Source organism: Ruminococcus sp. D54t1_190329_F1, assembly GCF_015551645.1.
In the GTDB taxonomy this organism is placed as follows: Bacteria; Bacillota; Clostridia; order Lachnospirales; family Lachnospiraceae; genus Blautia_A; species Blautia_A faecis.
Genome location: NZ_JADNDC010000027.1, coordinates 1 through 57,671 on the forward strand (window position 1 = coordinate 1; position 57,671 = coordinate 57,671).

At 41.3% G+C, this 57,671-nt stretch carries 59 protein-coding genes, 2 pseudogenes and 1 riboswitch (1 of these 62 running past the window's edge); of the genes and pseudogenes, 7 read left to right on the top strand and 54 right to left on the bottom strand.

What is annotated here, in order from left to right; genetic code table 11:
* Positions 1-415: 415 nt before the first annotated feature.
* The 5 genes from I2D69_RS13005 to I2D69_RS13025 form a co-directional block, all read right to left on the bottom strand.
* Positions 416-682 carry a hypothetical protein gene (locus I2D69_RS13005; RefSeq protein ID WP_148463375.1) on the bottom strand — a complete coding sequence of 89 codons (267 nt, stop codon included), beginning with the start codon at positions 680-682 and terminating at the stop codon, positions 416-418.
* Positions 683-923: 241 nt separating this feature from the next.
* Positions 924-1,139: a response regulator gene (locus tag I2D69_RS13010; RefSeq protein ID WP_148463376.1), complete on the bottom strand. Its 216-nt coding sequence runs from the start codon at positions 1,137-1,139 to the stop codon at positions 924-926.
* Positions 1,139-2,791: a hybrid sensor histidine kinase/response regulator gene (locus I2D69_RS13015; protein ID WP_148463377.1), complete on the bottom strand. Its 1,653-nt coding sequence runs from the start codon at positions 2,789-2,791 to the stop codon at positions 1,139-1,141. The genes I2D69_RS13010 and I2D69_RS13015 overlap by 1 nt, the downstream gene beginning before the upstream one ends.
* A gap of 3 nt (positions 2,792-2,794) precedes the next feature.
* On the bottom strand, positions 2,795-2,992 hold the full coding sequence (locus I2D69_RS13020) for a hypothetical protein (RefSeq protein ID WP_148463378.1): 198 nt from the start codon (positions 2,990-2,992) through the stop codon (positions 2,795-2,797).
* Between the two features lie 763 nt (positions 2,993-3,755).
* A complete protein-coding gene (locus tag I2D69_RS13025) occupies positions 3,756-4,517 on the bottom strand; it encodes a class I SAM-dependent methyltransferase (protein WP_148463379.1) in 762 nt (253 codons plus the stop codon).
* A 152-nt stretch (positions 4,518-4,669) separates the two neighbouring features.
* On the opposite strand from I2D69_RS13025, the gene I2D69_RS13030 reads away from it, so the two are divergent.
* On the top strand, positions 4,670-4,909 hold the full coding sequence (locus I2D69_RS13030; protein ID WP_195380030.1) for a hypothetical protein: 240 nt from the start codon (positions 4,670-4,672) through the stop codon (positions 4,907-4,909).
* Here the strand turns inward: I2D69_RS13030 and I2D69_RS13035 are convergent.
* The 12 genes from I2D69_RS13035 to I2D69_RS13090 all read right to left on the bottom strand — a co-directional run bounded on the left by I2D69_RS13035 (position 4,892) and on the right by I2D69_RS13090 (position 17,829).
* Positions 4,892-6,172: an Ig-like domain-containing protein gene (locus tag I2D69_RS13035; RefSeq protein WP_195380014.1), complete on the bottom strand. Its 1,281-nt coding sequence runs from the start codon at positions 6,170-6,172 to the stop codon at positions 4,892-4,894. The genes I2D69_RS13030 and I2D69_RS13035 overlap by 18 nt on opposite strands.
* A 165-nt stretch (positions 6,173-6,337) precedes the next feature.
* Complete coding sequence (locus I2D69_RS13040; RefSeq protein WP_148463380.1) at positions 6,338-7,069, bottom strand: class I SAM-dependent methyltransferase; 732 nt, start codon at positions 7,067-7,069, stop codon at positions 6,338-6,340.
* Between the two features lie 54 nt (positions 7,070-7,123).
* Positions 7,124-7,684 carry an NUDIX hydrolase gene (locus tag I2D69_RS13045; protein WP_173773828.1) on the bottom strand — a complete coding sequence of 187 codons (561 nt, stop codon included), beginning with the start codon at positions 7,682-7,684 and terminating at the stop codon, positions 7,124-7,126.
* A gap of 84 nt (positions 7,685-7,768) precedes the next feature.
* The gene (locus tag I2D69_RS13050; RefSeq protein ID WP_227199060.1) at positions 7,769-8,497 is read right to left on the bottom strand and encodes a hypothetical protein; all 729 of its coding nucleotides are present in this window, start codon (positions 8,495-8,497) and stop codon (positions 7,769-7,771) included.
* Positions 8,494-9,909, bottom strand: coding sequence for a hypothetical protein (locus I2D69_RS13055; protein WP_195380015.1), 1,416 nt, complete (start codon positions 9,907-9,909; stop codon positions 8,494-8,496). The genes I2D69_RS13050 and I2D69_RS13055 overlap by 4 nt, the downstream gene beginning before the upstream one ends.
* A 2-nt stretch (positions 9,910-9,911) precedes the next feature.
* Positions 9,912-10,589: an ATP-binding cassette domain-containing protein gene (locus I2D69_RS13060; RefSeq protein ID WP_195380016.1), complete on the bottom strand. Its 678-nt coding sequence runs from the start codon at positions 10,587-10,589 to the stop codon at positions 9,912-9,914.
* Between the two features lie 101 nt (positions 10,590-10,690).
* Positions 10,691-11,416 (bottom strand): ABC transporter permease, encoded by a 726-nt coding sequence (locus I2D69_RS13065; RefSeq protein ID WP_227199059.1) that lies wholly within the window; start codon positions 11,414-11,416, stop codon positions 10,691-10,693.
* Positions 11,413-12,303, bottom strand: coding sequence for a hypothetical protein (locus I2D69_RS13070; protein ID WP_195380017.1), 891 nt, complete (start codon positions 12,301-12,303; stop codon positions 11,413-11,415). Before I2D69_RS13070 ends, I2D69_RS13065 begins: the two co-directional genes overlap by 4 nt.
* A 1-nt stretch (position 12,304) precedes the next feature.
* A complete protein-coding gene (locus tag I2D69_RS13075; protein WP_195380018.1) occupies positions 12,305-13,891 on the bottom strand; it encodes a DUF6034 family protein in 1,587 nt (528 codons plus the stop codon).
* A 171-nt stretch (positions 13,892-14,062) separates the two neighbouring features.
* A complete protein-coding gene (locus tag I2D69_RS13080; protein ID WP_195380019.1) occupies positions 14,063-15,499 on the bottom strand; it encodes a HAMP domain-containing sensor histidine kinase in 1,437 nt (478 codons plus the stop codon).
* Complete coding sequence (locus tag I2D69_RS13085; protein ID WP_173773813.1) at positions 15,496-16,161, bottom strand: response regulator transcription factor; 666 nt, start codon at positions 16,159-16,161, stop codon at positions 15,496-15,498. Before I2D69_RS13085 ends, I2D69_RS13080 begins: the two co-directional genes overlap by 4 nt.
* A 294-nt stretch (positions 16,162-16,455) precedes the next feature.
* A complete protein-coding gene (locus I2D69_RS13090; RefSeq protein ID WP_148463384.1) occupies positions 16,456-17,829 on the bottom strand; it encodes a sodium-dependent transporter in 1,374 nt (457 codons plus the stop codon).
* A 226-nt stretch (positions 17,830-18,055) separates the two neighbouring features.
* On the opposite strand from I2D69_RS13090, the gene I2D69_RS13095 reads away from it, so the two are divergent.
* On the top strand, positions 18,056-18,577 hold the full coding sequence (locus I2D69_RS13095; RefSeq protein ID WP_173773811.1) for a hypothetical protein: 522 nt from the start codon (positions 18,056-18,058) through the stop codon (positions 18,575-18,577).
* A gap of 190 nt (positions 18,578-18,767) precedes the next feature.
* On the opposite strand, the gene I2D69_RS13100 is transcribed toward I2D69_RS13095, so the two are convergent.
* The 21 genes and pseudogenes from I2D69_RS13100 to I2D69_RS13200 all read right to left on the bottom strand — a co-directional run bounded on the left by I2D69_RS13100 (position 18,768) and on the right by I2D69_RS13200 (position 43,762).
* Positions 18,768-20,579: a DUF6320 domain-containing protein gene (locus I2D69_RS13100; RefSeq protein ID WP_173773809.1), complete on the bottom strand. Its 1,812-nt coding sequence runs from the start codon at positions 20,577-20,579 to the stop codon at positions 18,768-18,770.
* Positions 20,580-20,582: 3 nt separating this feature from the next.
* Positions 20,583-21,521, bottom strand: coding sequence for an alpha/beta hydrolase (locus tag I2D69_RS13105; RefSeq protein ID WP_330602911.1), 939 nt, complete (start codon positions 21,519-21,521; stop codon positions 20,583-20,585).
* An 88-nt stretch (positions 21,522-21,609) separates the two neighbouring features.
* Positions 21,610-22,473 carry a YitT family protein gene (locus I2D69_RS13110; protein WP_118583485.1) on the bottom strand — a complete coding sequence of 288 codons (864 nt, stop codon included), beginning with the start codon at positions 22,471-22,473 and terminating at the stop codon, positions 21,610-21,612.
* 93 nt (positions 22,474-22,566) lie between these two features.
* Positions 22,567-23,667, bottom strand: coding sequence for an ABC transporter ATP-binding protein (locus tag I2D69_RS13115; RefSeq protein WP_173716748.1), 1,101 nt, complete (start codon positions 23,665-23,667; stop codon positions 22,567-22,569).
* A 1-nt stretch (position 23,668) separates the two neighbouring features.
* Positions 23,669-24,721, bottom strand: coding sequence for an iron ABC transporter permease (locus I2D69_RS13120; RefSeq protein ID WP_118583481.1), 1,053 nt, complete (start codon positions 24,719-24,721; stop codon positions 23,669-23,671).
* A 44-nt stretch (positions 24,722-24,765) separates the two neighbouring features.
* A complete protein-coding gene (locus I2D69_RS13125; RefSeq protein ID WP_173771931.1) occupies positions 24,766-25,965 on the bottom strand; it encodes an ABC transporter substrate-binding protein in 1,200 nt (399 codons plus the stop codon).
* Positions 25,966-26,022: 57 nt separating this feature from the next.
* Positions 26,023-29,046, bottom strand: coding sequence for a hypothetical protein (locus I2D69_RS13130; protein WP_195380020.1), 3,024 nt, complete (start codon positions 29,044-29,046; stop codon positions 26,023-26,025).
* 197 nt (positions 29,047-29,243) lie between these two features.
* Positions 29,244-29,417: riboswitch (cobalamin riboswitch) on the bottom strand.
* Positions 29,418-29,520: 103 nt separating this feature from the next.
* Positions 29,521-30,951 carry a VanW family protein gene (locus I2D69_RS13135; RefSeq protein WP_195380021.1) on the bottom strand — a complete coding sequence of 477 codons (1,431 nt, stop codon included), beginning with the start codon at positions 30,949-30,951 and terminating at the stop codon, positions 29,521-29,523.
* 119 nt (positions 30,952-31,070) lie between these two features.
* Positions 31,071-31,391, bottom strand: a pseudogene (hisI, locus tag I2D69_RS13140) (phosphoribosyl-AMP cyclohydrolase); the annotation flags it as partial.
* Between the two features lie 146 nt (positions 31,392-31,537).
* A complete protein-coding gene (gene hisB / locus I2D69_RS13145; protein WP_173773797.1) occupies positions 31,538-32,125 on the bottom strand; it encodes an imidazoleglycerol-phosphate dehydratase HisB in 588 nt (195 codons plus the stop codon).
* Complete coding sequence (gene hisD / locus I2D69_RS13150; RefSeq protein ID WP_173773795.1) at positions 32,122-33,435, bottom strand: histidinol dehydrogenase; 1,314 nt, start codon at positions 33,433-33,435, stop codon at positions 32,122-32,124. The genes hisB and hisD overlap by 4 nt, the downstream gene beginning before the upstream one ends.
* A 48-nt stretch (positions 33,436-33,483) precedes the next feature.
* Entirely contained in the window at positions 33,484-34,119 is a 636-nt protein-coding gene (gene hisG, locus I2D69_RS13155) for an ATP phosphoribosyltransferase (RefSeq protein WP_195380022.1), read from the bottom strand.
* Complete coding sequence (hisZ, locus tag I2D69_RS13160) at positions 34,116-35,252, bottom strand: ATP phosphoribosyltransferase regulatory subunit (protein ID WP_173773793.1); 1,137 nt, start codon at positions 35,250-35,252, stop codon at positions 34,116-34,118. Before hisZ ends, hisG begins: the two co-directional genes overlap by 4 nt.
* A 281-nt stretch (positions 35,253-35,533) precedes the next feature.
* A complete protein-coding gene (locus I2D69_RS13165; protein WP_173771938.1) occupies positions 35,534-36,073 on the bottom strand; it encodes a Holliday junction resolvase RecU in 540 nt (179 codons plus the stop codon).
* A gap of 2 nt (positions 36,074-36,075) precedes the next feature.
* Positions 36,076-36,645 (bottom strand): signal peptidase I, encoded by a 570-nt coding sequence (gene lepB, locus I2D69_RS13170; RefSeq protein WP_173716740.1) that lies wholly within the window; start codon positions 36,643-36,645, stop codon positions 36,076-36,078.
* A gap of 1 nt (position 36,646) precedes the next feature.
* Positions 36,647-37,627: an RluA family pseudouridine synthase gene (locus I2D69_RS13175; RefSeq protein ID WP_195380023.1), complete on the bottom strand. Its 981-nt coding sequence runs from the start codon at positions 37,625-37,627 to the stop codon at positions 36,647-36,649.
* 13 nt (positions 37,628-37,640) lie between these two features.
* Entirely contained in the window at positions 37,641-38,252 is a 612-nt protein-coding gene (locus tag I2D69_RS13180; protein WP_173718994.1) for a hypothetical protein, read from the bottom strand.
* Positions 38,253-38,262: 10 nt separating this feature from the next.
* Complete coding sequence (locus I2D69_RS13185) at positions 38,263-40,173, bottom strand: YgiQ family radical SAM protein (RefSeq protein ID WP_195380024.1); 1,911 nt, start codon at positions 40,171-40,173, stop codon at positions 38,263-38,265.
* 91 nt (positions 40,174-40,264) lie between these two features.
* A complete protein-coding gene (locus I2D69_RS13190; RefSeq protein WP_118583092.1) occupies positions 40,265-41,107 on the bottom strand; it encodes a GTP pyrophosphokinase family protein in 843 nt (280 codons plus the stop codon).
* Positions 41,108-41,224: 117 nt separating this feature from the next.
* Positions 41,225-42,058, bottom strand: a complete 834-nt coding sequence (locus tag I2D69_RS13195; RefSeq protein ID WP_243243821.1) for a M23 family metallopeptidase — start codon at positions 42,056-42,058, stop codon at positions 41,225-41,227.
* Positions 42,059-42,310: 252 nt separating this feature from the next.
* Positions 42,311-43,762, bottom strand: coding sequence for an aminoacyl-histidine dipeptidase (locus I2D69_RS13200; protein ID WP_195380025.1), 1,452 nt, complete (start codon positions 43,760-43,762; stop codon positions 42,311-42,313).
* Positions 43,763-43,933: 171 nt separating this feature from the next.
* Between I2D69_RS13200 and I2D69_RS13205 the strand changes: the two genes are divergently transcribed.
* Positions 43,934-44,854 (top strand): nucleoside recognition domain-containing protein, encoded by a 921-nt coding sequence (locus tag I2D69_RS13205; protein ID WP_173716735.1) that lies wholly within the window; start codon positions 43,934-43,936, stop codon positions 44,852-44,854.
* A gap of 87 nt (positions 44,855-44,941) precedes the next feature.
* Here I2D69_RS13205 and I2D69_RS13210 read toward each other — a convergent pair whose 3' ends face one another.
* The 7 genes from I2D69_RS13210 to I2D69_RS20215 all read right to left on the bottom strand — a co-directional run bounded on the left by I2D69_RS13210 (position 44,942) and on the right by I2D69_RS20215 (position 49,112).
* Positions 44,942-45,577 (bottom strand): ATPase, encoded by a 636-nt coding sequence (locus tag I2D69_RS13210; RefSeq protein ID WP_118583101.1) that lies wholly within the window; start codon positions 45,575-45,577, stop codon positions 44,942-44,944.
* 17 nt (positions 45,578-45,594) lie between these two features.
* Positions 45,595-46,083: a pantetheine-phosphate adenylyltransferase gene (gene coaD, locus I2D69_RS13215; RefSeq protein ID WP_118583104.1), complete on the bottom strand. Its 489-nt coding sequence runs from the start codon at positions 46,081-46,083 to the stop codon at positions 45,595-45,597.
* 9 nt (positions 46,084-46,092) lie between these two features.
* On the bottom strand, positions 46,093-46,647 hold the full coding sequence (rsmD, locus tag I2D69_RS13220) for a 16S rRNA (guanine(966)-N(2))-methyltransferase RsmD (protein WP_118583107.1): 555 nt from the start codon (positions 46,645-46,647) through the stop codon (positions 46,093-46,095).
* Positions 46,644-47,039 (bottom strand): methylglyoxal synthase, encoded by a 396-nt coding sequence (locus I2D69_RS13225; protein ID WP_021926957.1) that lies wholly within the window; start codon positions 47,037-47,039, stop codon positions 46,644-46,646. Before I2D69_RS13225 ends, rsmD begins: the two co-directional genes overlap by 4 nt.
* Positions 47,040-47,441: 402 nt before the next feature.
* The gene (locus tag I2D69_RS13230; protein ID WP_243243822.1) at positions 47,442-47,726 is read right to left on the bottom strand and encodes a hypothetical protein; all 285 of its coding nucleotides are present in this window, start codon (positions 47,724-47,726) and stop codon (positions 47,442-47,444) included.
* A gap of 123 nt (positions 47,727-47,849) precedes the next feature.
* The gene (trxB, locus tag I2D69_RS13235) at positions 47,850-48,773 is read right to left on the bottom strand and encodes a thioredoxin-disulfide reductase (RefSeq protein ID WP_026648815.1); all 924 of its coding nucleotides are present in this window, start codon (positions 48,771-48,773) and stop codon (positions 47,850-47,852) included.
* A gap of 15 nt (positions 48,774-48,788) precedes the next feature.
* The gene (locus I2D69_RS20215; protein ID WP_005330449.1) at positions 48,789-49,112 is read right to left on the bottom strand and encodes a thioredoxin family protein; all 324 of its coding nucleotides are present in this window, start codon (positions 49,110-49,112) and stop codon (positions 48,789-48,791) included.
* Between the two features lie 115 nt (positions 49,113-49,227).
* Here I2D69_RS20215 and I2D69_RS13240 point away from each other — a divergent pair, with 115 nt between their 5' ends.
* Positions 49,228-49,962, top strand: coding sequence for a Crp/Fnr family transcriptional regulator (locus I2D69_RS13240; protein ID WP_334285474.1), 735 nt, complete (start codon positions 49,228-49,230; stop codon positions 49,960-49,962).
* Between the two features lie 120 nt (positions 49,963-50,082).
* Here the strand turns inward: I2D69_RS13240 and I2D69_RS13245 are convergent, their stop codons facing one another.
* From I2D69_RS13245 to I2D69_RS13275, 7 genes are all read right to left on the bottom strand, one after another.
* On the bottom strand, positions 50,083-51,774 hold the full coding sequence (locus I2D69_RS13245) for an FAD-dependent oxidoreductase (protein ID WP_195380026.1): 1,692 nt from the start codon (positions 51,772-51,774) through the stop codon (positions 50,083-50,085).
* Position 51,775: 1 nt separating this feature from the next.
* The gene (locus I2D69_RS13250; protein ID WP_005421613.1) at positions 51,776-52,096 is read right to left on the bottom strand and encodes a rhodanese-like domain-containing protein; all 321 of its coding nucleotides are present in this window, start codon (positions 52,094-52,096) and stop codon (positions 51,776-51,778) included.
* A gap of 12 nt (positions 52,097-52,108) precedes the next feature.
* The gene (trxA, locus tag I2D69_RS13255; RefSeq protein ID WP_005421612.1) at positions 52,109-52,414 is read right to left on the bottom strand and encodes a thioredoxin; all 306 of its coding nucleotides are present in this window, start codon (positions 52,412-52,414) and stop codon (positions 52,109-52,111) included.
* Between the two features lie 92 nt (positions 52,415-52,506).
* Complete coding sequence (locus I2D69_RS13260; RefSeq protein ID WP_173716729.1) at positions 52,507-53,253, bottom strand: 3-oxoacyl-ACP reductase family protein; 747 nt, start codon at positions 53,251-53,253, stop codon at positions 52,507-52,509.
* 167 nt (positions 53,254-53,420) lie between these two features.
* A complete protein-coding gene (locus tag I2D69_RS13265) occupies positions 53,421-54,179 on the bottom strand; it encodes a TSUP family transporter (RefSeq protein ID WP_118583172.1) in 759 nt (252 codons plus the stop codon).
* Positions 54,180-54,224: 45 nt separating this feature from the next.
* Complete coding sequence (locus I2D69_RS13270; protein ID WP_173716727.1) at positions 54,225-54,785, bottom strand: GNAT family N-acetyltransferase; 561 nt, start codon at positions 54,783-54,785, stop codon at positions 54,225-54,227.
* 13 nt (positions 54,786-54,798) lie between these two features.
* Positions 54,799-55,050, bottom strand: a complete 252-nt coding sequence (locus I2D69_RS13275) for a kinase (protein WP_118583122.1) — start codon at positions 55,048-55,050, stop codon at positions 54,799-54,801.
* Between the two features lie 243 nt (positions 55,051-55,293).
* Between I2D69_RS13275 and I2D69_RS13280 the strand changes: the two genes are divergently transcribed.
* The 3 genes and pseudogenes from I2D69_RS13280 to I2D69_RS13290 all read left to right on the top strand — a co-directional run bounded on the left by I2D69_RS13280 (position 55,294) and on the right by I2D69_RS13290 (position 57,044).
* Positions 55,294-56,382 (top strand): histidinol-phosphate transaminase, encoded by a 1,089-nt coding sequence (locus I2D69_RS13280; RefSeq protein WP_195380027.1) that lies wholly within the window; start codon positions 55,294-55,296, stop codon positions 56,380-56,382.
* 103 nt (positions 56,383-56,485) lie between these two features.
* Positions 56,486-56,875, top strand: a pseudogene (locus I2D69_RS13285) (transposase); the annotation flags it as partial.
* 13 nt (positions 56,876-56,888) lie between these two features.
* Entirely contained in the window at positions 56,889-57,044 is a 156-nt protein-coding gene (locus I2D69_RS13290; protein WP_173770323.1) for a hypothetical protein, read from the top strand.
* A 93-nt stretch (positions 57,045-57,137) separates the two neighbouring features.
* On the opposite strand, the gene I2D69_RS13295 is transcribed toward I2D69_RS13290, so the two are convergent.
* A complete protein-coding gene (locus I2D69_RS13295) occupies positions 57,138-57,296 on the bottom strand; it encodes a rubredoxin (protein WP_055055545.1) in 159 nt (52 codons plus the stop codon).
* A gap of 75 nt (positions 57,297-57,371) precedes the next feature.
* Positions 57,372-57,671, bottom strand: partial view of a peroxide stress protein YaaA gene (gene yaaA / locus I2D69_RS13300; RefSeq protein ID WP_148463576.1) — the final stretch only. 447 nt of this gene lie beyond the right edge of the window; 300 of the gene's 747 nt are visible here — the last part of the coding sequence; its start codon lies off the right edge, out of view — the gene reads right to left on this strand; its stop codon occupies positions 57,372-57,374.

Here is a 57,671-nt window from a genome sequence, read left to right on the forward strand (position 1 = left end):
CCATGTCCGATGACTGGGAAGAAGCGTTGCGGAAAGCTGGCGGTGAATATGGTGCTGCCACCGGTCGTCCCAGAAGGTATAGATGTATTTACTGCAACCAGGAAGCTTCCCTCTTAAGATAGAAACTACCAAACCCTCCCTTGTATGTCGCTTAAGAGGAAAATACCCTTTAGGTTTATTTCTATTCCTAAAGGGTATAAAAATAATATTTTCTTCCCGTATCAGTTAGCAACCACCAGTTGAACTGGTGGTTGCTAACTTAGCTGATATTGCAGTATTTTTTATGGGATAAAAAAGTGAATATTATACTACTTTGTAATTATTAACTATTATTTGACACAAGCCATCATTTAACAGCTAAAATTTGACATACTATATTTTATTATACCTACTCATGAATATAAATTCAAGGATATTATTGTGTAAAGAAAAAAGTGTATAAATCTGGAATATCTATAGGCTGCTGTTTTCGCTTTGGCGGTGTCGGCGGAAGGACTTCATTCATATAAGGTCCAATCATAGATACGGTATCTATAACTTCCATCCGGGATCTGATACTTCGATCCGCTGTTTTATCTAGTTCTATCGGAAGAATCACCTCAAAATGGCTTCCTTCTCCCAGTTTGCTCTCTACCTGAATGGTTCCGCCCATCATCTGGATGATATTGTGCGTGATCACCATTCTCTACCAAGTGTTCAAACTCTGTTTCATATTCCATCCATAATAAACTCATTTTCGGTCACTCCTCTTCCAAAACATTTTCATATAAAAAACGTCTTTCCTCAAACAGATGAAAAGACGTTTTTGCTCATATCATTATCTTATCAACAGGCATGGAGATGTTATCATTGGACGCAATAAGAGTGCTGTGCAAATTATATATTTCTCTAAACATGCGTCAATACCTCCTTGCTGACTTTTCTTATATATATTTATAAATGGTCATCTTTACTTTCTCAATATCCAAAGGTTTTGCCAGATGTGCATTCATTCCAACAGCAATACATTTTTCAGCGTCCTCCTGAAAAGCATTTGCTGTCATGGCAATGATTGGAATTGTCTCAGCATCAGGATGTTTCAGTGACCGGATTGTTTTTGTCGCAGTAAGCCCATCCATTACAGGCATCATGATATCCATCAGAATTGCGTCAAAATAACCTTCCGGTTTCTCTGAAACATCCTGACCGCCTGCAGTCCATCTTCTGCAACTGTCAGATTTGCACCTTCATCAGACAACAGAGTTTTCGCAATTTCTGCGTTCAGTTCATTATCCTCCACCAGCAATAAGTTTAATCCACTAATATCCATCTGTGCTGCTGTTTTCTTTACTGTATCTGGTGCGGAAGCAAGTTTAAACGAAATTCTGATAATAAAAGTTGATCCGATTCCTTCTTCGCTTTTTATTTTAATTGTTCCGCCCATTTTTTCAATCAGGCCTTTTACAATCGACATTCCCAGTCCAATTCCCTGTTGTGTACTTCCAGAATCATTCCTTTCCTGCGAAAACGGCTCAAATATATGCTTCAGATATTCCTTACTCATGCCAATGCCTGTATCTGTGATCGTCCATTCATATGTCGTAATTCCATCCACTACTTCTGTATAATCCAACACCGTTATTATCTTGCCGCCAATCCGGTTATACTTAATACAGTTTCCATAAATATTAAGAAAAATCTGTCTCATATGCACCGGACTTCCATAAATAAAAGGATATCGAAGCCCTTCTTTTTTTGAACGGAACTGCATTTGAATTCCTCTGTCTTTTGCCCGCTGTTCTATGATAGTCAGAACATCCTGACTTAATTCATCAAAGTTGATGATTTCCTGCGTTAGCGGTACATTTCCATCTTCGATTTTGCTCATCTGAAGAATATCATTAATAAGTGACAATAGATAATCTGCGGCTACCTGCATTTTTCCGAAATTTTCCAGAACCAATTCACTGTCATCAAAATGCTTCTCAGCAATCTTCAGCAATCCGATAATGCCATTCAGTGGGGTTCTCATATCATGAGACATCCTGGAGAGAAAATCAGACTTGCTTTTATTTGCTTTCTTTTCACTTTCCAATGCAATTGATTTGTGCATGAAGTCATTTTTATCCAGCATGAGATTCCAATGTTCAATGGTTCCGTCTTCCTTTATTACTTTCTGTCCACGATCTTCGATGTATTTGTATGTGCCGTCCTTACAGCGTATCCGGTAAATAGTAGCATAATGATCGGAATGCGTATATTGATTTAATGCATCTGCAAGTCCGACCTTTACGTCATCTGGATGAGCAAGACCGATAATATTACCGCCAGAAGCGTCCATCAGTTCCTTCGGTGTTGCGTAACCGAGCATATTTGCAAATTGTTCTGAAACATATTTAAAAGAATATTCCGGGTCATCATTACTGATTTTGACACCGCCAGGGATGGATACGGTAAATAACTCCAGCTGACTTTGCAGTTTCTTCGTTAATTCCTCGATCATAGCCGTATGCTTTTTCTCTTCTTCCAGAAGCTTCGCATACTCTCTGTTTGATTTTTCCAGTGCCCTCTCTTTTTCCTCTAAGCGATAATGTTCTGTACGGTCAAGAACATAATTGACTGCAATGATATCTCCGGTTTCTTCTTCCCGGTACAGGGCCATGTGATCTTCTGCAAGCATGGGCTCAAAAGTAGCAGTCCTGGTCCAATATCGGAATGATATATGCCGTTCACCATTTTCAAAACGCTTTAACAGTCGTTCTCTGTCAAACTCGTGCAGAAAATCTTGAAGACCTTCTTCAGGTATGGTCAATGCCTATGCATCCACCAGACTCTGTAAGCTTGAATTTTCCGGCAAACCTAATTGTTCATTCAGATTATATTTTTTTCCATTAACTACCTGATACATGGAACCACGTACAATATTCTTTGTGAGATTGATCACGCAGTATCCATCGGCAATAGCAAATACCGACTCTTCCAAAAAACGGTTATTAATCATATCCTGACTCATACTTGTTTATCTCCCTGTAAATTCTCTGATACAGATTATATCCTTATCCAAATATATCCGTCAACAAAGAGTTTTTACATTGTAGAATGAAAATTTACACGCTCATCAGTAGTATTTGCAGGATTTAAAAAACAGGAACATTTCATAAATTTCTCAGCTATATGGCAAGCCGAGAAGTCGGGAAAATAGCAATTCAGTAAATGTACTGAAAAAGAGTGGGGTGAGTGGGGATAGTTGCCAATATGGGGATGTTGGGGTAAAAGAAAAGCCATGGTTCGTGCCATGACCTTTCAAAAGAACATTTAATTTCCGCTTGCAACTCCGGCAAGTTTTACTGTCACATCATAAGTAGACGAATCATCTTCAACAGATTTTCCGTTGACGCAATCAGCGTCTGTTCCTTCCATCCAGATATACACATGAACGGCAATTCCATCATATCCTACATTTGTTGTATTTTTCTATTTTATAATGTCAAAATACCCGATAATTCCTATGCATACGTCTTTCTTCATAGGCGACCACAGCGTATGCAATTTCAGTTTATACATCTGACTATTATTTTCCAACGTCGCTTTTATCTGCACAGAGATTTCTTTATTTTGTACAGATGTCTGGTGTAACAAAACCCGAATAGATGCAGAAGATTCTTTAGAGCTGTAATTACATTTATAAATATGCCCCCGAATCCTATCTAAATATTAGGACATTTCAAGAAAAGCAGGAACTCTTCAAAGGAGTTTCCTGCTTATTTTTATTACCATTATTTTTTTACACCAATTAGTAATAGCCATCTATGATCAAACATGATTTGTGAATCTTTATTATATGGTGAAAAACCGGTTTTTCTACCGCCTTCCAATTCAGCTTTCATCAAATTTGTTATCTCTTCTTGCACATCTTCCGAAGTATCAGTCAGTTCCATCCAACTTTTTAGATTCACCGGCACCAGAGTAGTTTCTTCGCATTGCAGTGCAAAATCTTTCTTGAACATTTCTTCAAATTCTTCCCTGCTGAGGATTCTGGTATGAGAAGGATCACGCATATTTTCAATCTTATCATCAATTTCTCGTAAAGGCTCCTCGGCAGCTTCCATATCCCAGACCACCATCTTTCCCCCTTTTTTCAAGACACGTTTCATCTCTTCAAAAGGTTTCTCAGGATTGTCAAAATGATGGAAAGAAAGCCTTGTGATCACCAGGTCAAAGGTTTCGGGTTCGTATGGAAGTTTTTCGGCATTACCACTTTGAAAGTAAATATTTTCTATATGACTTTCTTCGGCAAGTCTGATTCCCTGTGCCAGCATTTCTTCCGTCATATCCAGACAGGTAATATCCTTTACATAAGGAGCCAGAGCCCTGCCACAAATACAGGTCCCGGCAGCTACTTCTAATGCATGTTCTTCTCCTGTTGCTGCGATTTTCTGAATCAGATAGTCTGTATATTCCACTTTTGACATATGATATGCTACAAATTTTTCAGCCTGTTTTTTGAATGACTGTCTGACTATATCATTATGATTCATTTCAAACGCCTCCTATCCTGTTCTTTGTTTTCTTATAATACCATAAAAACGGGATAAATGACTTAATATACAATATAAAATATATTATATTTAAAAAGAATATGTTAAAGCACAGTTTATGTCCAATAAAATACTGAATGGAGGAATATAAAATGGGTGATGCAAGTATTATTGCAAGACTGCTTGCTAATGGTCATGTTCAATACGGCTGGAGTGGAAATGGAGGGTATTTTAGCATGGTGGGAATTAGACTGTTATTATGTTATCAAGAGTTTGAAAATGTAGAATATCTATTTTCACTTGGGCAGACACCAAAAACCGAGGTCTTTGATGTCTGCCCTCTTGTAATTAGAATGAATCACCTGAAGACATATTTAGAATGGATTACTTGAAGCCGGGGCTTTTATTGAAGTGATCAGATCCATCCATTTATACATATACCAGTTTCCGTCCTTAGATGATTTATAAACATCGATCCATTTACCACTGTCAGAAGCCTTGCAATAGATAAAGGCTCTATACTGATCAGGAGATGGTATGGAAGGATTTGCCGGAATGTATATCTGATCTTCATCTACTACAGAATCCTGAGTTAATGTAATTGAATAAGGCTGTGAAGGTGTGTAGTCATTCGCCGGAGTTGCACCATTTAAGAATGCATTTCCAAGATAGAGATACTGTTTACTCTTTTTCATTTGCTCTGCTAATCTCTGCTTCTCATAAACAGATAACTGCTTATTGCATAAATATCCGATCATTTCTTCGCAATCTGTCTGATTTTCCGGTTTCCAGGTCCGAAGTGACATGACATAAAGAGCGAGCACCTTATATCTTCCATCATCACCGCTGATGTTATACTGCTTCAATTCTTCCACGTTTGTTGGAATTGTGCTGAAAGTATAGGTATAAGTATTCAGAGGAATCTCAATCACTACAGATTCGCCAGCTTCATTCTTGACTGACCGCTGCCCTTTTATAACTGCTTTCGAAAGAACTGGTTCAGTCTGAGGCTTTGTTTCCATGGTAACTGTAACTGTGCATGTAAGAACAATCCCTGCATCTACTTTGATTTCTGTTGTTCCAACATTAATTGCATGTACCTTTCCCTGACTGTCTACCTCTGCAATATTCTTGTTTGAACTGGTCCATACGGGCAGATGCTTAGGATCCTGTACGTTAAGCTGATAATATTCACCTTTACGCATGCTTAAAGATGTTGCACTTAGTACTGGTGTTTTTGCTGGAGCTGTGGTAGGTGTTGCTGTAGGCTCTGCCGGCGGATTTACCGGAGCAGAAGGTGTTGTAGGTGCTGGCTTTGCAGGTGCTTTTTTACTCTTAACAGTAACCTTACACTTGTATGTTTTTTTGCCAACCTTAGCTTTAATATATGCAGTTCCTTTTTTCTTTGCTGTAACGACACCCTTTTTATTGACAGTTGCCACTGATTTCTTTGTGGAGGACCATTTCACTTTCTTTTTTGTGCCTTTTACCTTTAAACGGTATTTCTTGCCCTGGGCCAAGGTAAGCTTTGTTTTGTTCAGTTTAATCTTCGCGGCACTTACAGATGTGGTATCCACTGCCAGACACATTACTACAAGTAAGAATGTAGTAAGCAGTACGCTGGCTTTTTTTAATGATTTTTTACCATTTCTCATAAGCATTTTCTCCTTCCTTATAAACAATACTGTCCTTTTTATTCTTATTATACATAGTTGCTTCTGATTTGCACTAGCACTTCTGACAGTAATCGAAAAGGATTATAAAAATGCTGCTATGCATATATCATTTATTCATCTGCCTGCTCTGCCAATTTATTTCCTCTACAACGTATAACAATCATATCGAATCGCTTTTCCGCTTAACGTATAAGAAGGCTTCCTTCCTGCCAGAAAATCACTTTTCAGCGGTCGTTTTACAATGATCTTATCCGGGTCTGCGCTGATAGCGGCGTCGAAAAGGTCGGTCTCTTGGGAGCATGGGGGCTCCAGCTTCTGGATGAGCTGCAGTTTTTTGTTGATCAGGCTGGACTTTTGTCTTGCGGGGAACATGGGATCCAGGTATATGACGTCTACAGGATCCAGGAGTGCGGGCATTAATTCCACGCTGTTGCCTTCTGTCAGCTTCATGCGGGCAGCGATCTCTTTCAATACGGGATGCTTCTTTGCCCGGCGCAGGGCATCCTTTAAAAGAACAGCAATCACTGGATTCTGCTCATACAGAGTTACCTCATACCCTTGGGCTGCCAGAAGAAATCCATCCTCTCCCATACCTGCTGTGGCATCTATTGCCTTGCGCCCTGGCTTTTCTGATTTGGAAGCCCGTACCAGCATTTCATGCTGTAATCTTCCGTTGGTCACCCGGTGAAGCATATTTTCGAAATCTCCCTGATAAGCCAGACCATATCCGGTTAAAGAAACACCTTTGGAATTAAAAAGCACCGTCAGGTGCTCTCCCGGCTTTTCAGAGATTGGGGTATTTGTGCGCCTGGAAAAAGCTTCAGCCATATCTCTTGCGCCACCTTTTTCAAGGCAAACTACAATTTTCTCACTCATATTCTCTTCTCTTTCTTTGTATCATATAAGTATTACAATTGTTGGCTTCTTTCATTACATTTTCTCAATCAGCTTGGAGTACACATGTTCTACAAACCATGGTTCTGTAGATTTCTTCAGCGCTTCTTCCGGGGAAAACCAGGCGACACCGCTGTTCTCGTCGGCTTTTATGGAGACAGCTTCCTCAAAATCTGCTTCCAGCAGATATGTTACATTCAGATGTAAATGGCTGGACACATATTTGCCCTTTTTCACATGTCCATCTACTGTAAGGGATTCCAAAGAAAAAATCTCCTCAGATACAGGACAGACATGGGAAATCCCCGCTTCCTCTTTCACTTCCCGAAGGGCAACTGCAAGTAAATCCGTTTCTCCGTCCGCATGCCCTCCCAGCCAGGACCAGGAATTATAAATATTGTGATAGACCATGAGAATTTTGCTTTTATCCTGATTTACCACCCAGGCAGAAGCAGTCATATGTGCTACCGTGTTTTCTCTGGAAAAAGCATTGGTATTATTTCTGATCCAGTTCAGAATAAGCTGCTTATCCATCTCTTCTTGTTCATTGAACGGGGTATAATGCTCAATTTGGTTAAGTAGTTCCTGTCTGTTCATTATAGAGTGCTCCTTTTTATTGGTCTTGTACAATAGTATAACATAAGCAGATATTTATTTACACCTGAAAAGGAAGTATCTTTGTTATTCAAAATGCTGTTTAGCGTTTTCAAGATTGGTCTTTCCCTTTATCTTTAGCAACACCTTTGTTACAGTCAGCGCAGTGCCAGATTCGCTGCACAGAATTCTTGCCTGGGAGAGCGGGATATAGATCTGATCATCTTCTCCGGGGAGTATTGCAGCAACTTTACAGGGAAGACAGGACACTGGTGAAATATTATTCCCGGGATTGTCCATAGCCGTGAAACTACTGCTGGAAACGGAACTGCTGTATTCAGTAGAATTTTTATTTGAATCGATACTGTCTAACGTATATGTAATGGCAAGCTGTTCTCCCATCTTCAGATATTTATTCTGCTGTTTCTTTGAAATGGCATGTCCATTGGAGTCTTTCATATTTTCCAGAGAATTGCTCCCCAGGAGTAAGCGTGGAGTGTTTCCTAAATTGTCTTGCCCGGAAATTTCCGTAAAAGCATTCAGATCAATTCCACAAAATACGGTAGTTTTTGTATAGTCTTCTATTTTTATGGTTACTGGAATTTCCACAACTGGCCAGATTTCCTGAAGCCCATTTATTTTCGAAGCTTTTTTCAGGAAATTCTGGTCGTAACTGAGATTTCCAAGGGAAATTAAGATTGTATACTGCTGCTTCTCTTTCTGTATTTCATAGGTAAGCCTGAGAAAAAAGAAAAGAGTCAGTGAAATGAGAATCATCAGAAAGCAGGTGAAACCGTTTATTTTTTTCTTTCTCAACGGGATGCCGCCTTTCTTGCTTCTTCCAGAAGGACAGATTTTTTATGTAATCTGGACATGAGAAACAGAACGATGATGAGAAACAGAACCGCCAGAATTGCAAAAATGGAGTACCACCAGCTGTTAGTCTCTTCCTGAGAATCCTCAACTTTTAGAGACTGAATCTGGGATTCCTTGATTTCGGAGGAAAAATCGACAGCTGTCTGGTAGGAGTTACCTGTGGAATCTTCGTAGATGAGAATCAGTTTTCCTGTAATTTGATCTGGTGAAATAGATGTATTCTGAGAAGTAGCATCATTTTCATCTGATATATCTGATACATTGTCAGATAAACTTCCTGCTTCTGCAACAGACTGCGATTTAGAACTTTTATTTCCGGTGCTTCCTTTTACATATACTCTTATTGTACCATCAGATGCAGTTCCCTCATCTACATTTCCCAGAAATGCAGTCTCTTTTGGAGATAATCCATCTGCTTCTAATTTCACTTTGGCATTATAGATTTTATCCCTTCCAAGATTCAATGCTTTCACAGGAATTTCTACAGTATCCATTGTATAAAATACCGAAGGAATGTCAGACACTTCTAATTCTGCACGTACAGGCTGTGACACTTTAAAAGTCAGAGTTTCTGTACTATTGGCACTGGAGGCTTTGGAATCTTCATATTCCAGAGAAAATAGGATTGTTACCTGACCTGGCTCAGTATCTTCTGCGATAGATAAATTCTGCGTTAAAGTAATGGCTTCGCCAGGTGTCAGCCTCTGTACATAAAAAGAATTTTTATCAAATTCAATTCCTTTTGTTTCTGTGGAAAGAGAAATTTTCAGTCCATATACGTTCTGACTGCGGCTCTTATTTCGAAAGGTTACGGACATTTCCCGTGTGCTGCCAGCTTTTAGTGTCTGGCTGGAAAGATTACTGTCTTCCAATAGCAGCTGAGGCTTGTGGAGAACCTTTTCTCCGGAGGAACTACCTCCGTCTGTACTGCCGGCATAAACCGCTCCATAGGAAGTATCTCCAACACCCATAGCATCATTACCAGCAGGCTCTGCATTACTGCTATCTGTATTGCCAGACACATTTTCAATAATAACATGAATGGGATTATTTTTGGGGGAAGAATCGTCACCAGATATGAATCCGTCCAGATCTGGGTCCGGATTGGAATCCAGGTTAGAATCCAGGTTAGAATCCGGATCAGAATCGAAATCTGAATCCTGGTTCATATCTGGTACAGTTTCCGTTTCATCTTCAAAAACTGTTTCTGTATTTTCAACATCACCTTCCTGGGCAGAAACTGCAAATGGGGATATAAGAAACAGGATACTGGCAATTAATGCAGTAATCAATAAGATGCCGTCTGTTTTAACGGCAAATACAGAATTTTTTTGTAATTGTTCTTCTTTCATGTTCAGCCTGTCCTTTCCTTCAGGATTCCTCCGTCCATTTCATATACATGGTCACAGAGAATACGGATATCTTCTTCGTTATGACTGGCGAGAAGGATGGTCTTACCGGCAGCTTTCAGTTCCAGAAGAAGCTCTCGGATCTCTGCTACGCCATGTTTATCCAGTCCGTTGAAGGGCTCATCCAAAATGAGAAGACGGGGATCCTCCATAATGGCCTGGGCGATTCCAAGACGCTGGCGCATTCCAAGCGAATACTTTCCAACCGGTTTTTTCATATCGGGATCCAGGCCGACTTTTCGAAGAATAAGGCGGATATCTGCCTTGGAGATCAGTCTTTGCATATTCGCCAGAATTTCCAGATTCTTCATTCCTGTATACTGTGTAAGAAAACCTGGCGTCTCGATGATAACGCCAAGGCTTTCTGGAAAATCGGTGTCTTTTCCGATTTGTTTTCCTGATACATGGATGGTTCCGGTTGTAGCCGGCAGAAAACCACAGATACATTTCATAAGAACCGTCTTTCCAGAACCATTATTTCCAACAATGCCATATACCTGTCCGTAATTCAGATCAAGATTTACTTCTTTTAGAACAAGGTCTTCACCGAAACGTTTAGTAACATGACTTATTTGTACACATGGAATTGGCTTTAATAATTTATTGTGATTTACACTGTTCATATAATCGTTTTCTTTCCCATTTAAATCCTTTTGATTTTAGATCCTTTCAATTTCCCAAAAGCAGGACTACATTTTTATTTTCAGAAATGAGGTCTGATATCTCAAATTTCTTCAATTTTATCATATAGTACACTTCCCAGAACCGGGATCAGTACAAGTAGAAATAATAACAAAAATAACCATAAACCAGTCTGGTATGGTCCCCAGTTTCCAGAAGGGGTAATCCATTCTGGCGGGTAAAACCAGAGTTGTTCTTTAAAATATCGTTGGTGTAAAATAATTCCAAAGTAATAACTTATAAAAGGAATTCCGTAAGCCATATAAGCAGATTGACACAAAGTTCCGCAGATACCTCCAAGGGTACTTATGATACCTCCAAGGATGCTCATGCGGAGAGCTTTCATTAGAAGCTCTGTCAGCAGATCTTTTGGAATATTTCCTTTTACTTCCATAGGATAAAATATAACAAAATTAACCAAAAGCACTGTTATGACTGCCAGTAACCAGACCAGAAAACCAGACATCAGAATAGAAAAAACCTTTCCTTCCACATATTGACTGCGGCTGGTTCTGGGAAGAGCAGTTTTTAGAAATCCGCTTTTATACTCCTGCAGGAAAGAATCACTCCAGGTAAGCACTGCTGCTATGGGTAAAATGAAAGCTACAATCTGACTTTTTATAGAACCATCCAGAAGGCTTATAAAAGTACCACAAGTCAGTTTCTTCAGACTGGGGTAGGTTTGTCCAAAGAGAAGAGCTGCACAAGCAATCAGCCAGGCTGCCAGAAAATTTTTGGATGTAAGCATACGTTTCATCTCGCCACTCATGATTTTTCCCCCAGAAATTCAAACGGATATTTCTTCATTCTGTGAAGCGCCAGAATAACCAGTATCACTACCAGAATAAGAAAAAATACACAGGATTGCCAGAGCTTTGGGAGTAATGGATCATAGCCCAGATTATGTTTCCCATAGACGGCCTGGTTTAAGGGACTGATCCAGCAGATCAATACGTTTATCTGATACATCTCATACTTTTCTTTATGTAAAACAGCTGCCAGTACATTGGGATCCAGAAGAAATCCATAGATACTGTAAAACAGACCAGCTATCATGCCTTTTGTTTTTCCTTTGTAGAGATTCCCCACCAGAATTACAAAGCTTAAAGTCAGGGAATAGCAAAAAAGCAAAAGGAATACCTGCAGCATACAGCCGTAAGGTGAAATGCTTTCCATAACACGTACTGTAGATGGCACCTGCAGATTCTTTCCAAGATCAGAGTATCCAAGCATTGCTGCTGTGTCACTCCACAGATTGCCTGGATAGCTGTCCTTCATGCACAGCACAGAAGTAAACAAAAGCATAAAACATGTATATAAAATCGTTACGAATGTAATATAGACAAACTGGCCTAAGAGCCATTTCTTCTTGGTGGTACGGATCAGCTGATAAGGAGTGACTGGTGTCATTTTCGGCAGGTCGGAGAACAGCAAAAGCAAAAGCATGGAACTTAGAAGCACTGCTGTTCCATCCCCGAAGGTCCACAGGAAAGGTTCAATTGCCTGTACAGGCGTATTGTAGTTATCCATAACAACCATGATTCTTCCTGTAAGCAGAAAACTGAGCACAAATTCCAGAAAGAGGGTAAAAATTACTTTGGGATTACGGAAAAAGCCGAAGAAATTGTAGCGTACAATTCCAAGTGTCTGCTTCATATCAGTATCCCAGACTACGGTCTATAATACTTCCGTCTACTGCATTGATGGTAAGAAAGCTCCAGGTAGGCCAATCTGTCGTATCTGAGCAGGTTTCGCCATCATATTCGGAGTCAATTTTGCGGGATCCGAAAAAATCCCAGACAGGAACCAGAAGACCGGTATGGGCATCTGTGGATGGCTCATAAATTCTGGCATAGCCAAGAACGATACGGTCAATATTGAATACCCTGGAATTTTCATAGGTAAGGTTGTCCGCGTTGGTGACGATCATCATTTTTTCGTAGATATTCATGATCTCGCTGAATGGAAGCAGGCTTAAATTCTCAGTCTTAGTTTCTCCGATGGTGTATGGATTGCAATAAGTCATGCTGTCGATTCCGTCTGCATTTACATAAAAATAAAGGTTTTCGTAAGCCCAGGTTTCCATAGTACTGTCCATGTCTTCAAGCGCTCCACCTGCATCCATGGTATAGGTAAGCGGAGTTCCATTTATGGTACGGCTGTAGTAGATAACATAACCACTTCCGAGATAACTGGAGTTATCATCTGTTCCAATGGACGTCTGAATCGCATAATCCCATCCGCATTGGTTTAAATCGTCAAGGCCCATGGCATCTGCTTTTTCCTGGGCTAATTTCTTCGCGTCATCCAACGAAATTCCAATAGATTTTTCGGTAGGTTTTTCATATGGACTGCTGCTGGAATAATCGGACCAGACAGCGTCAGAAGGGATTTCTTTACCGTCTTTTTGGGCTAGCTTCTGGATTCTTACTTCCAAAGAATAGGCTCCCCAGGAAGAGGTACGATAAGAATATTGGGAGCCGTCATCTAACTGGGCTACACCGGTAAAGGCATTGTCCTCCATAACTTCACCAGCACTGCTGTATGTCTGCACTCCCACGGCAGGTCTTCCTTCTACCAGATTTCTCGTTTCAGGTGCAGATTCATACTGGCTTTCCCAATAATCAATGTCATCGTAAATATCATATAAGAGATTGCCATTGTCATCGGTTCCCCAATTATTGGGATCCAGATTTCCGTTGGCAACATCTTCTTTTAATTCGTCGATTTTTTTCTTGATCGCATCCTTTGTCTGTACATAATAGCTGTCTGCGGTGTAAATCTTCACATTTGAGAAAAAGGCATCTGTGATACCATCAAGAAGATCCTGTGTGACCGCAGCTGGTGTAACAGAAATTGCAGATATCTTTTCCACATCTGGTATTTCCACAGCTGCATCCGTATTTACCACAAGCTTGGATGTGTCGTCTGTTACCTGACTTTTGTAAGTCTCAGGCGCATTGATCAGGTCGCGGATAGTGGTTCTGGCAGCTGAGGCATTATCCGGGTGAACGTTAGTGGAGGCAGCAGTATCACTTGTACCAGTACTTTCAGAAGCAGTTGTCTGATCAGCGGAGGAGGCATTTCCTGCCATATTGACATCCTTGTCATCCGCTTCTTTGTAAGAATCCAGTGCTTTATTTCCCTTCTGCCTTACAAGGGAAGATTCTGGTGTCTGTGCACATCCCGCTAACATTCCCATGCAGAGAGTAAGTCCAATCATTCTTTCTATATTCTTTCTCATTTGTTTGAAGTCTCCCTTTCGATGTTTGAACATAACCGGAGATTTAGGGGAACGGGTGTTTGATATTGCTCATAGTAATCACCGGTCATGTTCTGATATAGATTATAGTACTTGGAATTACACCAAATCTTCCGTAAATTGTAACTGAATTGTAATCTGGCAAAAAATTCGTTACCATTCAATGAATACACAGGTTCCCTTTCCTATTTCACTTTCAATTTTCAACTGAAATCCATGTATATCTGCGATTTTTTTACAAAGTGCAAGTCCAAGTCCCACACTTCCATTGGCCCGGGAACGGGATTTGTCAACCATATAAAATGCCTCTGTCACTTTATCAAGATCTTCAGCCGGGATTCCTTTGCCAAAATCCTGGACCATCAGTTTCCCAGCCGTTGCTGCCAGTATGAGTTTGGAATTGTCCGCGGAGGCTTTTACTGCGTTGTCAATAAAATTGTTTACCAGACTTAACATAAGATCTTTGTCAAAGTTTTTCTTCAGATCAGCAGGTTCACACTGAAGTTCCAGACAGATATTCTTCTCTTTCAGACGGCAGAGGTTAAGCTGTCTGGAATCCTCCAGAAAAGATTTCACTGAATTTTCTGTTGGGGCAAAACGTGCCTCCCCAGTTTCATATAATCCGGTAAGTTCCAGCATTTTTACCGAAAGTCGGGACAGCCTGCGGCATTCACTGGAAATATAGGAGAGAGCTCTCTCCTGCTGCTGTCTTTGCAGGCGCACTGTGAGAAGGGTATCTGCATATCCCAGGATAGAGGTCATAGGTGTTTTCAGCTCATGGGCAAGACTTCCCATTAACTGTCGTTGTGTATGGTTTACAGTGGAAAGGCATTCAATCTGTTCTTTAACCTTGGAGGACATCTGATTAAAGCTTTTGCCAACCTGCGCCAGTTCCGTATCTCCTTCCGCAGGAACTTGTATATCATAGTTGCCTTCAGATACAGAAACCGCAGCTTCCCTTAATTTTGTAAGGGGTGCCATAATTTTCCGCAGGCTGAAAAAAAGAATTGTTCCGGTTAACAGAAGAAGAACCAGCGTCAACATACCCGCCTGATAAAAAAGGATCCTGTTACTCTCCAGAACATCAGAAACGTCTTTATAAGTGACAATCTGATAATTCAGATTTGTAGTTGACTCTGTGGAGGAATAAAAAAAAAGCAACAGTGTTTTACCGTCGGCTTTGCTGATAAGGGGATCACAGATATAAGTATCCGCGTCATACCATTTTCCGTGTAATTCCACTTCTCCCAGTTGTTCCTGGATTCCCTGAACATCGAAGTCATAGGCGGTACCGTTGTAAAGTTCTTCATCATTCTGATATAGAACAGCACTGTCATGGAAAATCTGTCGGAAAGCGTAGATAAGAATTCGGTTTCGGACTTTCTCATCGGAATTAGCGGACTGACTGCTTGTAAGTCTTAATTTCTCCTCAAATTGTAAAAGATTATTCTGAAATTTGGTATATTCATAGTTATTGATATACTGAATACTCTGATTCTTCCAGCGATATGAAGTATAGAAAAAAACAGCGGAGGATAAAATCAGGATCACGCAGGCCACCTGTAAAAAGATTTTTGTAAAAAGCTTCAAAATTCCACCTCCAGTCGGTATCCAATGCGGGGAATGGTTTTGATCCTGTCCTGCCAGCCCAGCTTTTTGCGGATACGTCCCACATGTGCATCTACTGTTCTTGTTTCTCCTTCGAATTCTACGCCCCAGAGACCGGCCAGAAGCTGCTCTCTTGTAAGAGCTTTATTGGGATTGCGGACGAACATCATAAGGCAGTTGTATTCCATTGGTTTCAGGTAAATTTCCTCTCCATTTCTGGTAACGGTATGGCTTATGGTGTCTATGGTAATATCGTCAATCTGTATCTGCTCCTGTAAATTTCCATGACGTTCCAGTACTTTCTCCAGGCGGACCATCACTTCCAGCATCTCGAAGGGCTTTACAATATAGTCTTCGGCACCTTCTTTAAGGCCTTTTACTTTGCTTGCGATGTCGGCTCTGGCGGTGAGAAAAATGACGGGAATGCCGTAGTGATTCAGTTCTGGTAAAAGGGTATATCCATCTTTTCCAGGGAGCATAATATCTACAAGGGCGCACTGGAACTCATGATCCCAGGCAATTCCTTCGCTGGCGTCATTGCCGTCCAGGTAGCTTACGGTCTGGTAGCCGGTGACTTCCAGGTTCATGCAAAGTAAGTTATTGATTGCTGGTTCATCTTCTATTACAAGTATTCTGGCTTTCATTTCGGGTCCTTTCTTGTATACTCTGAAAAATAATTCTTATTTGATGTACTGGTTCTATTATACATGTTTTGGTAGTGATAAATGTAACCATATTGTAAAAAGCAGATATAGGGAAAAGTTGTGTGCGTTATTGATGGAAATGTGGCAGACTTTAAAGCTTTGTAGATATGGAGGCAGTCCTTATACAATCGCCCCACCTGAGATGGGTGGGGCGATTAAAAAATTATAGTATTTATTCAGCAGGTATTATTTCGCGAAGTGGTAACTGAGAAGTACAGAACAGTTACAAATTATTTACATGGAAATCAGTCCAAATGCATTTGCTACAGAGCTAAGCAGGATAATTGCTGCAAATATCGGGCAAAGATATTTGATCATGAAGTTAAAAATCTTTTTCCTGCGGAAAGTTCCGCCTTCAGCTACTACTTCCTCCTCAATCTTTTCCACGCCCACTTTTCTGGAAATTAAAAGACAGGTTGCAAGTGCGGCAATTGGCATCATTACAGAATTGGTGAGGAAATCAAAGAAATCCAGAAACTGCATTCCAATAATTTTTACAAAGCCAAGCGGTCCATATCCAAGGGAAGAAAGAGTTCCAAGAAGAATCATGATCACACCAACAATAACGGTTGCTTTCTTTCTGTGCCATCTCAGTTCGTCCTGGAAGGTAGATACAGCGCTCTCCGTCAGGGCAATAGAGCTGGTAAGAGCTGCGCACAGCACCAGTACAAAGAACAGAATCCCAATGGGAGTTCCCAACCCCATACTGGCAAATACCTTGGGAATGGTGATGAACATAAGCGCCGGTCCTGCCTGTAAAGTATCCGGATCTCCACCGGAGAATGCAAACACAGCCGGAATGATCATCAGACCTGCCATAATGGCAATTGCAGTGTCAAACACTTCTACATTCTTGGTGGAACCTTCGATAGATACGTCCTTTTTCATATAAGAGCCAAAGGTTACCAGAATTCCCATGGCAATAGACAGGGAATAAAACATCTGACCCATGGCGGCTACCACTGTCATCCAGGAGAAATTCTCAATATTTGGTACCAGGAAATATTTCACTCCTGCAAGGGCACCTGGTCTTGTAACAGAGTAAACAGTAATAAGCACAGATAAAAATACCAGAACCGGCATCATAAATTTGGAAACGCGCTCTACTCCGTTTCGGACTCCTGCATAAATGATTGCAACTGTTAAAAATGCAAAAATAAGGAAACAGACCTCTGTGGAGGTACCATTCGAAATAAACTCAGAAAAATATCCGTCTTCTGCCAGCTTCTGGCTGTTACCTTTTATATATTCGATCAGATATTTGATAACCCATCCGCCGATAACGGAATAGTATGGCACGATCAGGACTGGAATGATGGCATTGATCCAGCCACCAAAGGACAGCCATTTAGACTTGCCAAATTTTCCAAAAGCACCTACCGGACTTTTTCTTGTCATTCGGCCAAGGGCGGTTTCGGCGACAATCATGGAGTAGCCAAAAGTAAGTGCCAGAATAATGTAAATCAGTAAAAATATTCCACCGCCGTATTTTGCCGCAAGGTAAGGAAATCGCCATATATTTCCCAGTCCGACGGAAGCTCCGGCAGCAGACAGTACAAATCCCAGTTTACCGGAAAAAGTACTTCGTTCATGATGATGTTTTTCCATAAATTTTTCCTTCCAAATTCGTAAAATTTGTTTTTGCTTTTTATAAACTCCAACTCTTATGATGATAACATGGTTTTGTGTTAAAGGCAAACAATATATATAAAATAACAGCAATAACAAATAACAAATAATACAAAAACGAGGGAAAAATTATTGATTTTAATAAAATAAGATCTTATAATTAAGCTTATCAATTAACATATATATGTTATGGAGGGTGCGGATTATGAATGAAGAATTGTTTAATGAAGCAACGAAATCGAATGTTCTCACTAAGAAACTGATCGACCAGCTTCTGGAGAGCATGACCTACAGCAGCATTTCCTTTATCAACTGGACCATTGAGACTTTGTCTCTGATCAAGGCGCGTCTGCAGCGCGGAGACCGGATTACAGACGAAGTCAGCGGAGAGGTTTATACCTTATACTCTTTCCAGCAGTTTGTGGAGAAGAATTTTTCTACTTATATAGCAAGCCAGGTATTTAAAGAGACTTCTAAGCCGGAGAAAATTTACTTTTCTCTGAAACCGTGTGAAGAGGGATACAGTCTGGTTGCTGCTGATTCTGACAGTAATAAGACCTATTCCTGGATCTCCAGCCTGAGTAAACGTTTCTCATTGGTAGAAATGATCGCCACAGGAATTGTATATGTGAAAGATACACGTACGAATACTTATCAGCCATTTATTTCCGGAAATGGCAAATATTGTAAGTATGATAAAGAGAAGGGAATTCTTATAGAAATTTAATTATATTAACTTCCAGAGCGTATTTGAAAAGGGCTTTCTGCAAAAACTCCCGCAAAGTGGGGCGTGCAGATTACGGGAATGATTTATCAAATACGCTTTAGGGTATCAGACATAACAGACGGACACAGATCGCAAGGACTGCTTTAGCGAAATTTCAGCAAAGAAGTCCTTGCAATCTGTGTCCATTTTATTACATTCTAAGTTTTTTATGAAACTCCCGGATAGTATCATTGCTGTTAAAAATAAACATTCCTGCAAATACCAGCAGACTGATTCCTGTGCATACCACAGATGGGTATGGGAAACGGATCTGGTGAAAAAACATAAGGATCAGCGGTACCAGACCAGCAAAAGCAGCTTGAACAAGGTAAAACAGATACTCTTCTTTTTCCAGCTTTTGTACTTTTACGATCACAGGTATAGAGCCAAGCACTGCAAGAGCGCCAAATGGAAGGACAAAATCCAGAGACCAGCCATGCCATCCGGTATATTTGTCCCACAGAACCGCGATAACAGTTACCAGGATCAACTGTATGATCTCGTTTTTTAAGATATTCCTCCGTTTGGCATAAGCAACCGCTACGATCAGCCATCCGCAAAGACAGCCAGCTGCGGCGAACCAGAACCAGTCCAATTTTTCCCGTGTAAGGTAATTGATCATGCCGCAGAGAATTGCAGCTGCAATACAGACAAAATTGAAAACCTGCACGATTCTCTGCGCCTCCTTTTTCTCTTTCAGGGAACAGCCGGGGAAATTATTGGTTTTTTCTGTATAAGGAATTTCTTCTTTTTTCAGCATGTTCAGAAAATTTCGCTGAATATTATCCTTGGGAAGCTTGGAGGTAAATCCAAGAACCATTTCGTTTTCGTAAGAACAGGAACAAAGCTGCATGGAGTTGGTACTTGCGAAAATTCCGAAACGGTCAATGTACTGGTTATACTCCTTTGGAAAACGAAGAATTCCAATATTGGAATAAACAGCCGTAATGCTTCTAGAGCTTAGGTTTGCTCCCAGCATAAGGAAATATTTCTTTATTTCCAGGGGAACTGCACGGATGACCGGATTTTTCTCCAGACGGACATAGCTATTCATATGTCTGGCAATTTTCTCTTCTACCAGTTCCGCGGCAAACTGCTCTTTCACGTGAGCCAGAATTTCTGTAAAATCAGAAGTTTGGGAAAAATCATGTCCCACTTCTATCCAGCCAAAAAAATTTGCCATAGACTGTGAGGGAAAATAATTCCGCAGATTTACAGGTACCATAAGGGCAATGGGGCGATTTTGTCTGCTCTTGGGAATTTCCTCATGGATGGAACAAAGAAACATGGCTGTGATCAGAATGGTTATGGAGACACCGTATTCTTTTGCTTTTGCATGAAGCTCTTTTACCGGAAGTACAATCTCTGTAATATGCATATCCTCATGAAGCAGCCGTTCTCCCGGAAGTCTGACAGCACGAGGTTTTTTCTCGGAATTTCCGGGAATATCCGAGGAATAATACTGGGAAAAGCTATCCTCCTCCTGATCACCGGGGGTGCTCATATCCGTGACTGGCAGAGAAGGCAGATCCTGTTCCGGGTGAGCCTTCTTCAGATAATTGCTTACCAGTTCCTGGAGAAAATGCATTGCCCCGGTACCATCTGTCAGTGCATGGAAAACTTCAAAATTGATTCTTTTTTCATAATAGCTGACCTGAAAAAGAAGATTCTTTTTGTCTGGAATATACAGCCTGCTGCATGGAGGCTTCTTCTCTTCCTTTACAATTGGACGAATATCCCTGTGTTCCAGGTAGAACCAGAATAATCCTTTTCGGAGAACCATCTGAAACAGAGGATATTTTTCCATGGTTTTTTCAAGAGCGGCCTGGAGAAGCTCCGGTTTTACATTTTCCTTTAGTTCACAGTAAAAACGAAATACTCTGGTATCATTTTTGCCAGTTACCAGAGGAAAAGCAAGGGCCGCGTTATCCAGTTTTCTCCAGTTCGAATATCCTTCTTTCAATTTTCACACTTCCCTTTTTAAGAATTCGTTCATATAAGAAAAACTTTCCTGCACATGGAAAAAGCGGATTCCAAGAGCAAAAAAGCCGTGAAGTGCATCTTTGATCCGGTGTACTTCTACATAATTACCAGCCTCTGCCAGTTTTTTTCCATAATCTTCGCCTTCATCACGAAGAGGATCAAACTCTGCTGTGAGAATCAGGGTTTCTGGCATATTAGAAAAATCTCTTGCCAGAAGAGGTGCAAAATAAGGGTTGACCCGATCCTCGGGGCAGCTTTCATACAGATTCAGATAATCCTGCATTTTCACTGCAGTAAGCAGATAGTCCGTACCGTTCTTCTGCACCGAGGCATAGGGCGAAGCGGCTGTATACGTATTATATAAGGCCGGATAAATAAGAATCTGCCGGTATACCTGGAATTCTCCATTGTCCCTTGCCATAAGAGCAACTGCGGCTGCAAGATTTCCTCCGGCACTGTCACCCATGATAGTGATTTTCCGGGGATCAGTATTCAGGATCAGCTTATTGGTGTAAAGCGCTTTCGCCGCTGCATAACAGTCCATCAGAGCCGTTGGAAAACGATATTCAGGAGCAAGCCTGTATTCCACAGATACTACAATATGACCGGTAGACTGGGACATTCTGGCACATACACGGTTATAGGTATCCACACTTTCTGTCACCCATCCTCCGCCATGAAAAAATAGAAGAACTGGAAAAGTATGGCCTTTTTCCACCCCGTTTGTCATGGCTTCTTCAGTAGGAAAATAAATCCGCAGAGGGATTTCGTAGTCCCCGTTGAAAATCTGGATATCCATTTTTTTCAGAAAAATATTCATGGCATCCAGCTTCTTAATGTCCACCAGTCTGCGGGAGGATTCCACTTCGATATTGCCGTAGGAAAGGGTGTGGAGAATTGCTCGCATGGTTTTGGAAATCATGGCCTGTATTCCTTTCTGGTTTTAAAATCAAGCTTCATCAGACTGTTCTGTTATGGAAAAATCAGTCTTCTGCATTAGCTGGCAGGCATCAGATAGAACGGAAGCCTTTTCCAATGATTTCGCTGCTGTTTACGATGGTAATAAATGCATGAGGATCAATCTGTCTTAAATGAATACGAAGACGGTTGGTCTCGCTTCGGGTAAGCACAGTCATCATTACCTTCTGCTCCTTCTTGGTATAGATGCCAAAGGCCTTCTGCTCTGTGGCAGAACGATGCAGGTCATTGATGATGAACTCTTCTACCTGCTCCGGATATTTACTAATGATCGTACATACCTTTCTCAGGTTCAGACTCTCAATTGCACTGTCTACTACAGTGCATTTCAGGATCATTCCAAGAATACAGTAAAGTCCGGTCTGGGCACCGTAAAGGTAAGCAGCGATCAACACAATTCCCAGGTCACTGACCAAAAGGGCACGTCCGATCTCAAGGCTGGTATATTTGTGCAAAATCATTGCCACAATATCAGTACCACCAGTGGAGGCACCGACATTAAATACCATAGCAGCTCCCACTGCAGGAAGGATCACTGCAAAACAAAGCTCCAGGAACACGTCATGTGTAAGTGGCGAACTAAGGGGATAAATAGCTTCACAGGCACTTACATAGAAAGACAGGGCAAAAGAGGAATAGACAGTCCAGCCCATGGAGCGGATTCCAAGGAAGAAAAATCCAAGTACAACAAGTGCTGCATTGACGATCCACATAAATGCACCTACATTCCACTTCGGAAATAAGGTAGAAAGGATAATAGACAGACCAGATGTACCACCAAATGCGAAATGGTTGGGTGTTTTAAAAATGGCAATTCCAACCGCTGTAAAAATCAATCCCAGATTCAGAATGATAAAGAACATCAGGTTGTCTTTTGTAAATATATTTTTTTTCATAAAACGAGTCCTCTCCTTCTTTCGGTGAACTCAGTATAACGTAAAAAATGAGTCCTGTAAAGAAACGGAATCAAAGAATCCCGCAAGGCAGAATTATACAAACTCTGTTTTCCCGCTCTTCGTCGCTGCATCTATAAGCTCTCCTAACCGCTTATTGCAGCTTCCAACCGGAACAGCCGTGCAGATTATCCTCTCACAGCTTTTCATGGCTTTTTGCGCCTTCTGGAAGGCTTCTTCACTGATTTCCATGAAGGGTTCTTCCGTGATCACCTTTGAAGCCAATAGTCTTGCCAGGCGGTAATCCACGTCATTGGTGTAAAGAATACCTGCAATAAAAGGTGTATGCTCTTTCTGCAGCTGACGGAATATGGGAATACCAGTGCCGTTTCCACAGATTACGAAAGTTTTCGCTTCTCCGTCTGGTTTCGGAAGCTCAATACTTCCAAACAGGGGATCAAAAAATCCATTGTTGATCTCATACAGCTCCTTGATCATGTTCTCTTCAAAAATATCTTCCGGCTTTCCAAAATGAGAAATAGTATCTCCCTTTACGCAGATGATCTTATCTGCAATTTTCTGTGCCAGATCGATTTCGTGAAGAGACATGATAACTGTGATCTGCTTCTTTTTTGCCATATCCCGAAGAATGGATAAAAGATCCAGCTTATGTTTGATATCAAGGAAAGAGGTTGGCTCATCCAGAATAATAATATCCGGTTCCTGGCAGATCGCACGGGCAAGAAGCACTCTCTGACGCTGGCCATCGCTGATGTTGTTAAAGTCACGACTGCCAAGCGATTCCGCATGCACCGCTCTCATGGCTTCCTCTACCTTTTCCTCATCCTCTCTGGAAAGAATACCGAGTCTGCCTGTATAAGGGTAGCGTCCGGTTGCCACAATATCATGACAGGTCATAAGCTCCGGACGCATTCGTTCCGTAAGAACTACTGCCATGCGTGTGGAAAGCTCTTTATAGGAAAAAGAATTCAGATTGCGATCATCAAAGTAAACTTTTCCACCAATGATCTGCAGCTGTCTTGTGATACTTTTCAGAATCGTAGATTTACCAGAACCATTTGGACCAATGAGGGTTACAATCTCCCCTTTTTTAATTCCAATACAGATATCATGAATTAAGGCCTTTTTGTCATAACCGACAGAAAGGTTATCCATATGAAAATAGTAATTATCCATTTCAGTTTCCTCTCTTCTTCCGCAACATCATGAAAATAACAACAGGTGCTCCAAAGATGGAGGTAACGGTACTGATATTCAGCTCCAGAGGGGCAAAAGCCATTCTGGCAATCAGGTCACACATCATACAGAAAACTGCACCGCCCAGGAATGTTCCCGGAATGATTATAAGTGGTCTGGATGTGCCGAAGCTTCTTTTCATCAGAAATGGGACTGCAATTCCAACGAAAGAAATCGGTCCTGCAAAAGCAGTTACAGTTGCTGATAAAATACTGGAAAGCAAAATCAATGCAACACGGAAGAATTTGATATTTACGCCCATGCTTTGTGCATAAGCTTCTCCCAGCTGATAAGCACCGATGGGCTTTGACAGCAGGAAGGTCAGGGCCAGGGTAATTCCTACCACCACACAGGAAATGTAAACGTTACTCCAGCTCATACCGGAGAAGCTTCCCTGTGACCATCCGTGAAGATTTACAATATCGGAATCATCTGCAAAAGTTACCACAAAATCAGTTACTGCAGAACAGATATAGCCAATCATGATTCCGGCAACCAGAAGGGTGGCCATGTGCTTGATCCTTTTTGAAATCAGAAGAATAAAACCTATGGAAATCAGGGAACCAATAAAAGCTGCAATGATCAGAGTGTAAGAAGTTACGTTTACGGCTCTGCCAAGATAATAAATCATGGTAAGAGCTACTACCATTTTCGCACCGGAAGAAATTCCCAGAACAAAAGGTCCTGCAATGGGATTTTCAAAAAAGGTCTGGAGAAGAAAACCAGATAGGGATAAGGCACCTCCAAGAATGGCAGCCATCAGGATCCTGGGAAGACGGATTTTCCAGATGATGCTGTATTCTTTTGTATCTGTGGCTTTTTTCAGCAGGATATCTATGATCTCAGACAGAGAAATATGAACATTTCCTGTGTTGATATTCAAAACTGTGATCAGGCCAAAGGCCAGGATCAGCAGAATGAAAACCATAGCGTAACGAGATCGTCTCTTAAAATTTTCCATGTGGAAGCTGGTTCCAGCGGATTGATTGCTCATTTTATTTTTCTCCATTTTTGTTTCATTTACAACAGAACCTGCTGTCAGCTCAGCTTATGAAGAAAAGTCATATCCTCTTCACTTCCGCCGGTAAGCATCAGGTTCAGATCTGTGATCAGTTCACCAATTGTATCTGTATGCTGGTACATGGAATCATCAGTTACCCAGACATTTCCCTCTTTTACGGCTTTAAAATCAGCCATCAGACTTTCTTTTGCAAGAAGATCGTCTATGCTTTTTACAGACGCATCAATACTGGAGTTGTAGATCAGATAATCTGCATCTGACGCAGTATTATAGAATTCCTCCATGGTAATGGCAACGGAAGTTTTTCCACTGTCATCCTGAAGATCTGCGAATGCATTTCTTCCACCGGCAATCTCGATCATGCTGGAAATATAATCTTTAGGATTACGTACTACAGGAGAACCGCTGGTATTGATGTAGAAAAATGCAACTGTTTTTTCTGTATTTGTAAAGTCCTTTAGCTTCTCAATAACCTGTGCCTGCTGGTCAAAGAAGGTCTTTGCCTCCTCTTCTTTGTTCATCATTGCGCCATAAAGCTTGATCCACTCTGTACGTCCAAGGGGCTGGCTCTCATAGCTGGAGCGATCGGTGAAAACAGGAATTCCAAGAGTTTCGATCATCTCCTGTACCTTCGGTGCATGAAGGATCATGGTAGACTCTATTGCAAGATCACAGTCGTCACCTACCAGAAGCTCGTAATCCGGTTCATCGTATTTTCCCGCAAAGGTCATTTCGCCGTTATTGATAGCATCAGCTGCTGACTGGATATACCAACCGGAAGCATCAAGACCTGACAGCTTGATGGAGTCTACACTTCCGATTGCATCGAACAATGCCATCGGGGAAGTGGCTGCCATGTAGATGGTGTCAAGTGGCTGCTGAAGGATCTGGATTTCAGGATCCAGATCATCAGGTGCCTCTTTGCCCTCTGGGACGATCAGATATCTGGCATCATCATGGATGTCCAGAAGTTTGTAACCGTCATTGTAATAATACACGTCAAAGCATTCTGCAAAAGACAGATCCATGGCGGATTCATAGGTCAGACCTGCAATTTCAGGTGCAGCATTTTTTTCTGATGTGTCAGAAGAAGTCTCCCCGGAAGCATCTGCTTCCAGGTTCTCCTCTTCTGCCCATACCGGAGTAATGGCAGTAAATGTCATAACTGTTGCTGCAAAAATACTTAAAATTTTATATTTCAGCTTTTTGTCATACATTTTTATTTTCTCCTGCTGATTATTCTTGCTACTGTGCATATGGTGAAGAATAGTAATTTATTCTTCCTCATCAGTTACAAAAATTGCTTCGTAAGCTTTTTCCCACTCAGCTTTTGCATTGTCATCCTTTTCATCTGCAGAACGGTCTACGATAAACGGGATTTTCAGAGTGGAATATTTCTCTGCGGAATCTTTCAGAAGGTTTTCTTTTGCTTCTGTGTCTGCTTCCTCTGTCGGGAGAATATCAGAAGAAAGGATAGAAATACCGCACTGACTCTTTACAAGAGCTTTGTAATCTGTATCTTCATCTTTTCCTGCAAAAGTTACGGAACCATCTTCCAGAGCAGCTGTAAGGCTGTCTACCGTACAGTCCTCTTTTTCCATTCCAAGAGCAGTAACTTTGTCTGTAAGATCAAGCTTATCCAAAATGTTAAGAGCATCTGTGGAAGCCACATAAGCAGATTCTACCGGCTGGTTGATTACGATTACATCTTTATCAAGTCCTGCAGGGATAACAGCACCCTCAGGTACGATCAGGTATTTTACAACATTGCCTATGTAGAGCTTTTCTGTACCTGTAAGTTCCTGGGAATCAGCAGCTTCTGTTTTTGCATTTTCTTTTCCGGAATCAACAGTTTCCGGTTTTCTTGCAGTATCTGTTGTCATATCTACTTCAAGAAGGGTAATACCCTTTGCGTAGTGATAAAGCTTAAAGTATTTTGCATGCTCAAGAGTAGTTTCGTCTTTATACTCAAGACCTGTGATCTCTGGTGCAGAATCATCCAGCTTCTTGTTTCCTGTGGAAAGCATGCTGTTGTCATCTGCCGGGTTATCCTTGTCTGTTTTCTTCGGATCGTTTGCACCCTTTAAAGCGATATAAATGGTGTAAGTGATTTCATGAGCCTGGGACATTCTGGTTGTCATACCAATGATCGTATTATTCTGGTTCAGTGCTACCGGAATTGTGAAAGTAGAAGTTCCGCCGCCGCATGCACCGTAGTATTTATTTCCATTGGCTTTTACATAACCGTAATATTCACTGCTGAATACAATAGTCGCATATGCCTGACCATTTGTTACCGTAACTTTGTTACAGGAAATGCTGACCTTTCCAGAACCACCAGACCAGGAGAAACTGTCAGGAGTATAGGTTCCATCTGCTAATGTAGTAGAACTGTTTACAGATGCTGTTCCGCCGCTTAAGTCAGATTCGTATTTGGATTCCTCTTCCGGTTTCTTGTCTGGCTTTGGAGTTGCTGTTGGTGTAGGAGTTGCTGTCGGTTTTTTATTTGGTTTTGCAGTGGGTGCAGGAGTTGCTGTGATTGTTGTGTCAGGAGCAGTATCTGGCTGCGGATCATCCTGTACGTCACCTATCTTATTTAAAGTGCTGGACTGGAAAGTCAGGATCCTGTCATACCAGATCTGGTTTTTGTGGGAAAAAGCAGCAACTGCAATTCCATTGTCCAGGGCTTCAACAGGAATCTCATATGTATATTTGCCATTTGCGTCTGCCACATATGGAACCCAGGTGGAGGAATCTGCTGCGGCAGCTTCTTCTTTTGTTCCCAGACATAGATAGTCGTAACCAGTTCCGCTTAAAGTAAGAACAGCTGTCATTTTTCCGTTTTTGGAAGTAAGGACACAGTCAATTACACGGAACATAGATGAACTGGAGTTTACTGTAATATTATAAATTCCGCTTGCACAGCTGCCTGGAGCAGGGGTTGCTGTTGGCTCTGGGGTGGTGGCTGCTTCCGGAGTTGTGCTTGGCACTGGAGTTTCAGTTGGTGCAGGAGTCTCAACCGGTGCTTCGGTAGGCTCTGGGGAAACAGTTGGTTCCGGTGTTGGAGCAGCCTCTCCATATCCTGGAACCGCCGGTACGGTAATCGTCAATATACCCTTTGCGTACCAGTTCTGGCTCTTCTTGGAATGAGGAACGACTGCTATTGTCTGAGCTTCCTTGCTTGCAGTAACTTCAAAGGTGTAGGTATAGCCTCCTGCACTGTTCTCTACTCCTTTGATGGAATTTGCTTCTTTATCAGAGTCACTGGCACTGCCAAGATAGATCATGTCATAATTCTGTTTTGCGGTAGAAAGTGTGACAATATATTTATCCTCCGAAACCTTTACAGTGGAACCGGTGATTACGAACATTGCAAATTCATCACCGTTTTCTTTTACAAGCTTGATTCCGGCATCTGTAATCTCATTCTGGGCTGGTGCCTGGGTTGGAGCTGCAGTTGGCAGTGGAGTGGCAGTTGGCTCAGGGGCTGCAGTTGGCTCTGGAGTAGCTGTTGGTTCCGGGGCTTTCATTCCTGGAACGTTCAGTTTCAAAGCCATATTTGTGTACCATTTCTGATTTTTTACAGAAAATGGTACGATGCTGAAAGTCTGGACCTGTTCACTGGCAGGAACCTCAAAAATGAAAGTATAACCATCTTCATTTTCTGTACCAACGATTGCTGCTGCATTTTTTGCTTCGTCAGGATCTTCTTTAGAACCAAGATAAAGCTTCTCATAGTTCTTTCCGTCAGTATTGAGGGTTATCTTAATTTTATCACCATTTAATTCAGCAGAAGAGCTTTTGATTTTAAGCATTTTATATGCACTGTTATCTTCCTTGTCAATGGTCATGTTGGAACCATCTGGGTTCAGATCCTCTGGCTTTGTTTCTGGTTTATCTGTCTCTTCGGTTTTGCCCTCTTCTGTTGTTTCTGGTGCAGCTGTAGGCTGTGGAGCTTCTGCTTCCTCATTTTTGCTTTCTTCAGCAGGTGATGCAGTAACCTCAGGAGTGGTCTCAGAGGCAAGTGTTTCTGTAGCAGCAGGTGTCTCTTTCACAGCAGAGGCATCCACTGCTGCCGGAGTTATTGTAGTGTCAGTGTTTTCTTCCTCAGCTGTTGCGCTCTCCTGCACAGGAGTCTCAGCAGCAACAGCGGTCTTCTCCGCCTCTGTTTCTGGAGTTGGTGTAACAGAAACCTGTACGTTTGCATCCTCATTTTCTGCCTGTGTAAGTACAGCAGGAGTGACCGTCATCGCGACGGAAAGGAACAGTGCAAGAAAGCGTTTTGAATTTCTTTTCATTTCTTTTTCCTCGATTCTTCCTATTATTTTATAATTTGAATAAATCCCAATTGCTTCTGGAGCCTGTTTGTACAATGGGCAATCCTGACAGGATTATTTCAAAAAAATGCCTGCTTCCTCTGAGAAAACAGGCACTAAAAATTCAATATATTGTATTATCAAATATATTAATGAGAATGAAGTACTTTCTTCGGAAGCTTTCATTAAACGAATTCAGCAGGTTTCCTGACTTACAGATCAACACAGAATCCATCCTTCTCAGCAATATACCAATGGTTTCACTGGATTCTACTCCCTGGTTACAGTGACCGGATCGTTCAGGACTTTCACCTGATTCCCTCTTAGAGCGTGTTGAAAAAATATTCCCACAATCTGCACGCTGTAGCAGACAGATATGTCTGGCACTGAAAACGGATTTATTCAATTCACCTCATTATAGCAGACCGTTATGTCGAAATCAATAGATTTATAGGGTTATTGCTTGTATTTACTGTACCCGACTTCATCTGTGCGGAGAAGTGTTCCATTCTCATCGTAGACACTGCGGTAGGTTTTACAGGTGTTTGGATCGGAATGCTCTGTAGTAATCTCTACCGTATTATTGTCAGTTTGGGTTCCGTAAATGGATACCGTTACGGCTTCCTCTTTTTCATCGTAAGAGGCTTTAATTTTAATTGGATAAGCAGTATTATTCTGAAAACGGAAATCCTGACCTCCCCACACCACTGCTGCGTCCAGACCATCCTCAACATAATCAATTCGGGCAGCGTGATTATGACGCTCAACAATGGTCAGATCAGACTGCAGGCATGCCATAAACAACGTAGTGGAAATCTGGCAGATTCCGCCTCCGATATCCTGGGCATGTTCGCCTCCTACAATTACAGTTGCTTCCCTGTACCCTCGTTCCTCCGTACGTGGACCTAAAGTATCGTTGTAGGAAAAAATCTGTCCTGGCTGAAGTTCCACTCCATCACAGGCTTCCACGGCAAGCTTCAAATTGGCAACACGGTTTTCGGTACCGCCGCCATATGTAGTATAAGTACCAAGAAGATTCAGATAAGGAAGGGCTTCTATCTCTTCTGTAGAAACTTCGGGCAGGGTTATTTCAAGGGGGATGGTAATCTTTGCCCCTTCTTTTGCTTTTTCCAGCTTCTTTGCAGCTGACTTCACATCAAATGAAATTCCGGTAACTGCCGGAATAATTTCATTATTTTCCCCCAGAGAAGCATCTGTGGCATCTGTATGTACTTTTTCATAATAGGATTCCAGATCCAGTTCCTCTGGCGGTGTCTTCATAGTAGGACATTCGATAACAGCTTCATAATCTTCTATGGAAATTGCTTTTAGAATCGCTTCTTTCAGTGCATCCATATCCGGACCGATTCCGGTTTTTCCCTTAGTGATAACCAACTCTGTATCTGTAAGTTCACAGGAAGTCTGTATAGTGGTGGATCCCTTTGAAATTCCAGCATCCTCCAGAAGCTTGTCCAGTTCGTTTTTGTTTCGGGCTTCCGGCATAAGGGTGACTTCTTCCTTTGTCTTGCTGTTCATCAGTTCGATGCGGTCAGTTCCATGAGTAAACCAGGCACCATGTCCAAGAGCATAGGCACTTTCTACAATTGATTTTACATCAAGACCGAGAACAGGATAGATGGATACCTTAAAGTTCTTTCCATTCAGGGTAATGGTCATCTGTGTGTTCTCATATTTTTCCTGAAAATCTTTTGAAATTGCGTCAATGGCTTCCTCTTTGGTCATTCCCTGAATGGCTATGCCGTTTATTTTAAGCTTCTTCCAGATTACATTATCTGTAAGAAAATGACACCACAGCCCATACGCACCTGCCAGAATCAGAACCAGGATCAGAACTTTGATCACACCGTTTTTCACTTGTTTTTTCATGTAATAATTTTACCTTTTGCAGTCTTTTTTAGAGCGTGTTTGAAAAAGGCTTTCTGCAAAATATATCGCAAAGTGGGGCGTGCAGATTGCAGGAATGATTTTTCAAACAGGCTTTAGAACAATGGGGTAAAAAAGCATGTCCGGTTTCCGGTATGGCATGCAGCCCCTACCTGCTCTACTTTTGCCAGAATTGTATCATTATCACAGTCAATAGTCAATGATTTCACATACTGAACATGACCGGAGGTTAGTCCTTTGGTCCAGAGCTCGTTGCGGCTGCGGCTCCAGTAAGTCATTTTTCCCAGCTTCAGAGTGGTAAGGTATGCTTCCTCGTTCATGTACGCAAGCATAAGAACTTCGTCTGTTTTGTAATCCTGCACAATAACCGGAACCATGCCGTCACTGTTTAATTTGAAATCTGACCAGGACATTTTGGACTTTAATTGGTTCTGTTCCATATTTTTAATACTCCTTTATGAAAAATTCTTCTGCAATTATGCCACCTGCTTTCATGCTCAATTCGAAAAGAATGAAAACAAGTGGCATATATCATATCGTCTTAATTGTAATTCTGTTTGTTCTGCCTTTAGAGACTTCCCTTCGTAGAAAGCACATCTGTAATACGAGGATCATAAGCTACCGCCATATCCAGCGCCTTTGCAAAGCTTTTGAACATGGCTTCTGCCATATGGTGATTATTTCCCGGTGTTAGAACCTTAATGTGAAGATTCATGGCTGCCGTATAAGAAATGGCGTAAAAGAATTCCTTCACCATTTCTGTGGACATATCTCCAATTTTTTCACTGGTAAACGTATCTTCGAAGGAAAGATACGGGCGTCCCCCGAGATCAATGGCGCAAAGCACAAGACACTCATCCATTGGAAGGATGCAGCTTCCGTAACGCCTGATTCCTTTCTTGTCTCCAACCGCTTCTTTAATAGCTGTGCCAAGAACAATTCCCGTATCTTCAATGGTATGATGATCGTCAACCTGAAGATCACCCTTCACCTTTATATCCAGATCAAAAAGTCCGTGGCGGGTAAAGCCATCTAACATGTGATTGAAAAATCCCACACCTGTATCCAGACTGCTTTTTCCGGTTCCGTCCAGATTCAGCTTTATGGCAATTTTAGTTTCCTTTGTATTTCGTTCAACAGTAGCTTCTCTTGTCATGGCTGCTCCTTTTTATCTTCCTCTTCAAAGCGGACTGCAATGGAGTTGGCGTGTGCAGTTAGCTGCTCTGAGGATGCAAACTGGATGATGTCCTTGTGGATTTCCTGTAATGCAGACCTGGAATAATATACAATACTGGATTTCTTAATAAAATCGTCAACGGAAAGTGCGGAGAAGAACTTAGCTGTTCCGTTGGTAGGAAGAACGTGGTTCGGTCCCGCGAAATAATCACCAAGAGGCTCAGAACTGTACTCTCCAATGAAAATAGCGCCTGCATTTCGTACCTTCATCATTACCTCAAAAGCGTTTTTAGTGACAATTTCCATATGTTCCGAAGCAATCTCATTCGCTGCTTCAATTGCTTCATCCATATCTTCTGCAATAAGGATATATCCAAAATTCTCCAGAGATTTTTCGATGATCTCTTTTCTGGAAAGAACCTTCAGATAGCCTTCAATCTCTTTCTCTACATTTTGTGCCAGTTCTGTACTGGTAGTAATGAGGATTGCAGAAGCCATCTCATCGTGTTCTGCCTGAGAAAGAAGATCTGCTGCTACATAGTGTGCATTTGCAGTTTCATCTGCAAGGACAAGGATCTCACTTGGACCAGCGATGGAATCAATGCTCACATGTCCATAAACAGCCTTTTTGGCAAGGGCTACAAAAATGTTGCCAGGTCCTACGATCTTGTCTACCTTTGGGATACTTGCAGTACCATAAGCAAGTGCTCCGATTGCCTGTGCACCACCAACTTTGTAGATCTCATCAGCGCCTGCTTCTTTGGCAGCAACCAGAGTGGATGGATTTACTTTACCGTCTTTTCCAGGAGGTGTGGTCATAACGATGTGAGGTACTCCTGCCACTTTTGCCGGCACAATATTCATTAATACAGAAGAAGGATAAACTGCTTTTCCGCCTGGAACATAAACACCTACACGATTTAATGGTGTTACTTTCTGACCAAGCATGGTGCCATTTTCGGTACTGGTAAACCAGCTGTTCTGACGCTGTTTTTCATGGTAGCTGCGGATGTTTACAAGTGCCTTGCGGATAACTTCCAATAAGGATGCATCAACTGCTTTATAGGCTTCTTCGATTTCCTCTTCGGTTACACGTATGGTTTCCGGAGTTACCTCTACTTTATCAAATTCTTTTGTGTAAGAAAAAAGAGCTTCATCCCCTTTTTCTTTTACATTTGCAAGAATATCTGCTACTGCTGCTTCGAACTTGCCGTAATTATTAGGGCTCCGTTTTAAAAGATTTTCCAGGATATCTTTGGTAGATTCTTTTGTTAATCTTACTGTACGCATTGTGATCGATCCTTCCAATTTTATTTTATTCCAGAAAAAACAGTAATTTCAGATTACCTTTCGTAAATCTTCAATCAGCTTACTGATTCTTTCATTTTCCATTTTCATGCTTACCTGATTCACAACCATTCTTGCTGAAAGAGGGCAAACTTCTTCTAACACCTTCAGTCCATTTTCACGAAGTGTGCTTCCGGTCTCAACGATATCCACGATCACTTCAGAAAGACCTACAATAGGTGCAAGCTCAATAGAACCATTCAGCTTAATGATTTCCACAGTCTGATGCTTCTTATTATAGAAATAATCTTTGGCAATGTTTGGATATTTGGTTGCCACACGGATCAGCTGGTTTGAATTCAGAAGGGGTTTTGCACTTTCAGGTCCGCAAACGCACATGCGGCAGGCTCCAAATCCAAGATCCATTACCTCGTAAAGCTTACGGCCTTCTTCCAGGATCGTATCCTTTCCGACAATTCCGATGTCAGCTGCGCCATATTCTACATATGTAGGTACATCTGGTCCTTTGGCAAGGAAAAAATGAAGCTTTAATTCTTCATTTACAAAAATCAGTTTACGGGAATCCTTATCTTTCATCTCTTCGCAGGTGATCCCGATTTTCTCAAGCATGGCAAGGGTTTTGTCTGCAAGTCTTCCCTTGGTAAGGGCAAAAGTCAGATATCTCATAAATCCACCTCACAAACCTTAGTTACTTTCTCTGGGCGAAGGGCTACATTTCTGCCCTGGGCGCGAAGCTCTTTGGCCTTCTGGATTGCCTGGATACGGTTTTCTTTGCGGTAAGTGATAACCGTAACGCCCTCCTCTTCCTCCATTTCGATTTTTTGTCTGGAAAGAGCCATCAGAAGGTTATCTACTACAATGGCAAACCCGATGGATGCAGCAGGCTTGCCGAAATGTTTCATCAGCTGGTTGTAACGGCCGCCTTTGATCAGCGCTTCTCCTGTACCATAGGTATAAGCCTGGAAAATGATTCCGGTATAGTAATGATATTTGCTTAACATTGCAAAATCAAAAGTAACGTATTTTTCATAGCCGTAAACCTTCAGAAGCTCATAGATTTCTTCCAGACGCGCAACCGCCTTTAATGCCTGTGGATTGTCCGTAAGGGATTTTGCTTTTTCCAGAACTTCTGTCGATCCGAACATCTGAGGAAGCTGGGAAAGAACTCTTGCAAGGGATTTATCCATGTTCTTATTCTTTACAAGCTCTTCCACACCAAAATAGTTTTTCTGGGAAATCAGCTCCCGAAGCTCTTCTTCCTCTTCCTGGCTCATGCCTGTCTGGGCAAAAATCGCTTTATAATAATCAACCTGTCCAACGCTTACCTGAAATTCGGTAAGTCCTGTTGCAAGCAGACACTCTACCGTCATAGCCAGGATCTCTGCATCTGCTTCCGGTGAATCATCGCCCATACGCTCAACGCCCATCTGGGTTGTCTCTTTCAATCTTCCGCGAAAGCTGGAATTATTGATAAAAGTGTTGCCTGTATAACACAGACTTACTACTTCTTTTTCAGGGTTAAAATAGGTGGCACAGGCTCTGGAAACGGACGGTGTAAAGTCAGGTCGAAGAACAAGGGTATTACCTTCTCTGTCAAAAAATTTATAAAGCTCCCTGGAGGGAATGGTTCCCACTTCTTTACTAAACACTTCAAAATATTCAAATGTGGGAGTTTCTATATCTTCAAAGCCATACTGATGGAATACACGGTGAAGCTTTTCCTGAAGTTTTTGCTTTCGGCTGCATTCCTGACTGTAAATATCCCGTACACCCTCCGGCGTATGAAAAATTCTCTGCATATCATGTTTCCTCCATGTTGTTTCTTGCTTGTTAATTACATAACACTTTATCACGCTACTACGATAATGCAAAATCAATGTTGATTATAGTGGAATATTCCAAGATTGTCAAGACGAAGTGTTGCGTGGTTACTGTTCACTGGTAACATTCCGCGAGGTGTTTTTTGTGAACAAAGTTCACAGAAAACCCGAGAGTTGCGGCGCGAAATCATGCAAAGCATGATTTCTGTGCATCGTGAAGCGTGTTACTGTAAACGGAGTGAACAGTAACGTTGCGTGTGTTATGGCAACACGCGTGTTTCCAGATCCAATTTTAATCCCTCTAAATAAGGAACCAGAAATCCGCTCTTTTTCGGCAGGTAATACTTTTCATCCAGTTCCTCCCTACGGAAGCTTTTCCGTCCTCCCTCTTCCATCCGTCTCCAGTATACCAAAAGTTCCTGAAAAGGCAGATAATAAAATAGATTCAGCTGACTGAAAAATATAAGAAAAAATGCCACGCCATTCTGTTTTTCAAAGTCCTCCATAAATTTCACCTGGTGAGGATGAATATTTGCCAGAGGAAACGTCTGGGCGCTGCATTCCTTTGCATCAAAGCAGACAGGAATTCCCTGTACTGCACCTATATAGTCAACAGTACTTCGCTGGTCAAAGTATGCCAGAGTAATGTGACGGTTTTCTTTGTCCATGCGTACCGGAGTGATGGGAGTGGGAATCTTCTGTATCAGAGCAAGTCCCTTCTCCCTGTACTGATCGTTTGTTCGGTTTACAAGGTCCTCCAGGGTAGAACCCCGGAGCCCTCTGCTGTTCCATGTCGCCATTCTTACGGTTCCTCATAGCCAAGAAGCTTGATGGAAGGATAATATCTTACAACTGCTTTCCCTACGATCTGGTCAAAGCGGACGAACGTGTTCTTCCAGAAGCGGGAATCCTTAGAATCATTTCGGTTATCACCCAGCATAAAATAGCAATTATCCGGAACGGTATATGGACCGAAGCTTCCCTGCATTTTCTCTGGAATAAAGGAATCATCAAGAGCAGTCTCAGAACCGTCGATGTATACCTTTCCGTCCTTGATCTCAACAGTCTCTCCCGGAAGTCCGATCACACGTTTAATGAAAAGCTGGCTTTCATCATCCGGATATTTGAAAATTACAATGTCAAAGCGCTCGGGATCCTTGACTTTTTTGGAAATCTCATGACCAAACAGATCCAGATTGATACCATATGCAAGACGGAATCCAAAGATACGGTCGCCGGTCATAATAGTCTTCTCCATGGATGGAGAAGGGATTTTTGCGTTGATCAGTACTACATTGTTGATAACCAGGACTATAGCAACTACAATGATGATCATTTTTATATAGTCCCATACTTCATGCCAGATTTTCATATTATTTATTCTCCTCTACGTGTTCTTCTTTCAGGATTTTTTGAAACAGATAAGGCAAAGGGGCCGTGAACTCTTTGCCAGACAGATAGGAAAGACGCCCTTCAATTTCCGGAATTTCCAACCTGTGTGCGTGAAGCAGCTGCGATTTCAGACCATACTTTCTGCGGTATTCATCGTTTAAGGTACGCCTGCCGTACTTGTAATCTCCAATAAGGGGATGACCAGTTCCTGCAAGGTGTGCCCTGATCTGATGTGTGCGTCCGGTGATCAACTCCACCTCAAGAAGGGTAACGGTTCCGTTATCTCCAAGGGGACGGTATCTGGTCTCAATGGGAAGTGCTCCGGATGTTTCCGTTTCCTGTACTGTTACTTTATTACATTTTTCGTCTTTATGCAAATATCCTTTGATATATTTTTCATTTTTTATAACACCATTTACCAGGCAGCGGTAAAATTTGTGAAGGCTTCGATCATGAAACAATGAAGAAAGCTCCTGAAGTCCTGTCAGGGATTTTCCTGCAGCCACAAGTCCGCTGGTATTACGGTCCAGACGATTGCAGACAGATGGGCGGAAGGTATGTAAAGACGCCTCTGTAACCGCTCCGCTTTCCAGAAGATACCCCGTCAGATATTCTACCAGTGATGGTTCCTTATCATCTGCAGGCTGGGAAAGCATTCCCACAGGTTTGTTGATCAGAAGGATATTATCGTCTTCATACATAATATCAAGCTTCTGATGAGCTCTTGCTACAGTTTCCTGTACTCCTGCAAATTTCCCGAAAGTCTCATCTGAAAGGAAAAGCTTTACGTGGTCACCAGTGGAAAGCTTCTCATTTCCAGTGGCCCTACCGCCGTTTAAGGTAATATTTTTCTTGCGGAGCATTTTGTAAAAAAAGCTTTTGGGAGCTTCACGGAGAAGCTTTCCTAAATATTTGTCAAAGCGCTGTCCCGCTTCATTTTCATTAATAATAAACTCTTTCATGCTGGATATCCTCTTAGATACACAAATTCAGGATCACATGCTTCACCATTTCATCTCTGGTAAAATCAGGATATCTTGGATCTGGTGTAAAGCGAAGCCCTTCTTCTAAGGATTCCTTGTGTTCGTTCATAGAATCAAGACGTTCCAGGAAAGGACGAAGCTCTCCAAGAATTTTTACATCTACTTTATAGCCGTTTTTGCGAACCAGTTTCTGGGCTTCTGCAGCCATAAAATTTGTATCTGCTTTCGGATCACTGGTATAACCGACTACAGTATTTCCGCATACTGCAATGGCATCTATGGTGCATTTTTTTTCATAGAAAGTCATATACATCTCGTACGCCATTACAAGATCACCCTGATGCGCATGGATCTTCTTGTACAGGACCGGATCTACAGGCTTTGCCAGATAGACCATGATTACATCTACCACAGCCTTACAGCCTGGAAGAGATCCTACCAGAGCAATGATAGTCCAGATAGAATTTCTGGTACCCAGGTAAATCCACATACTGATGAAAATAAAAACGGGGACACCAAGCATAATGGCAGCAATTATGATCCTGCGCTTTCGTTCACGCTTCAGATATCCGAATTCTCCTTTGTTTGTCTGCATTAGTTTCATGAAAACACTCCTATTTCTGCTTTTTTCTTGTGTGATGATTGCGGATGGTTTTCTTTGGTGCCGAACCATGCTTTGATCCTCTGTTACGCCCGGCATTCTCTGTATATTTGTTGTCGCCATGCTCTTTTCTGACAGGCCGGATCAGACATTTTTCCCCATACCCAACCAGATCCATACGCCCTGCAATTTTCAATCCTTCGAGAACCAGTTCTCTGTTGGCCGGATTCTTATATTGCATAAGCGCACGTTGAATGGCTTTTTCATGGGTGTTCTTCGGCACATAAATCTTTTCACCTGTAAGAGGATGGATTCCCGTGTAATACATACAGGTAGACAGTGTAGAAGGTGTTGGGTAAAAGTCCTGCACCTGCTCCGGAGTAAAGCCAAGATCACGGACATATTCTGCCAGTTTCACCGCCTCTTTCATGGTACATCCCGGATGGGAGGACATAAAATATGGAACGGCAAACTGCTGTAAGCCAGCCTTCTTATTTGCCTTGTCAAATTCCTTCAAAAATTTCTCATACACTTCGTGGGACGGCTTGCCCATATATTTCAGTACCTGATTGGAAACATGCTCAGGAGCTACACGAAGCTGTCCGCTTACATGATATTTGGCAAGTTCATTAAGAAAAGTCTTGTCCGGGTCTGCCAACACATAATCGAAACGCACACCGGAACGGACAAATACTTTTTTTACTTTTGGAAGATCCCGGAGCTTACGAAGAAGAGAAACGTAATCTTTGTGATCCGCGGTCAGATTCTTACATGGCTCAGGAAACAGACAATGACGGTTCTTGCAAACACCCCTGGTCAGCTGTTTCTGGCAGGAAGGCTGGCGAAAGTCCGCTGTAGGTCCACCTACATCGTGGATATATCCCTTGAAATCTTTCTCCTCGGTCATGTGGACCGCTTCTTTCAGAATTGATTCGTGACTTCTGGTCTGCAGGATTCTTCCCTGATGAAAAGTTAATGCACAGAAGCTGCAGCTTCCGAAACATCCTCTGTTGCTGGTAAGGCTGAATTTAATTTCCTCTAATGCAGGAATTCCGCCGTCTTTCTCATACATGGGATGATAGTTTCCCATATAAGGAAGATCATATACATCGTCCATCTCCTCCTGTGTAAGAGGAAGTGCAGGTGGATTCTGGATCACGTAACCCTTTGTCCCGTAGGATTCAGCCATGGTTCCTGCTGTAAAAGGATCTGTATTCTGATACTGGATGGCAAAGCTTCTGGCATAAGCCTGCTTATCCTCCTGTACTTCATCAAAAGAAGGAAGTATGATCGGCTCGTAAGTGCGGGACAGATCTCTGCATTTATAGACGGTTCCTGCCACATAGGTAATTTCGCTGACAGGAATTCCGCTGTCAAGAGCCTCTGCAATCTCAATGATAGAATGCTCTCCCATTCCGTAGGAAATCAGATCTGCGCCGGAATCTATGAGGATGCTGTGCTTCACCTTATTTTCCCAGTAATCGTAATGTGCCATACGTCTGAGGCTTGCCTCGATTCCCCCAAGGATTACAGGAGTTTTCTTAAAAGTCTGACGAATCAGATTACTGTATACAATAACAGCTCGGTCCGGACGCAAACCCATTTTACCGCCAGGAGAATAAGAATCCTTCTGGCGGTGCTTTTTTGCAACGGTATAATGATTTACCATGGAATCCATATTGCCGGCACTTACAAGGAAGCCAAGGCGAGGCTCTCCAAATACGGCAATACTCTCCTTCCTGCGCCAGTCGGGCTGCGGGATAATTCCCACTTTATAGCCCCGGCTTTCCAGAAGGCGGCTGATAATAGCAGTTCCAAAAGAGGAATGATCTACGTAAGCATCTCCTGTCACGTAGACAAAATCTACCTGATCCCAGCCTCTGTCCTCCATGTCTTTTTTTGTAACTGGTAAAAATTGTGACATCTATATTTTTCTCCTATGCACTGTTCATTCTGCAAGGCGTGTTTCAAGAATGGTGTAAACAAAATGGACAGTAACGTATTTTCGGACAGATTTATGAAATACAGCTCTTACCTGGCTGATGTCCGATATTATGGTAAACAGCCTGGGCGCGGTAACCTTCCGCGATAATATCAAGCTGTCTGTGAAAACGCTCCAGCTGTTTCAAATCCTTGGTATGGAAAACACGAAGGAATTCTGTCTGAATTTTGGTAATCTCCCGTTCGCTGGATACGCGGTAAAGATTCTCTATATTATTGAGAATATCTTTTACAAGATTGGACTGCATCTGGGAAGAATTCTGGGCATCCATGATTTCATCGCGCACAGAAGACATTTCCTGATCCAGCAAAATAATAGCATCCGCGGCATTCGTCAGACGCTCTGCCACATGCGGCGGCATGTCCCCTTTATATTTGTACTGAAGGGAATGTTCGATCGTTGCCCAGAAGTCCATAGCCATGGTGCGGATCTGAATTTCCGCCTGCAGCTTCCGGGGACCATTTAATGTTTCTACTGTATAATAAATGATCAGATGAAGACTTCTGTAACCACTCTGTTTCACATGCTTCAGATAATTCTTCTCACTCTTAATGGTCATATCTGACCGGTTTTGAATCAGGGATGCTACTGTCTCAATATCTTCCTCAAACTGACAGATAATACGGATTCCAGCAATGTCTTCTACTTCTTCCTCCATGCGTTCCATAGGAATATGCTTGCGCTGCATTTTCTCCAGAATACTGGATACACTTTTCACTCGTCCGCTTACCTGCTCAATAGGGGAATACAGATCATTTTCTCGATGTTCGCTGATAATGTGTTCAAATTTGACAATCAGTTCCCTGACTGCCAGTTCGTAGGGGCATAAAATGCTTCTCCATAACTGTATTTCCATATAAATCGCTCCTTACAGAATATGGGCATTGTATCATGAAAAATATTCCGCAGTTAAATTTAAGTGTGTCTGCCCATATGTTTAATCATTATAGCATATATTTCAAAAAATTTGTTATCAATAAGTGTATTTTTTTACTTTTTTCTCCATTGCCTGTAAGACATAGTAAGGGTTCACACTCATCTCCCCTTTTCCCTGTGGATTTATGTAGATTCCCAGATGAAGATGAACCGGAAATTTTCCAGACATTCCTTCTTCTCCGTATCCGGTATCTCCCATGAATCCAAGGATCTGCCCCGCTTCCACTGCTTCACCTGTCTGAAAATATTTCTCATAGGATGCAAGATGGGCATAATAAAAATACCCTCCATGAGGAGAACGGATTCCGATCCGGTATCCGCCAAGAGGAAGCCATCCGATTTTTTCTATTCTGCCAGCGGTCATGGAAATTACAGGATAAAATCCGGATTGAGAAACCCTGCCAAAGAGATCGCAGCCTTCGTGCGTCCGGCTTCCACCATAGCTTCGGGCAGCACCAAAGGTGTTTTCATAAAAAATCTCTTTCCATATTTCTCTATCGTTTCTGATCGGAATGGGAAAATTCTCCAGGTCTTTCCAGACAGCCAGATAACAGCTTCTCAGGTCATAATAGGCTTTGGGCTTGAAGCGGAGATATGCTTCCCTGTTCCCGGAAAGATATTTTGGAAAAAATTTTCCATTCAGCATAGTTGTTGTAAGAAGATCGGCAAATTCTCCATCCGAATGTACTCTTTCTTCTAACTCTGCATATAGCGCAGACGACAAAGCCTGTTCCCGGAAGCTTTCTGTAAAACAGATGTCCGGTTTTAACAGGGAGGCCCGGCTTCTTTGCTGAATAAAATTCTGAAGCAAGATAAGCAGCGGCAAAAGAAAAAGAAGAAGGAGTAAATGTTTCCCGGTCTTTCTTTTCATGACATTTCCTCTCTTTAATATATGGGAAAAGATGGATGATTTTTTGTTACCAGCAAATAGTAACGATTTTTTCACCCTCAGATAATATATGGAAAATCAGAAAAATTAGAACAAAAAATCAGCTGCATGGGAAATATTTTTCCAAATACAGCTGATTCGAATGATCAAAGGCTATGGCAGCCACAGTTACTATTTAATGGGGGTATGCCAAAAGCTTTATGAAAAACAGGCTTTTAAATATACATGTAATTATCAGTCTTTCAAATTTTTCAATACTTCTGTCAGATATTCCCAAACTCGTTTCACAGAAGCCATATCAAGGCGTTCTTTGCTGGTGTGGATGTCCAGAATATCCGGTCCAAGAGAGGTGCAGTCAAGGTTTTCCATTCGCTCATAAAAAATACCACATTCCAGGCCGGCATGAATGGCAACTACGTCCAGGTCTTTACCGTATATGTTTTTATAAATTTCTACCATCTTGTCACGAAGAGGAGAAGCTTTACGATACTCCCATGCAGGATAAGCCCCCTCAGTCTCATATTCACCTCCCAGAAATTCTGTCAGATATTGGATTTTATGGGAAAGAGCCTCTTTGGCAGTTCCTACAGAGCTTCGGATACTGGTCTGTACAAACAGTTCATCCCCATACAGCTTCAGAATTCCGGGATTGCAGGAGGTTTCCACCAGATTTTCTATGGTACCACTCATTTTCTTAACACCAAATGGCATGTTCATCAGATAAAAAAGCACTTTTTCCTGGCTGGTGGGATGAAGAACCTGTGCATCCATATCCCCTTCTTCTGTTATCTGAATTGTAATAGTATCATCTGTACCAGTGTATTCTGCCCGGAAATCCTTCTGCATTTTCTTTGCAAGGGAAGTGATCTGAGAAATTTCTTCCGGAAGCACAAGAAGAACCGCTTCGCATTCTTTTGTTATAACGTTGTCCTGCTGACCACCTTCTAATTCTTTTAATGCATAGCCACAGACATGGGAAAGTTCATAAAGGAACTGTCCCATAAGAATATTGGCACTTGCGCGGTTTTTGTGTATTTCAGCTCCGGAATGGCCGCCCACAAGTCCACAGACTTTTACGTTAACTTTTCTGCCGGAAGCGTCCACACGCCGGACTGGCAGATAAGAATTTCCAGCAACACCACCGGCACAGCTTACCCACAGACAGCCCTCTTTTTCAGAATCCAGATTGATCATTCTTCTTCCCTTCAAAAGGCTGCAATCGAATCCGTCAGCGCCCAGAAGCCCCGTCTCTTCATCAACTGTGAAAACAACCTCCAAAGCCGGATGCGGCAAATCTGTACTGTCTAAAAGCGCAAGGCCATAAGCCACTGCAATTCCGTCATCTCCGCCAAGAGTGGTGCCCTCGGCTGATAAAAAGCCATCTTTCACAACCAGCTTTAGTCCATCCTTTGTAAAATCATGTTCGATTTCCGGGCATTTCGCACAAACCATATCCATATGTCCCTGAAGGATGACTGTGGGCGCGTTTTCGTAGCCAGGTGTTGCAGGTTTATAAATCACAACATTATTCATGTCATCCTGAACATATTTCAAATCATGTTCCTTTGCAAAATTCACCAGATAATCACTGATTTGTTTTGTATTTCCTGAACCATGTGGAATACCACAGATTTCCTCAAAATAGTGAAACACATTTTTGGGTTCGAAGTTTTCTAAAATTGCCATATGGGTTACCTCCAAAATTTTATATATGGTTTGTATTTATCTTTTCGGCATTTTGAGACAGAAACAGAATATAAATTTTATATAATGATTTTTTAAACATACTTCAGGCTGCTGAACACAACCTGACTATAACTTCACATGTTGGGCTTTTATTTTAATAACGAGGTCAAAATGAAGAAAAAAATAATCCTGCTTTCTGTTATCCTGCTTTTACTCTTCCTTCTGTGTTACCCGGCCGAAGCTCTTGCTGCGGCAAGAAACGGACTGAAACTGTGGTTGGAGACCTTACTGCCTACCCTTCTTCCGTTTATGATCCTTACAGGAATTCTGGTGCACACAGATTGGATTACAAAAATTTTACAACCAACTGCTCCTTTTTTCAAGGTCGTTTTTGGGCTTTCTCCAGGAGGTGCCTATGTATTTCTTCTGGGACTTCTCACCGGTTACCCTATGGGGGCAAAATTAACCGCAGATTTGTATTATGCTGGAAAAATCAGCCGGCAGGAGGCTGAATATTTGTTAACTTTCTGCAATAATCCAAGTCCGGCCTTTCTTATTACTTATGTGGGACATATCTGTCTGGAGGGAAAATTACATATTGGTTTTCTTGTGAGGATTCTGCTTCTATCAGACATGATCTGCATGTGTTTTTTTCGCTTTACATTCTATAGAAAAAACTCACTGCTTTCCTTTTGTACGCCAAAAACATCTGAGCAGGAATATACTTCTGCCGGGCTTCTGGATTTTGTCATTATGAATAGTTTTGAAACTATGGCAAAACTGGGTGGTTACATTCTTATGTTCTCTATACTGTCCGCTGCCATAAGTCATTTCTGGTATCTTCCGGCACAGGGAAAATATATTCTTCTCGGACTGATAGAAGTTACCACTGGTCTCCATGGGCTCCTGCTGTCCGGGTTTTCTTATTCCCTTCGTGTACTTCTTGCACTGTGTATGAGTGCATTCGGAGGATTCTGTATTATGGCGCAAACAAAAAGCGTACTTGGAAAGGAACTCTCCCTTCATCCGTACGCTTCTGCCAAATGTATGAATGCAGCAGTTACTGCTGCTCTCATACTTATATTCTTATAAACATGATCCCTGCTCACATAAAACATTTATAGAATAGTGTTAGTGAATCACAATCAGATAAAGTCTGCTATATTTCGCGCAGCAAAATTAGTTATCGCCAATCTCGTCCAGAAGAGCTTCATCTTCCTTGGAAGCCTCTGTATCAGCCGGCTGATAAGAGCCGGACATTGCAGCTGCCTGAGCAGTCTGTGGCGCAAGCTCCTGACGATTATGGTTTACAACATCCATGCATGCCTGAAGAGCATCGATGAATCCTTTATATTTGCCGCCAGCATCCTCAAGAGTCTGGGTAAGTACGGAACCGATGTTTGCCATCATGTCATCTGTGTATGTGATCGCGCTGAGACGAATGCTGTTAGCATCCTGTGTAGCGGAATCCAGAATCTCCTGAGCCTGACGATTCGCTGCATTGATAGTCTCGTTTGCCTGCGCATATGCTTTCTGCATGATCTCATGCTGGGTAACAAGCTCCTGAGCTTTATTCTGTGCATCTGCGATCAGTGCATCTGCCTTTGTCTGTGCATCCTCAAGGATGGCATCCTTATTGCTGATGATCTTCTGATAACGTTTGATCTCGTCTGGAGTCTTAAGCCGAAGTTCACGAAGAAGCTCTTCGATTTCTTCTTTATTCACTACAATCTTAGTTGTAGAAAGTGGCTGATATTTACAACTGTCTACATATTCTTCGATTTCTTCAATGATCTGTTCAATTCTGCTGCTCATAGTAAACTCTCCTTATTCTATTTCTTCAAATCGTGCATCTTTTTCTTAACAGCTTCGGTAATTTCCGGCGGAGCAAATTTGCTCAGGTCGCCATCATAGCCTGCTACTTCTTTCATAATAGTAGAGCTAAGATATGCATATTCCAGGCTTGTCGTCAGAAACACGGTGTCAATATCCGGAGCAAGCACCCGGTTTGTCTGTGCCATCTGCAGTTCAAATTCAAAATCGGTAACTGCACGAAGCCCGCGCACGATCACCTGTGCATGATTCTCTCTGGCAAAGTTCACAGAAAGACCCTTGAATGCCTTGATTTCTACATTCTCCATGTCTTTTGTTGCCTTTTCTAGTATATTAACACGTTCTTCAACAGAAAACAACGGACTTTTTGCAGAATTATGCAAAACTCCTACGATTACTTTGTCGAAAGATACGCTTGCACGCTTGATTATGTCCAGATGACCATAAGTGGCCGGATCAAAACTTCCTGGATAAACAGCTATTACCATGTATTTTTCTCACTTTCCCCGGCATAAAAAGATATGCTTGTTAGTTTTGTATTCTTTGGAACGCAGCTGTCTGTAGCCAAGATCTTCCACATAACCGAAATCTGTAGTAAGGTCAGCTTCCACGATGATCAGTGTATTCTCATCCAGAATACTGCTGTCCTGAAGGTATTCCAGAACCTGACGCTCCAGTTCATGGTTATATGGGGGATCCATAAATATGCAGTCAAAAACGCCCTTTCCTTCTAAGGAACGAAGGGCCTGCATCACGTCCATATTCAGCAGTGTACCACTATCTGCAAGTTTTGTAAATGTCAGATTTTCTCTTATGCATGTGCATGCCTTGGGATTTTTTTCAACAAAAACAGCCCGAGCTGCTCCGCGGCTTAATGCCTCAATGCCGATTGCACCGCTTCCGCTGAACAGATCAAGGAAGTGACAATCCAGAAGTTCAGGCTGAAGAATATTAAAAAGAGTTTCTTTGATGCGGTCTGTGGTCGGGCGTGTGTCCATACCCGGCACAGTCTTAAGGTTCAGTCGTCTTGCTTTTCCTGCGATGACTCTCATTTCAGATTCAGTCTCCAATCCAGATCACCACGGGCCAGTCCAAGAATAAGAAGTTCTGCAGTAGCGATATTGGTCGCCACCGGAATATTATACTGGTCACAGCGCTTTACAATAGCTGTGATGTCTGGCTCCTTTGGATCTATCATAACAGGATTATAGAAAAGTATTACCATATCCAGATCCTGCCGCTCTACCATTTCCATGAACTGCTTATCGCCTCCGATACTGCCCGGTAAAAACTTATGGACATGAAGACCGGTGGCTTCCTCAATTCTTCTTCCTGTAGTGCCGGTAGCATATACTTCATGCTTGGCCAGGATGTTCTTATAAGCGATACAGAAATCTTCAATGAGAACTTTTTTACTATTATGTGCAATGATACCTAAATTCATAGTTCACCTCTCCCATTTCTTTCTGTTTATTGTACCAATTATAGCAAATTGACAAAAGAAGTGCAACAAAAACGTTTGAATATATACAAAATTCATTATTTGTTAAGAATTTGTTTTTAAATGACGTATTGATTTATTTGGTTTTTTTATATTTTATTGTGCAAATCAGCTCCGTATTCTACCGCTACGCTTCATTTTTTAGCCTTATTACATGAAAATTCTTCTGTATAAGTATATGAATACGCACAATTTTCATAATTTTCGCACATTTAAAGATAAAAATTTCACAATTTCTTTTTATATGTAAAAAAATATAACAACCCACTTTTTTTTGCATATTTATATGAGAAGCGTATTGTTTTCAATAGTTTTCAATAATCTTCACAGCTGATTTTTGTTTGTTTACACCATTTTATTTTCCTCCAAATCATCCCAAGGTTTCAGACCCATTTCCTCCAAGGTGATACCATACGGTGCACCTCCGGAGGTATAACCGGCAATAAAGAAAAATCGGTCATCTTGCAAGATCTCTTCTTTAGCCAGATTATCTCTTGTTTCTTTTTTCAGTTTTGCTCTCATCTGTTGTTTCTTTTGTTTTGCAACAGCTGCTTTTTCTTCCGGTGTTTTCTTATGTTTTTTTGTCATAAGTATTTCTAGTGTAATTCCATTCTGAATGTCTTCTTTCATCAGCATAATCATTGTATCAGGATAAAGTTCACAAAGTATCCGCAATACGTTCCCATAAGTTCATGTCATTATTGAAATCGTACATATTTCAGTATAAAAAGTTCACTATTCAAATTCTGATTATTATTTCTCCATATACTCTTCTGCCATATGTACTGCCATAGCACCATCTGCCACTGCTGTTACTATCTGACGAAGTAACTTTGTTCTGACATCTCCTACAGCATAAACACCCGGAATACTCGTTTCAGTGTTTTCACCTGCCACAATATATCCTTTATTATCCAGTTCTATCTGATTATCTAAAAAATCTGTTGTCGGTTTTCTTCCTATACTCACAAACAGGCCGTCACATTCTATAATGTTTTCTTCTCCTGTAACTGTATCTTTCAACCGCACACCAGTCAATCGTTCTCCATAAATCAGTTCATTTACTGTATTATTCCATCGAAACTCTATATTTTCAGTTTTCATCAGCTGGTCATGGTAGATTTTCGTTGCACGTAATGTATCTCTACGATGAACAATGATGACTTTCTTAGCAATTCGACTTAAAAGAGCAGCATCTGATACAGCAGAATTTCCACCACCAACAACCACCACGATCTTATCTTTATAAAACATACCATCACAGGAGGCACAATAAGCAACCCCATGACCTATCAATTCTTTTTCTTTAGCGAGACCAAGTTCTCTTGGATTTGCTCCAGTAGCAATCACTACTGTTTTCCCAATATAAATTCCCGAACTAGTTTCTACTCTCTTAAGCTTTCCTGTTAAATCCATATTAAAAACTTCAGCATATTCACTTTTAGCGCCAAATTTTTCCGCCTGTTTTTGCATTTTCTCTGCCAATGAAAATCCGTCAATTCCATTTTCAAAACCAGGATAGTTATCAATCTGCCAGGTCAATGACATCTGACCACCTGCAGATAATTTTTCTAAAACAATTGTATCAAATCCTGCTCTGGCTGCGTATAATGCTGAAGTATACCCTCCAGGTCCTCCCCCCACGATAATCATATCGTAAACATGATTTTCATTCATACAGCAGTCCTCCTTTTATTTTTCCAATGCTTCATTAATAAAATTCTCTATCATTATTTTTGATTCAGGTGCAACAATAGAATCTATTGCCTTTCCATCTCGATATAAAACCAGCGTAGGAATTATCTCAATCTTTTCAGCTTCTGCAATCTGTGGTTCTTCATCAATATTTACTTTTCCAGCAATAAGAATATCGCTGTATTCTTCACTTATTTTTTCATAAGCCGCTCCAATTCTACGGCAATAACCACACCAAGGTGCCCAGAAATCAACCAAAACCGGTTTTTCTTTATGAATTAATTGTCCAAACTTTTCTTTATTTATATTTATTGATGTCATATTTTTCAACTCCTTCTCCTGTTTGAACTTAATATATCGCATAAAAGATCTTGCTTCTGTGATGATATCACAGAAAAGATAATTTACTTTATTACACTTCTTTTTATTTCTATTTGTGGCATATGCCAGTTACATAATTGACGCATCTAAAAAAAGCAAGTATACTATATTCGTAAAGGAGATAACGGTTATGAACTTCGAAAATTGTTTTCCACTATGGAATGACTTAAATACAACACAGAAAAAAATAATTTCAGACAATTTAATCACACAGTATGTAAAAAAAGGGACAATCATTCACAATGGAAACCTGGATTGCACTGGATTATTACTGGTTAAATCCGGGCAGCTTCGAACCTACATACTTTCAGATGAAGGACGAGAGATTACACTTTACCGTCTGTTCGATATGGATATGTGTCTTTTATCCGCCTCATGTATCATACGCTCCATTCAATTTGAAGTAACCATTGAAGCAGAAAAAGATACTGATCTTTGGATCATCCCTGCTGAAATCTATAAGGGCATTATGAAGGAATCTGCTCCCGTCGCAAACTATACCAATGAGTTAATAGCCACCCGTTTTTCTGATGTCATGTGGCTGATTGAACAAATCATGTGGAAGAGTTTGGATAAGCGTGTTGCTTCATTTCTTTTAGAAGAGACCTCTATCGAAGGAACAAACGAGCTGAAAATCACTCATGAGACGATTGCTAATCATCTTGGTTCCCACAGGGAAGTTATCACTCGAATGCTTCGATACTTTCAAGGCGAGGGTCTCGTCAAACTCTCCCGCGGCAAAATCACAATCCTTGATCCAAAAAGACTGGAAACACTCCAAAGGTCATAAAATTGTTTTTCTGTAACATATAAAGAAGAATCCTCCATTTATCAGAATTATGAAAGTCATTCTAATAAATGGGGGATCTTTTTATATTACGAGAAAATTATAAAAATATTATGATTATTTTTAATAATCCATACCACATGCATATGCCTTTTCAATCAGCGCACGGTCATTGACAACTGCATCATAGAAGCGGAATCCGCCGGAGAAGTTGTATGTTTCATATCCATTTCCTTCCAGAATACGACTGGCAATATAACTTCGCAGCCCACTCTGGCATATCAGGTAAACAGGCTTTCCCTTCTCAATTTCATTGATACGTTCCCTTAGTTCATCTACAGGAATGTTTTTGAATCCATTCATATGCCCCCTGTTAAATTCACCTACAGTTCTCACATCCAGCAACACAACACTTTTATCTCTAGAAATCTTATCCATATCTTCCAGATGCCATTGTTTTAAGGTACCTTTTGCTATATTGTCTATCATGAATCCTGCCATATTTACAGGATCCTTGGCAGAGGAATAAGGCGGTGCATATGCGAGATCCAAATCCTTCAGCTGGGTTGCCTTCAGCCCTGCATGGATTGCTGTTGCCAGCACATCAATACGTTTATCAACTCCTTCATATCCAATAATCTGAGCACCAAGCAAACGATAGGTCTCTTTTTCAAAAACCACCTTCATGGTCATCACTTTTCCACCAGGATAGTAACCGGCATGACTCATAGGAGAAAGAATTACTGTATCTACCTCTAATCCTGACTTTTTGGCATTGGTTTCATTGATACCTGTAGTGGCTGCTGTCATATCAAACACTTTTATAACGGAGCTTCCCTGACTGCCCAGGTAACGACTATCACCGCCACAAATATTATCAGCGATGATTCTGCCCTGTTTATTGGCTGGTCCTGCCAAAGAAATCAGCGCATCATTACCCGTAACATAATGTTTTACCTGAACTGCATCACCTGCAGCATAAATATCCGGTACAGAGGTTTCCATTCTGTCATTCACTATAATACTTTCCTTGATGCCAAGTTCCAGACCGGCTTCTTTTGCTAATACTGTGTCTGGTGTGACTCCGATTGCCAGAACTACCATATCAGCCTGAAGGGATGGATTATCTTTCAACAGGACCTCCACTCCGTTGTCTTTTTCTTTAAATCCTTCTACTGTATAGCCCAGTACCAGTTTTATCCCATGCTTTCTCATTTCATTATGGATCATGGATGCCATATCCGGGTCAAAAGGGTTCATCAGCTGCTTAGGCCGCTGGACAATCGTAACATCCATGCCAAGCTCCCTCAAATTTTCTGCCAGTTCCAGACCAATAAAACCGCCACCTGCCAATACAGCCGATTTTGGATGATTCTTATTTATATATTCCTTTATCCGAAAAGTGTCTTCTACAGTACGAAGTGTAAAAAGTTTATCAATACCTACTCCGGGAAGTCTCGGCTGTGTTGGCTTTGCACCTGGAGAGAGGATCAGCTTATCATATTTTTCTTCAAATATCTCACCATTCTCTAAATTTTTCACTGAAACCTTTTTACGTTCCGGATGTATGGAGATAACTTCATGATGAATTTTCATGTTAATACGGAAGCGTTTAAAAAAACTCTCTGGTGTCTGTAGTGTAAGTTCTTCCGGGTCTGTGATCACGTCTCCAATATAATATGGAAGTCCACAATTTGCATAGGATATGTATCCGGATCTTTCAAACACAGTAATTTCAGCATGTTCATTCAGTCTGCGTATTCTTGCTGCGGCTGTAGCTCCTCCGGCTACACCTCCTACAATTATTACCTTCATCTTATTTTTCCACCTTTCCTGAGTAAGCTGCAATGCCACCGATATTATTTACTTTAGAATATCCCATTCGTTGCAGTATCCCAGTTGCCTGGCGGCTTCGTGAACCGGAATAACAGTATACAAACAGTGGGATATCCTTATTCTTCGCTACAGAAGCAATATTGTCAAGTTGCTGCAACGGCACATTTTTACTTTCTGGTATATGTCCTTCCTGATATTCCTGCGGTGTACGTACATCCAGCAGAACTGCATCATCAGTCCTTTTATATTCTTCTATGCCTTGATTAATATTCGACTGTTTAAAGAGATCAAAAAATCCCATTAGCACACCTCCCTAAAGCATTTCTAAAATCGCATTCTTAGGTCTCGCCCCTGAAACTTGCTGTACAATCTTCCCATTCTTCATAACCACTAAAGTCGGAATGCTCATAATACTGAACTTATTTGCCAGTTCAGGCTCTTCATCTACATTAATCTTTCCAACTTTAATATCTCTACGCTCACTTGCAATCTCCTCTACAATGGGTACTACCATGCGGCAAGGCGCACACCAAGATGCCCAAAAATCTAAAAGAACGGGTTTATCGGAATTCAGTACTTCGTTCTGAAAATTATTTTTATTGATATTAATAGCAGACATTTTACAGTCCTCCTTATCTTTTTCTTTTTGTAGATTTATTATAGTCTTAATTTCATTTATTATCCGTGATTACATCACCATACCTCATTAACTTAACTTCTTGCCATACCATCTACACTTAATATAACACCTGTAATGTAACTCGCCTCATCTGAAGCAAGAAACACAAACGCATTGGCAATATCTTCTGGCTGTCCAAGACGACGCAATGGAATTCTTTCAATCATAGGTTCGATAACTTCCTTTGGCACGGCCTTCATCATATCAGTTTCTGTAATCCCAGGTGCAACAGCATTAACACGAATACCTTTAGGTCCTAGTTCTCTTGCTAATGATACAGTCAATCCGTTTACTGCAAACTTCGATGCCGGATAAGCAAACCCACTTGGCTGTCCCGAAATACTCACCATGGAAGAAGTTGAGAGAATGACCCCCTTGCCTCTTGCCACCATACATTCTGCTGCTACACGAGTAGTATTAAATACTCCTTTTACATTTAGATCCATGACTTTATCAAAAGTCTCCTCTGTATAATCCATAAATGAGGTGTTTTCTGAAATCCCTGCATTATTTACCAATATGTCGACACATCCATATTTTTCAGTTGCCTCTTTAAAAGCCTTTCTGACAGACTCCATGCTTGCCAGATTTGGACTAATTCCAGCAACTATTGCATTGGGATATTTTTCTTTTAATTTATCTACAGCAACATCTGCCGATTCCTGTGAACTTGCTGCCAACACAACTGAAGCACCTTCCTTCAAGAATTTATCAGATGTAGCAAATCCTATACCACGGCTTCCACCCGTAATGATTGCAACTTTATCTTTTAATCTCATTTAGACTACCTCCTTACTTTGTTTGTAGGTACATTATAAGCAAAAGGTAAATCATTTTCTGTGATATCATCACAAACTATCGCAATAAAAAACCCTGTTGCTCACACGCACCAGGGTTTCAGACTGTAGACAAAGGGGGATGTGAAATAAGTCCCCTTTTGTGTGTTTCAAATCAGTTCTGTTAATACTTTAATGAAGAAGATCACGATCACCACAATCATAACCGGTTTTACGATCTTGTGACCGTTTGAAGTAAAGCTATGACTTCCAAGATAATTCCCTGCCATGTTACAAACTCCTGCTGCAATTCCCAGTGGCAAAAGCACTTTGCCATTGATCAGAAATACGACAAGTGCTGTGATATTGGTTGTCAGATTGATTGCCTTTGTGGCACCTGCTGCATCGTTTAATGTCATATGACAGAAACCGGTAAATAAAAGCATCAGAAATGTTCCTGTTCCCGGTCCGTAAATCCCATCATAAATACCAACTACAGCTGCGATCAGAATACTTTTAAAAATCAGCATTCCATTGATTACTTCTGTTGCATTTTCGTCTTTTCCTTTCAGTGCTTTGCTTCTCAGTACATAAAACAAAATGACCGGAAGCACAACCAGCATGGCGATCTTTAAAGCTTTCTCCGAAATCAGAAGAGCCAGATGAGATCCTATCCAGGATCCGGCAATTGCACCAAAAACTGCCGGAATACAGATTTTCCATTTCATAAAGCCTTTTTTCATGTAGTGAAAAGATGCCACGAAAGTTCCCATGGAGCTGCTCATTTTATTTGTTGCAATTGCAGTATGTACCGGCAGTCCCGCAATCATATATGCCGGAAGTGAGATCAGTCCGCCTCCTCCGGCAATCGAATCCACAAATCCTGCCAGAAATACAAAAAAACATACTACCAGATAAACTAAAACCACATTTTCTCCCACGTTCCCTGTCCTCAATTTCCTTTTGTATTTTTATTATTTTTTCATCGCAATCAATGTCGGGCGAAGAATCTGTACGTATTCTTCATACATTACTTCTCGCAGAAAATCTACATATTCCCAGAAAGTCAGCTCACCGTCCGGTGTAAGGATTTCAAAATCTGTATCATACACATTTACAAACAATCCCGTCTCCTGAAGTCCGTTCCGAAGATAAAAAGCCTTTCTTTTTTTGCGTTCTTCAGCATTTTCTGCTTTTTCATCCTGTGTTTCTATTTCAAAAATATATTTATGATTTTTGAACTTTTTAAGTAATGCCTCCAGTCCCCTGCTTCCATATCCGTAATTTCTTTTCTCCGGTACAATTGCATAATAATCCAGAAGCGCCCTATCCTGCTCCGCATCGATCAGATTGATTGCCAGTCCTACGAATTCATCTTCGTCAACCATTGCAAGCATCTCCATCTTTCCATCTGCTACCAGGTTTTCCATTACCTGCAGGGGCTTTTTCTCCTGTTCCGGAAATGCTTTATCATACAGATCATAAAGCTGCCATTTATATTTTGCGCCTTCATCGGCAATGTTTACAAGTTTCATTTTTCTCTCCTGCTTAATTATTGATCATATCCGGCCATGACAGAATTTCTCCGGCAATCTTTTCTTCATAATCGCCCTCAATATCCTCACTTCTGCCTGCCTCATAGATATTTGTCTCTGCACCCCAGACTCCATCGTGATATTCCCACACATGGAATTTCAGTCCGCGGAACATAAAATCCAGACTTCCGCATCCGTCTTCTTCGGTATATTCAAACCTGATATTTTTTTGATTCAATGCATCCTGTACTGTCTGCAATCTCATATTCATTCCCCCGTCTTGCATATTTATTAGTTATTGCTGTTCACAACAACACCTGTTTGTTACTGTTCACTCCGTTCACAGCAACTTGGTCAAAATCCATTCCAAAACACCTCGCGGAATACTGCCTGTGTTCACAGCAACACCTGTTTTTCTAGTATAACACATCTTCGGCGGTTGTCTATTGTAAAAAACGCTTCGATGATTTATTATAGTAAATAGCGAAAAAATGAGGAGTGTAACCTTATGACTACAAAAATGGTTTTTCATGGAAGTGACATAGAAAAAATATGTGACTACTATCATTTAAATAAAGAAGATATCGTTAAATTCGGGGCAAATGTCAATCCTCTTGGCCTCTCCGCCTCTGTAAAAAAAGAAATTGCAGAAAATGTCGATCTTTTTTCTTCTTATCCGGACAGAGATTATGTATCTCTCAGAAATACGATCTCAGAATACTGCAGGATTCCCGCTGAATTTATTTTACCGGGAAATGGTTCCAGTGAACTGATCTCACTTCTGATTCAGGAACGTGCGCCGAAACACACCCTGATTCTCGGACCGACATATTCCGAATATTCCAGAGAACTTTCTTTCTCCGGAAGCACACAGGAATATTATCATCTGCGAGAAGAACGAAATTTCACTCTCGATGTAGAGGATCTGTGCAAAACTCTGGAAAACGGTTATGATTTCCTGATTCTCTGCAATCCGAATAATCCGACTTCCTCTGCGATCATGCAGGAAGATCTCCGCAAACTGATCGCATTCTGTGCAGATAAAGATATTTTTGTCATGATCGATGAAACTTACGTAGAGTTCGCACCGGATGTCGAAGAAATAACTGCAATTCCTCTGACCAGAGAATTTACCAATCTTATGGTACTGCGTGGTGTTTCTAAATTTTATGCTGCACCGGGCATGCGTCTCGGTTACGGAATTACCGGAAATATGGAATTTCTTTCCAAAATGCGAGAAAAACAGACGCCATGGTCACTGAACAGTCTTGGTGCCTTTGCCGGAGAGCTGATGCTCCGTGACCACGACTACATTCAGGAAACGCGTGATCTGATCCTCGATGAGCGTGACCGCATGGAGCAGGAACTTCAAAATATCCCTACTTTTAAAGTTTATCCTGCCTATGCCAATTTCATCTTATTAAAAATCCGCCGGGACGGTCTGACTTCCGCCGATGTCTTTGAGGCCTGCATCAAAAAAGGCCTGATGATCCGCGACTGTTCTTCCTTCCAGTGCCTGGACGGCGAATTTGTCCGCTTCTGCATCATGATGCCCGACGATAATACAAAACTCTTAAACGTACTGAAGCAGCTGTAATCCAGCTGCTTCAGACTGTAGACAAAGCCCTGCTTTTGCAGGGTTTTGCTATTGTTGGAACCGCTTTTCTGATATAATAAATATCAGAAGGGCGGTGTTTTTTATGATGACGAAAAATGCAGATAAAAACAGAGAACAAATGATGATGTTTTCCATGGATGACATGGTACCTCAAAACCATATGCTGCGATTGATTGATAAAGCAATCAATTGGAATTTTATTTATGATCTGGTTGAAGAAAAATACTGTCCGGATAACGGCCGTCCCAGTATGGATCCCGTCATGCTGATAAAGATACCATTCATTCAGTATCTCTATGGGATAAAAAGCATGCGTCAGACCATGAAAGAGATCGAGGTAAACGTTGCATACCGTTGGTTTCTCGGACTAGACATGTTAGATCCAGTACCTCATTTCTCTACATTTGGAAAGAATTATACCCGCCGTTTCAAAGATACAGACCTTTTTGAGCATATCTTTTCAAAGATTCTGGAAAAAAGCGCGGATGGAAATGAAAGCCGGGCTTACCTTTGCATGCATGAATCTGAAAAAACTGGCAAAGATCCTGGAAAAACGAGGTTGGAACACAGCCAGATTTTTGTTGATTTTGAAGAAAATAAAAAGAAAAGAAGTTTTAAAAGAAAAATGGTGCTGGGCATAACACCCAACACCAAGTTTGTCTACAGTCTGAAACCCTGTTGCTCACACGCACCAGGGTTTTTGTTTATCTATCCGTATTTAAATAATCAGAATTTTATTCAACTTCTGAAAACTGATCTTTTCCAACATTACATAATGGGCATTCAAAATCTTCTGGAACGTCCTCCCACTTTGTTCCTGGTGCAATACCACCTTCAGGATAACCTTTCTCTTCATCATATTCCCATCCGCAAACGTCACATACATATTTCATTAGTTTGTTCCTCCTTCTATTATTATAATAATCAATATTACTGATTACCTTTTATTTAAAATAATAATTCAATCATCATTTTTTCCGTTCAAAAACATATTCTGCATCTGATGATAAATCAGAGCGGAATGAATAGCCTAGTCTATCAAATTTCTTAATATCCTCAGGATTTTCAATTCTGTTTTCAGCCATGAACCTAACCATTTCACCACGGGCCATCTTAGCATATGTACCTTTTGTCACCAGTTTATCTCCTGATAACTCACAAAATGTAATCGTAATGTATCTATCCTGTCGTGTCAGATATTTTTCTATGCACTTAGAGTATTCTTTCGATGCCAGATTGATTATAATCCTGCTGTTATCAATCACTGA

Excerpts from the sequence above, each read along its gene's own strand:
- I2D69_RS13005 (WP_148463375.1), bottom strand. The coding sequence starts at position 682 with ATGGTGATCACGCACAATATCATCCAGATGATGGGCGGAACCATTCAG.
- I2D69_RS13010 (WP_148463376.1), bottom strand. The coding sequence starts at position 1,139 with ATGGATATCATGATGCCTGTAATGGATGGGCTTACTGCGACAAAAACA.
- I2D69_RS13020 (WP_148463378.1), bottom strand. The coding sequence starts at position 2,992 with ATGAGTCAGGATATGATTAATAACCGTTTTTTGGAAGAGTCGGTATTT.
- I2D69_RS13025 (WP_148463379.1), bottom strand. The coding sequence starts at position 4,517 with ATGAATCATAATGATATAGTCAGACAGTCATTCAAAAAACAGGCTGAA.
- I2D69_RS13030 (WP_195380030.1), top strand. The coding sequence starts at position 4,670 with ATGGGTGATGCAAGTATTATTGCAAGACTGCTTGCTAATGGTCATGTT.
- I2D69_RS13035 (WP_195380014.1), bottom strand. The coding sequence starts at position 6,172 with ATGAGAAATGGTAAAAAATCATTAAAAAAAGCCAGCGTACTGCTTACT.
- I2D69_RS13040 (WP_148463380.1), bottom strand. The coding sequence starts at position 7,069 with ATGAGTGAGAAAATTGTAGTTTGCCTTGAAAAAGGTGGCGCAAGAGAT.
- I2D69_RS13045 (WP_173773828.1), bottom strand. The coding sequence starts at position 7,684 with ATGAACAGACAGGAACTACTTAACCAAATTGAGCATTATACCCCGTTC.
- I2D69_RS13055 (WP_195380015.1), bottom strand. The coding sequence starts at position 9,909 with ATGAAAGAAGAACAATTACAAAAAAATTCTGTATTTGCCGTTAAAACA.
- I2D69_RS13060 (WP_195380016.1), bottom strand. The coding sequence starts at position 10,589 with ATGAACAGTGTAAATCACAATAAATTATTAAAGCCAATTCCATGTGTA.
- I2D69_RS13065 (WP_227199059.1), bottom strand. The coding sequence starts at position 11,416 with ATGAGTGGCGAGATGAAACGTATGCTTACATCCAAAAATTTTCTGGCA.
- I2D69_RS13070 (WP_195380017.1), bottom strand. The coding sequence starts at position 12,303 with ATGAAGCAGACACTTGGAATTGTACGCTACAATTTCTTCGGCTTTTTC.
- I2D69_RS13075 (WP_195380018.1), bottom strand. The coding sequence starts at position 13,891 with ATGAGAAAGAATATAGAAAGAATGATTGGACTTACTCTCTGCATGGGA.
- I2D69_RS13085 (WP_173773813.1), bottom strand. The coding sequence starts at position 16,161 with ATGAAAGCCAGAATACTTGTAATAGAAGATGAACCAGCAATCAATAAC.
- I2D69_RS13090 (WP_148463384.1), bottom strand. The coding sequence starts at position 17,829 with ATGGAAAAACATCATCATGAACGAAGTACTTTTTCCGGTAAACTGGGA.
- I2D69_RS13095 (WP_173773811.1), top strand. The coding sequence starts at position 18,056 with ATGAATGAAGAATTGTTTAATGAAGCAACGAAATCGAATGTTCTCACT.
- I2D69_RS13105 (WP_330602911.1), bottom strand. The coding sequence starts at position 21,521 with ATGATTTCCAAAACCATGCGAGCAATTCTCCACACCCTTTCCTACGGC.
- I2D69_RS13110 (WP_118583485.1), bottom strand. The coding sequence starts at position 22,473 with ATGAAAAAAAATATATTTACAAAAGACAACCTGATGTTCTTTATCATT.
- I2D69_RS13115 (WP_173716748.1), bottom strand. The coding sequence starts at position 23,667 with ATGGATAATTACTATTTTCATATGGATAACCTTTCTGTCGGTTATGAC.
- I2D69_RS13120 (WP_118583481.1), bottom strand. The coding sequence starts at position 24,721 with ATGAGCAATCAATCCGCTGGAACCAGCTTCCACATGGAAAATTTTAAG.
- I2D69_RS13125 (WP_173771931.1), bottom strand. The coding sequence starts at position 25,965 with ATGTATGACAAAAAGCTGAAATATAAAATTTTAAGTATTTTTGCAGCA.
- I2D69_RS13130 (WP_195380020.1), bottom strand. The coding sequence starts at position 29,046 with ATGAAAAGAAATTCAAAACGCTTTCTTGCACTGTTCCTTTCCGTCGCG.
- I2D69_RS13135 (WP_195380021.1), bottom strand. The coding sequence starts at position 30,951 with ATGAAAAAACAAGTGAAAAACGGTGTGATCAAAGTTCTGATCCTGGTT.
- hisB (WP_173773797.1), bottom strand. The coding sequence starts at position 32,125 with ATGACAAGAGAAGCTACTGTTGAACGAAATACAAAGGAAACTAAAATT.
- hisD (WP_173773795.1), bottom strand. The coding sequence starts at position 33,435 with ATGCGTACAGTAAGATTAACAAAAGAATCTACCAAAGATATCCTGGAA.
- hisG (WP_195380022.1), bottom strand. The coding sequence starts at position 34,119 with ATGAGATATCTGACTTTTGCCCTTACCAAGGGAAGACTTGCAGACAAA.
- hisZ (WP_173773793.1), bottom strand. The coding sequence starts at position 35,252 with ATGCAGAGAATTTTTCATACGCCGGAGGGTGTACGGGATATTTACAGT.
- I2D69_RS13165 (WP_173771938.1), bottom strand. The coding sequence starts at position 36,073 with ATGGCGACATGGAACAGCAGAGGGCTCCGGGGTTCTACCCTGGAGGAC.
- lepB (WP_173716740.1), bottom strand. The coding sequence starts at position 36,645 with ATGAAAATCTGGCATGAAGTATGGGACTATATAAAAATGATCATCATT.
- I2D69_RS13175 (WP_195380023.1), bottom strand. The coding sequence starts at position 37,627 with ATGAAAGAGTTTATTATTAATGAAAATGAAGCGGGACAGCGCTTTGAC.
- I2D69_RS13180 (WP_173718994.1), bottom strand. The coding sequence starts at position 38,252 with ATGAAACTAATGCAGACAAACAAAGGAGAATTCGGATATCTGAAGCGT.
- I2D69_RS13185 (WP_195380024.1), bottom strand. The coding sequence starts at position 40,173 with ATGTCACAATTTTTACCAGTTACAAAAAAAGACATGGAGGACAGAGGC.
- I2D69_RS13190 (WP_118583092.1), bottom strand. The coding sequence starts at position 41,107 with ATGGAAATACAGTTATGGAGAAGCATTTTATGCCCCTACGAACTGGCA.
- I2D69_RS13195 (WP_243243821.1), bottom strand. The coding sequence starts at position 42,058 with ATGAAAAGAAAGACCGGGAAACATTTACTCCTTCTTCTTTTTCTTTTG.
- I2D69_RS13200 (WP_195380025.1), bottom strand. The coding sequence starts at position 43,762 with ATGGCAATTTTAGAAAACTTCGAACCCAAAAATGTGTTTCACTATTTT.
- I2D69_RS13205 (WP_173716735.1), top strand. The coding sequence starts at position 43,934 with ATGAAGAAAAAAATAATCCTGCTTTCTGTTATCCTGCTTTTACTCTTC.
- I2D69_RS13210 (WP_118583101.1), bottom strand. The coding sequence starts at position 45,577 with ATGAGCAGCAGAATTGAACAGATCATTGAAGAAATCGAAGAATATGTA.
- coaD (WP_118583104.1), bottom strand. The coding sequence starts at position 46,083 with ATGGTAATAGCTGTTTATCCAGGAAGTTTTGATCCGGCCACTTATGGT.
- rsmD (WP_118583107.1), bottom strand. The coding sequence starts at position 46,647 with ATGAGAGTCATCGCAGGAAAAGCAAGACGACTGAACCTTAAGACTGTG.
- I2D69_RS13225 (WP_021926957.1), bottom strand. The coding sequence starts at position 47,039 with ATGAATTTAGGTATCATTGCACATAATAGTAAAAAAGTTCTCATTGAA.
- I2D69_RS13230 (WP_243243822.1), bottom strand. The coding sequence starts at position 47,726 with ATGAAAGAAGACATTCAGAATGGAATTACACTAGAAATACTTATGACA.
- trxB (WP_026648815.1), bottom strand. The coding sequence starts at position 48,773 with ATGAATGAAAATCATGTTTACGATATGATTATCGTGGGGGGAGGACCT.
- I2D69_RS20215 (WP_005330449.1), bottom strand. The coding sequence starts at position 49,112 with ATGACATCAATAAATATAAATAAAGAAAAGTTTGGACAATTAATTCAT.
- I2D69_RS13245 (WP_195380026.1), bottom strand. The coding sequence starts at position 51,774 with ATGAAGGTAATAATTGTAGGAGGTGTAGCCGGAGGAGCTACAGCCGCA.
- I2D69_RS13250 (WP_005421613.1), bottom strand. The coding sequence starts at position 52,096 with ATGGGATTTTTTGATCTCTTTAAACAGTCGAATATTAATCAAGGCATA.
- trxA (WP_005421612.1), bottom strand. The coding sequence starts at position 52,414 with ATGTCTGCTATTAATATCAATAAAAATAATTTTCAGAACGAAGTACTG.
- I2D69_RS13260 (WP_173716729.1), bottom strand. The coding sequence starts at position 53,253 with ATGAGATTAAAAGATAAAGTTGCAATCATTACGGGTGGAAGCCGTGGT.
- I2D69_RS13270 (WP_173716727.1), bottom strand. The coding sequence starts at position 54,785 with ATGAAACTTGTAAACATTGCCGATGAAGGCGCAAAATATAAATGGCAG.
- I2D69_RS13275 (WP_118583122.1), bottom strand. The coding sequence starts at position 55,050 with ATGAGATTGCAGACAGTACAGGATGCATTGAATCAAAAAAATATCAGG.
- I2D69_RS13280 (WP_195380027.1), top strand. The coding sequence starts at position 55,294 with ATGACTACAAAAATGGTTTTTCATGGAAGTGACATAGAAAAAATATGT.
- I2D69_RS13290 (WP_173770323.1), top strand. The coding sequence starts at position 56,889 with ATGGAAATGAAAGCCGGGCTTACCTTTGCATGCATGAATCTGAAAAAA.
- I2D69_RS13295 (WP_055055545.1), bottom strand. The coding sequence starts at position 57,296 with ATGAAATATGTATGTGACGTTTGCGGATGGGAATATGATGAAGAGAAA.